This is a genomic window from Pseudomonas sp. S4_EA_1b (assembly GCF_016307435.1).
Lineage (GTDB): Bacteria > Pseudomonadota > Gammaproteobacteria > Pseudomonadales > Pseudomonadaceae > Aquipseudomonas > Aquipseudomonas rhodesiae.
In genome coordinates this window covers 57,000-112,441 of the sequence record NZ_JAEILC010000008.1, presented here as the reverse complement: position 1 = coordinate 112,441, position 55,442 = coordinate 57,000, and the positions used below count along the sequence as shown (strand labels likewise).

54 protein-coding genes (1 of these 54 only partly in view) are annotated in these 55,442 nt (G+C 60.6%); 32 read left to right on the top strand and 22 right to left on the bottom strand.

Annotated elements, in window-relative coordinates:
* Positions 1 to 93: 93 nt before the first annotated feature.
* Positions 94 to 1,089, bottom strand: a complete 996-nt coding sequence (locus tag YA0848_RS02290; RefSeq protein ID WP_167418173.1) for a D-cysteine desulfhydrase — start codon at positions 1,087 to 1,089, stop codon at positions 94 to 96.
* 166 nt (positions 1,090 to 1,255) lie between these two features.
* Here YA0848_RS02290 and epsC point away from each other — a divergent pair, with 166 nt between their 5' ends.
* The 3 genes from epsC to mgrA all read left to right on the top strand — a co-directional run bounded on the left by epsC (position 1,256) and on the right by mgrA (position 5,657).
* Positions 1,256 to 2,182, top strand: coding sequence for a serine O-acetyltransferase EpsC (gene epsC / locus YA0848_RS02285; protein WP_034095345.1), 927 nt, complete (start codon positions 1,256 to 1,258; stop codon positions 2,180 to 2,182).
* A 336-nt stretch (positions 2,183 to 2,518) separates the two neighbouring features.
* The gene (gene betT, locus YA0848_RS02280) at positions 2,519 to 4,480 is read left to right on the top strand and encodes a choline transporter BetT (RefSeq protein WP_167389851.1); all 1,962 of its coding nucleotides are present in this window, start codon (positions 2,519 to 2,521) and stop codon (positions 4,478 to 4,480) included.
* 139 nt (positions 4,481 to 4,619) lie between these two features.
* Positions 4,620 to 5,657, top strand: coding sequence for an L-glyceraldehyde 3-phosphate reductase (gene mgrA / locus YA0848_RS02275; protein ID WP_034111313.1), 1,038 nt, complete (start codon positions 4,620 to 4,622; stop codon positions 5,655 to 5,657).
* 62 nt (positions 5,658 to 5,719) lie between these two features.
* Here the strand turns inward: mgrA and YA0848_RS02270 are convergent, their stop codons facing one another.
* From YA0848_RS02270 to YA0848_RS02225, 10 genes are all read right to left on the bottom strand, one after another.
* Entirely contained in the window at positions 5,720 to 6,445 is a 726-nt protein-coding gene (locus YA0848_RS02270) for a hypothetical protein (RefSeq protein ID WP_198712248.1), read from the bottom strand.
* 75 nt (positions 6,446 to 6,520) lie between these two features.
* A complete protein-coding gene (locus tag YA0848_RS02265) occupies positions 6,521 to 7,453 on the bottom strand; it encodes a hypothetical protein (protein WP_052202153.1) in 933 nt (310 codons plus the stop codon).
* Between the two features lie 54 nt (positions 7,454 to 7,507).
* Positions 7,508 to 8,482, bottom strand: a complete 975-nt coding sequence (locus YA0848_RS02260) for a hypothetical protein (RefSeq protein WP_152331795.1) — start codon at positions 8,480 to 8,482, stop codon at positions 7,508 to 7,510.
* A gap of 386 nt (positions 8,483 to 8,868) precedes the next feature.
* Positions 8,869 to 9,705 carry a taurine dioxygenase gene (gene tauD, locus YA0848_RS02255; protein WP_169903852.1) on the bottom strand — a complete coding sequence of 279 codons (837 nt, stop codon included), beginning with the start codon at positions 9,703 to 9,705 and terminating at the stop codon, positions 8,869 to 8,871.
* A 13-nt stretch (positions 9,706 to 9,718) separates the two neighbouring features.
* The gene (tauC, locus tag YA0848_RS02250) at positions 9,719 to 10,555 is read right to left on the bottom strand and encodes a taurine ABC transporter permease TauC (RefSeq protein WP_169903851.1); all 837 of its coding nucleotides are present in this window, start codon (positions 10,553 to 10,555) and stop codon (positions 9,719 to 9,721) included.
* The gene (gene tauB, locus YA0848_RS02245) at positions 10,552 to 11,331 is read right to left on the bottom strand and encodes a taurine ABC transporter ATP-binding subunit (protein ID WP_034095350.1); all 780 of its coding nucleotides are present in this window, start codon (positions 11,329 to 11,331) and stop codon (positions 10,552 to 10,554) included. The genes tauC and tauB overlap by 4 nt, the downstream gene beginning before the upstream one ends.
* 17 nt (positions 11,332 to 11,348) lie before the next feature.
* A complete protein-coding gene (gene tauA / locus YA0848_RS02240) occupies positions 11,349 to 12,326 on the bottom strand; it encodes a taurine ABC transporter substrate-binding protein (protein WP_034095351.1) in 978 nt (325 codons plus the stop codon).
* Positions 12,327 to 12,568: 242 nt separating this feature from the next.
* A complete protein-coding gene (gene gshA, locus YA0848_RS02235; RefSeq protein ID WP_047881475.1) occupies positions 12,569 to 14,152 on the bottom strand; it encodes a glutamate--cysteine ligase in 1,584 nt (527 codons plus the stop codon).
* A 214-nt stretch (positions 14,153 to 14,366) separates the two neighbouring features.
* On the bottom strand, positions 14,367 to 14,750 hold the full coding sequence (locus YA0848_RS02230; protein WP_169903850.1) for a PaaI family thioesterase: 384 nt from the start codon (positions 14,748 to 14,750) through the stop codon (positions 14,367 to 14,369).
* A complete protein-coding gene (locus YA0848_RS02225) occupies positions 14,750 to 17,074 on the bottom strand; it encodes a Tex family protein (protein ID WP_034095354.1) in 2,325 nt (774 codons plus the stop codon). Before YA0848_RS02225 ends, YA0848_RS02230 begins: the two co-directional genes overlap by 1 nt.
* Positions 17,075 to 17,430: 356 nt before the next feature.
* Here YA0848_RS02225 and ompR point away from each other — a divergent pair, with 356 nt between their 5' ends.
* Positions 17,431 to 18,171, top strand: coding sequence for an osmolarity response regulator transcription factor OmpR (gene ompR, locus YA0848_RS02220; RefSeq protein ID WP_034095355.1), 741 nt, complete (start codon positions 17,431 to 17,433; stop codon positions 18,169 to 18,171).
* 117 nt (positions 18,172 to 18,288) lie between these two features.
* Positions 18,289 to 19,602 (top strand): ATP-binding protein, encoded by a 1,314-nt coding sequence (locus tag YA0848_RS02215; RefSeq protein ID WP_034095356.1) that lies wholly within the window; start codon positions 18,289 to 18,291, stop codon positions 19,600 to 19,602.
* Between the two features lie 97 nt (positions 19,603 to 19,699).
* Here the strand turns inward: YA0848_RS02215 and rimK are convergent, their stop codons facing one another.
* The 3 genes from rimK to rimA are packed head-to-tail and all read right to left on the bottom strand — an operon-like array spanning position 19,700 to position 21,877.
* Positions 19,700 to 20,605 carry a 30S ribosomal protein S6--L-glutamate ligase gene (gene rimK, locus YA0848_RS02210; RefSeq protein WP_034095357.1) on the bottom strand — a complete coding sequence of 302 codons (906 nt, stop codon included), beginning with the start codon at positions 20,603 to 20,605 and terminating at the stop codon, positions 19,700 to 19,702.
* Entirely contained in the window at positions 20,602 to 21,084 is a 483-nt protein-coding gene (gene rimB, locus YA0848_RS02205; protein WP_005783815.1) for a retropepsin-like aspartic endopeptidase RimB, read from the bottom strand. The genes rimK and rimB overlap by 4 nt, the downstream gene beginning before the upstream one ends.
* Before the next feature lie 13 nt (positions 21,085 to 21,097).
* The gene (gene rimA, locus YA0848_RS02200; RefSeq protein ID WP_034095358.1) at positions 21,098 to 21,877 is read right to left on the bottom strand and encodes a S6 modification regulatory phosphodiesterase RimA; all 780 of its coding nucleotides are present in this window, start codon (positions 21,875 to 21,877) and stop codon (positions 21,098 to 21,100) included.
* A gap of 115 nt (positions 21,878 to 21,992) precedes the next feature.
* On the opposite strand from rimA, the gene YA0848_RS02195 reads away from it, so the two are divergent.
* Positions 21,993 to 22,400, top strand: coding sequence for an RNA-binding S4 domain-containing protein (locus YA0848_RS02195; RefSeq protein WP_034095359.1), 408 nt, complete (start codon positions 21,993 to 21,995; stop codon positions 22,398 to 22,400).
* Positions 22,401 to 22,428: 28 nt separating this feature from the next.
* On the opposite strand, the gene YA0848_RS02190 is transcribed toward YA0848_RS02195, so the two are convergent.
* A complete protein-coding gene (locus tag YA0848_RS02190; protein ID WP_169903849.1) occupies positions 22,429 to 23,232 on the bottom strand; it encodes a phosphatase PAP2 family protein in 804 nt (267 codons plus the stop codon).
* Positions 23,233 to 23,335: 103 nt separating this feature from the next.
* Here YA0848_RS02190 and hslO point away from each other — a divergent pair, with 103 nt between their 5' ends.
* From hslO to YA0848_RS02165, 5 genes are all read left to right on the top strand, one after another.
* Positions 23,336 to 24,238: an Hsp33 family molecular chaperone HslO gene (gene hslO, locus YA0848_RS02185; RefSeq protein ID WP_169903848.1), complete on the top strand. Its 903-nt coding sequence runs from the start codon at positions 23,336 to 23,338 to the stop codon at positions 24,236 to 24,238.
* 179 nt (positions 24,239 to 24,417) lie between these two features.
* Positions 24,418 to 25,959 (top strand): phosphoenolpyruvate carboxykinase, encoded by a 1,542-nt coding sequence (locus YA0848_RS02180; RefSeq protein WP_034111322.1) that lies wholly within the window; start codon positions 24,418 to 24,420, stop codon positions 25,957 to 25,959.
* A gap of 222 nt (positions 25,960 to 26,181) precedes the next feature.
* A complete protein-coding gene (locus YA0848_RS02175; RefSeq protein WP_004350888.1) occupies positions 26,182 to 27,384 on the top strand; it encodes a tyrosine-type recombinase/integrase in 1,203 nt (400 codons plus the stop codon).
* On the top strand, positions 27,381 to 28,448 hold the full coding sequence (locus YA0848_RS02170; protein ID WP_004350887.1) for a PDDEXK nuclease domain-containing protein: 1,068 nt from the start codon (positions 27,381 to 27,383) through the stop codon (positions 28,446 to 28,448). Before YA0848_RS02175 ends, YA0848_RS02170 begins: the two co-directional genes overlap by 4 nt.
* 264 nt (positions 28,449 to 28,712) lie before the next feature.
* Positions 28,713 to 29,717 (top strand): IS110 family transposase, encoded by a 1,005-nt coding sequence (locus YA0848_RS02165; protein ID WP_023110678.1) that lies wholly within the window; start codon positions 28,713 to 28,715, stop codon positions 29,715 to 29,717.
* A gap of 4 nt (positions 29,718 to 29,721) precedes the next feature.
* Here YA0848_RS02165 and YA0848_RS02160 read toward each other — a convergent pair whose 3' ends face one another.
* From YA0848_RS02160 to YA0848_RS02150, 3 genes are read right to left on the bottom strand one after another with little or no spacing between them, the layout of a single operon-like run.
* Entirely contained in the window at positions 29,722 to 30,396 is a 675-nt protein-coding gene (locus YA0848_RS02160; protein WP_009403894.1) for a class I SAM-dependent methyltransferase, read from the bottom strand.
* A complete protein-coding gene (locus YA0848_RS02155; RefSeq protein ID WP_004350881.1) occupies positions 30,393 to 31,316 on the bottom strand; it encodes an NAD(P)/FAD-dependent oxidoreductase in 924 nt (307 codons plus the stop codon). The genes YA0848_RS02160 and YA0848_RS02155 overlap by 4 nt, the downstream gene beginning before the upstream one ends.
* Positions 31,317 to 31,318: 2 nt before the next feature.
* A complete protein-coding gene (locus YA0848_RS02150) occupies positions 31,319 to 31,762 on the bottom strand; it encodes an Rrf2 family transcriptional regulator (protein ID WP_004350878.1) in 444 nt (147 codons plus the stop codon).
* A gap of 333 nt (positions 31,763 to 32,095) precedes the next feature.
* Between YA0848_RS02150 and radC the strand changes: the two genes are divergently transcribed.
* Positions 32,096 to 32,605: a RadC family protein gene (radC, locus tag YA0848_RS02145; protein ID WP_004350876.1), complete on the top strand. Its 510-nt coding sequence runs from the start codon at positions 32,096 to 32,098 to the stop codon at positions 32,603 to 32,605.
* A 66-nt stretch (positions 32,606 to 32,671) separates the two neighbouring features.
* Here radC and YA0848_RS02140 read toward each other — a convergent pair whose 3' ends face one another.
* Complete coding sequence (locus tag YA0848_RS02140; RefSeq protein ID WP_226184114.1) at positions 32,672 to 35,215, bottom strand: ATP-binding protein; 2,544 nt, start codon at positions 35,213 to 35,215, stop codon at positions 32,672 to 32,674.
* Between the two features lie 305 nt (positions 35,216 to 35,520).
* On the opposite strand from YA0848_RS02140, the gene YA0848_RS02135 reads away from it, so the two are divergent.
* The 6 genes from YA0848_RS02135 to YA0848_RS02110 all read left to right on the top strand — a co-directional run bounded on the left by YA0848_RS02135 (position 35,521) and on the right by YA0848_RS02110 (position 41,299).
* On the top strand, positions 35,521 to 36,351 hold the full coding sequence (locus tag YA0848_RS02135; RefSeq protein ID WP_004350869.1) for a DUF932 domain-containing protein: 831 nt from the start codon (positions 35,521 to 35,523) through the stop codon (positions 36,349 to 36,351).
* Positions 36,352 to 36,431: 80 nt separating this feature from the next.
* Positions 36,432 to 38,495 (top strand): ParB/RepB/Spo0J family partition protein, encoded by a 2,064-nt coding sequence (locus YA0848_RS02130; protein ID WP_004350868.1) that lies wholly within the window; start codon positions 36,432 to 36,434, stop codon positions 38,493 to 38,495.
* A 60-nt stretch (positions 38,496 to 38,555) separates the two neighbouring features.
* Positions 38,556 to 38,762: a hypothetical protein gene (locus tag YA0848_RS02125; protein ID WP_004350866.1), complete on the top strand. Its 207-nt coding sequence runs from the start codon at positions 38,556 to 38,558 to the stop codon at positions 38,760 to 38,762.
* Between the two features lie 160 nt (positions 38,763 to 38,922).
* Complete coding sequence (locus YA0848_RS02120; protein WP_004350864.1) at positions 38,923 to 39,408, top strand: DUF2321 domain-containing protein; 486 nt, start codon at positions 38,923 to 38,925, stop codon at positions 39,406 to 39,408.
* An 11-nt stretch (positions 39,409 to 39,419) separates the two neighbouring features.
* The gene (locus YA0848_RS02115) at positions 39,420 to 40,121 is read left to right on the top strand and encodes a TIR domain-containing protein (protein WP_011002526.1); all 702 of its coding nucleotides are present in this window, start codon (positions 39,420 to 39,422) and stop codon (positions 40,119 to 40,121) included.
* A gap of 863 nt (positions 40,122 to 40,984) precedes the next feature.
* The gene (locus YA0848_RS02110; RefSeq protein ID WP_004350859.1) at positions 40,985 to 41,299 is read left to right on the top strand and encodes a DUF736 domain-containing protein; all 315 of its coding nucleotides are present in this window, start codon (positions 40,985 to 40,987) and stop codon (positions 41,297 to 41,299) included.
* Positions 41,300 to 41,647: 348 nt separating this feature from the next.
* Here the strand turns inward: YA0848_RS02110 and YA0848_RS02105 are convergent, their stop codons facing one another.
* From YA0848_RS02105 to YA0848_RS02095, 3 genes are read right to left on the bottom strand one after another with little or no spacing between them, the layout of a single operon-like run.
* A complete protein-coding gene (locus YA0848_RS02105) occupies positions 41,648 to 42,484 on the bottom strand; it encodes a macro domain-containing protein (RefSeq protein WP_226184115.1) in 837 nt (278 codons plus the stop codon).
* 33 nt (positions 42,485 to 42,517) lie between these two features.
* Positions 42,518 to 43,081 (bottom strand): TIR domain-containing protein, encoded by a 564-nt coding sequence (locus tag YA0848_RS02100; RefSeq protein WP_004350855.1) that lies wholly within the window; start codon positions 43,079 to 43,081, stop codon positions 42,518 to 42,520.
* An 8-nt stretch (positions 43,082 to 43,089) separates the two neighbouring features.
* Positions 43,090 to 43,380 (bottom strand): helix-turn-helix domain-containing protein, encoded by a 291-nt coding sequence (locus YA0848_RS02095; protein WP_004350854.1) that lies wholly within the window; start codon positions 43,378 to 43,380, stop codon positions 43,090 to 43,092.
* 315 nt (positions 43,381 to 43,695) lie between these two features.
* Between YA0848_RS02095 and YA0848_RS02090 the strand changes: the two genes are divergently transcribed.
* The 14 genes from YA0848_RS02090 to arsA form a co-directional block, all read left to right on the top strand.
* Complete coding sequence (locus YA0848_RS02090; RefSeq protein ID WP_009405759.1) at positions 43,696 to 44,046, top strand: DUF2958 domain-containing protein; 351 nt, start codon at positions 43,696 to 43,698, stop codon at positions 44,044 to 44,046.
* A 344-nt stretch (positions 44,047 to 44,390) separates the two neighbouring features.
* Positions 44,391 to 45,161 (top strand): DUF2285 domain-containing protein, encoded by a 771-nt coding sequence (locus YA0848_RS02085; RefSeq protein ID WP_004350850.1) that lies wholly within the window; start codon positions 44,391 to 44,393, stop codon positions 45,159 to 45,161.
* A gap of 126 nt (positions 45,162 to 45,287) precedes the next feature.
* Positions 45,288 to 45,557, top strand: a complete 270-nt coding sequence (locus YA0848_RS02080) for a helix-turn-helix transcriptional regulator (protein ID WP_432212813.1) — start codon at positions 45,288 to 45,290, stop codon at positions 45,555 to 45,557.
* A 26-nt stretch (positions 45,558 to 45,583) separates the two neighbouring features.
* Entirely contained in the window at positions 45,584 to 46,426 is an 843-nt protein-coding gene (locus YA0848_RS02075; protein WP_009405763.1) for a replication initiator protein A, read from the top strand.
* Between the two features lie 265 nt (positions 46,427 to 46,691).
* Entirely contained in the window at positions 46,692 to 47,330 is a 639-nt protein-coding gene (gene parA, locus YA0848_RS02070; protein ID WP_004350845.1) for a ParA family partition ATPase, read from the top strand.
* Complete coding sequence (locus YA0848_RS02065) at positions 47,327 to 47,602, top strand: hypothetical protein (protein ID WP_009405765.1); 276 nt, start codon at positions 47,327 to 47,329, stop codon at positions 47,600 to 47,602. The genes parA and YA0848_RS02065 overlap by 4 nt, the downstream gene beginning before the upstream one ends.
* Positions 47,599 to 48,144: a DUF2840 domain-containing protein gene (locus tag YA0848_RS02060; RefSeq protein WP_004350841.1), complete on the top strand. Its 546-nt coding sequence runs from the start codon at positions 47,599 to 47,601 to the stop codon at positions 48,142 to 48,144. The genes YA0848_RS02065 and YA0848_RS02060 overlap by 4 nt, the downstream gene beginning before the upstream one ends.
* A complete protein-coding gene (locus YA0848_RS02055) occupies positions 48,141 to 48,740 on the top strand; it encodes a S26 family signal peptidase (RefSeq protein ID WP_004350838.1) in 600 nt (199 codons plus the stop codon). The genes YA0848_RS02060 and YA0848_RS02055 overlap by 4 nt, the downstream gene beginning before the upstream one ends.
* Positions 48,741 to 49,176: 436 nt before the next feature.
* Positions 49,177 to 51,174: a relaxase/mobilization nuclease domain-containing protein gene (locus YA0848_RS02050; RefSeq protein WP_023094612.1), complete on the top strand. Its 1,998-nt coding sequence runs from the start codon at positions 49,177 to 49,179 to the stop codon at positions 51,172 to 51,174.
* A 76-nt stretch (positions 51,175 to 51,250) separates the two neighbouring features.
* Positions 51,251 to 51,616, top strand: a complete 366-nt coding sequence (locus YA0848_RS02045; RefSeq protein WP_023094613.1) for an ArsR/SmtB family transcription factor — start codon at positions 51,251 to 51,253, stop codon at positions 51,614 to 51,616.
* A gap of 68 nt (positions 51,617 to 51,684) precedes the next feature.
* On the top strand, positions 51,685 to 52,833 hold the full coding sequence (locus tag YA0848_RS02040; protein ID WP_023094614.1) for a flavin-containing monooxygenase: 1,149 nt from the start codon (positions 51,685 to 51,687) through the stop codon (positions 52,831 to 52,833).
* Between the two features lie 133 nt (positions 52,834 to 52,966).
* Complete coding sequence (locus tag YA0848_RS02035) at positions 52,967 to 53,347, top strand: PadR family transcriptional regulator (RefSeq protein WP_023112219.1); 381 nt, start codon at positions 52,967 to 52,969, stop codon at positions 53,345 to 53,347.
* 122 nt (positions 53,348 to 53,469) lie between these two features.
* Complete coding sequence (gene arsD, locus YA0848_RS02030; RefSeq protein WP_023094616.1) at positions 53,470 to 53,823, top strand: arsenite efflux transporter metallochaperone ArsD; 354 nt, start codon at positions 53,470 to 53,472, stop codon at positions 53,821 to 53,823.
* A 42-nt stretch (positions 53,824 to 53,865) separates the two neighbouring features.
* Positions 53,866 to 55,442 carry the 5' portion of an arsenical pump-driving ATPase gene (gene arsA / locus YA0848_RS02025; protein WP_023094617.1) on the top strand. 184 nt of this gene lie beyond the right edge of the window, so 1,577 of the gene's 1,761 nt are visible here — the first part of the coding sequence; its start codon is at positions 53,866 to 53,868; the stop codon falls past the right edge of the window.

Genomic DNA, 55,442 nt, shown 5'->3' with positions numbered 1-55,442 from the left:
GGCTTGCCCCCGATAGCTATAGTCCAGCCAGCGCATCTCTGACTGATAGGCCGCCATCGGGGGCAAGCCCCCTTCCACTTTTAACCGGTTAACTCAGTTGAACACCGCGTCATAGGCAAACAGCGCCGGCGCGCCGCCGGTGTGCAGGAAGATAATCGGCCCGTCCTCAAAGCGCTGACGCCCGATACCGTCGAGCAAACCCGCCATGGCTTTGCCGGTGTAGACCGGGTCGAGCAACAGACCTTCCTGGCTGGCCAATAGTTTGATCGCGGCCAATGTGCCGGCATTCGGCTCGCCGTAGCGCGGCGCAAAGTACTCATCCCACAGGATCACCTTGAACGCCTCGGGCAAGCCCACGCCCAGCAGCTCGGCGGTGCGCTCGGCCAGGCCCTGGACTTTCGGGAACTGTGCCTCTTCGGTGCGCGATACGGTGACGCCGATGACGGGCAATTGCGGCAGTACCTCACTCAAGGCCAGCGCCAGACCGCTGTGCGTACCGGCACTGCCGGAGGCCAGCACCACGGCGGCGAAGTCGATGCCGCTGTCTTCGATCTGCGCGGCCAGCTCCAGCCCGGCGCGCACGTAGCCCAGGGCGCCCAACGCATTGGAGCCACCGATGGGCACCAGGTACGGCGTCTTGCCGTTGCTGCGCAGCCGGTCGGCGAGGGCGTTGAGCTGCTCGTCGACGTGATCGAGGTTTTCCACCAATTCCACCTTGGCGTCGAACAACTCCAGCAGCAGGCGGTTGCCGTTGCCCAGGTAGTTCGGATCGTCGGTGCCGGTAGGATTTTCCAACAGGGCGACGCAACCCAGGCCGAGCTTGGCGGCGAGGGCGGCGGTCTGGCGCACATGGTTGGACTGGATCGCGCCGGCGGTCACCAGGGTGTCGGCGCCTTGGGCGATGGCATCGGCGGCCAGGTATTCGAGCTTGCGCAGCTTATTGCCGCCCATGGCCAGCGGGGTGGTGTCGTCGCGTTTGACGTAGATATCCCGGCCCAGCCACGCCGATAGCCGTTCGAGTTTTTCCAGCGCGGTGGCACCGCCCAGCAGTTCCAGGCGGTCAAAACGGTCGAGCTGTTGTTTGATCATGGTTAAACACGGTGGCGAAGTAATGGGCCGACTATAGGCAGGCACTTTTCATCGGGCAACCGTCAATCGCTTATGTCCGATGGTTATGAGCATCGCACCATTGGTTCTTAATGTCGGTCGGTGCGCTTGCCGTAAAGTGATGGCCATTTTGTCAGGAGTGAAAACCGTGAGTGAGCGTTCCAGCCATTGGCAATTGCAGACCATCGTCAGCCAACTGCGCGGCGCCCGCGATCAGTGGCGCTCCCGCAATGGACGCCTGAGCGGCGAGCATGGGGGGCGCGAGTTGCCCTCGCGCCAGGCCGTGGCGCAGATTCTTGAGTCGCTGTGCGGGGCGCTGTTCCCCATGCGCCTGGGCCCGGCGGACCTGCGTGAAGAAAGCGAGGATTTTTACGTCGGCCACACCCTCGATGTGGCCCTCAATGCCCTGCTCGCCCAGGCACGCCTGGAACTGCGCTACGCCGCGCGCCAGGGCGGTGAGGATGACAGTGACATCGACGCCCACGCCATCCGCCTGATCCAGGATTTCGCTCTGGCGCTTCCAGCCCTGCGCAGCTTGCTGGACACCGACGTGCTGGCTGCCTATCACGGCGACCCGGCCGCGCGCAGTGTGGATGAAGTGCTGCTGTGCTACCCGGGGATCCTGGCGGTGATTCACCATCGCCTGGCGCACCATTTGTACCGCGCCGGTTTGCCGTTGCTGGCACGCATCAGCGCGGAAATCGCCCATTCGGCTACCGGCATCGATATCCACCCAGGCGCGCAGATCGGCCCGAGTTTCTTTATCGACCACGGTACGGGCGTGGTGATCGGCGAGACCGCGATCATCGGCGAGCGCGTGCGCATCTACCAGGCGGTGACCCTGGGCGCCAAGCGCTTCCCGGCCGATGAAGATGGGCAGCTGCAGAAAGGCCACCCGCGCCATCCGATCGTCGAGGATGACGTGGTGATCTACGCCGGGGCGACGATTCTGGGGCGCATCACCATCGGCAAGGGCTCGACCATCGGCGGCAATGTGTGGCTGACCCGCAATGTGCCAGCGGGGGCGAATATCACTCAAGCGAATCTGCAGCACGATGATGGGGCGCAGAAGTAGAGAACCTGCACGGGTTACCGGTGGGAGGAGGCTCACCACAAGTGGCCTGTCAGCCACAGATACACTGACTGTATTCCACACCGGGGCGGTATTTCCGTGAGCAGTCGCTGAACGATTTCCTTTGCTCAGCCGTCATACCGCTCAGCCCTGCGATTAGTCCAAAACCACCTATTCATGTTTAACTTGAACGTTCGTTCAAGTTAAACCGGTGGTTCGCTGCCCGCTCACAACAGGAGGCTTACCTTTGCTGAGTCTGTTTTTCCCAGCCACATTTCACATCCCAGGGGTGCATCGCTCATGAGTGCATCGTCTACCCCTTCCAGCGGCCTGGTGCGCATGAATGCGCCCGTTTTCTACTTTGCCGCCACGGTTATTCTGCTGTTCGGCTTGACCGTTATCGCCATCCCACAACAGGCCGGTGCCTGGCTACTGGCGGCGCAAAACTGGGCGGCCAATACGGTCGGCTGGTACTACATGCTGGCGATGACCCTGTATCTGGTCTTCGTGGTGGTCACCGCGTTATCGGGCTACGGCAAGATAAAACTCGGTGCCGACCACGACGAGCCCGAATTCAGTTACTTGTCCTGGGCCGGCATGCTGTTCGCCGCCGGCATCAGCATCACGCTGTTTTTCTTCTGCGTCTCGGAGCCGCTGACGCACCTGGTGCAACCGCCCCAAGGCGCGCCGATGAACGCCGACGCCGCACGCCAGGCCATGCAGGTGCTGTTTCTGCACTGGGGCCTGCATGGCTGGGGTGTGTTCGCCTTTGTCGGCATGGCCCTGGCCTATTTCGCCTACCGGCATAACCTGCCGCTGGCGTTGCGTTCGGCGCTGTACCCGCTGATCGGCAAGCGCATCAACGGCCCCATCGGTTATGCGGTGGATGGCTTTGGCATCATCGCCACGGTGTTCGGCCTGGGGGCCGACATGGGCTTCGGCGTGCTGCACCTCAACTCCGGTCTGGACTACCTGTTCGGCATCGCCCACACCCAGTGGATCCAGGTCGGGTTGATCACCCTGATGATGGGCGCTGCGATCCTGGTGGCCGTGGCCGGCGTGGACAAGGGCGTGCGGGTGATGTCCGACATCAACATGCTGCTGGCCTGCGCGCTGCTGCTGTTCGTGTTGTTCGCCGGGCCTACCCAGCACTTGCTCAACACTCTGATCCAGAACATCGGCGACTACCTCGGCGCCTTGCCGACCAAGAGTTTCGACGTCTACGCCTACAACAAACCCAGCGACTGGCTGGGCGGCTGGACGGTGTTCTACTGGGCTTGGTGGATCGCATGGTCGCCGTTCGTGGGTCTGTTTATCGCGCGGATTTCCCGCGGCCGCACCATCCGTGAATTCGTATTCGGCGTGCTGCTGATCCCGCTCGGCTTCACCCTGGCGTGGATGTCGATCTTCGGCAACAGCGCCATCGACCAAGTGCTCAACCACGGCATGGCGGCGCTCGGCCAATCGGCCATCGATAATCCATCGATGAGCCTTTACCTGTTGCTGGAAACCTACCCTTGGAGCAAGGCCGTCATCGCCGTCACGGTGTTTATCAGCTTTGTGTTCTTCGTGACGTCGGCCGACTCCGGCACTGTGGTACTGTCGACGCTGTCGTCCAAGGGTGGCAACGCCGACGAAGACGGGCCGAAATGGCTGCGGGTGTTCTGGGGCGCGATGACGGCGCTGGTGACCAGCGCGTTGCTGTTCGCCGGCAGTATCGATTCGCTCAAGTCGGCGGTGGTGCTGACCTCGTTGCCGTTCTCGCTGATTCTGCTGCTGATGATGTGGGGGCTGCATAAGGCGTTCTACATGGAATCGCAAAAGCAGATCGCCCAGTTGCATTCGCTGGCGCCGATCTCCGCGTCACGCAAGGGCCGTGGCGGCTGGCGTCAACGCTTGAGCCAGGCGGTGCACTTTCCATCGCGTGACGAGGTGTACCGTTTCCTCGAATCGACCGTGCGCCCAGCCATCGAAGAAGTGACCGCGGTGTTTGTCGAGAAGGGCCTGAACGTCGTCACCCAGCCGGACCCGGCCAACGACAGCGTCAGCCTGGAAATCGGCCACGGCGAGGAGCGCCCGTTTGTCTATCAAGTGCAGATGCGCGGCTACTTCACGCCGTCGTTTGCCCTGGGCGGCATGGGCAAGAAAGCTATCAATAACCGCCGCTATTACCGGGCGGAAGTGCATCTGAGCGAGGGCAGCCAGGATTACGACTTGGTGGGCTACACCAAGGAGCAGATCATCAACGACATCCTCGACCAGTACGAGCGTCACCTGCAGTTCCTGCATCTGGTGCGCTAGAGAAGAGGCGTGCGTGTTCCTCTCGGGTAGGACTTTGCTGTAAAACAGCAATGGCGAAGTTAAGCGATTCAGCTGGTTAAAAGGCCTGGGAATAGTCTTATTCCCGGGCCTTATTTGCCGACGTCCAAGAGAGGATTCGATGACTTATATTGCTGCCGAAAACCGCTATGAATCTATCCCGTACCGTCGCGTAGGCCACAGTGGCCTGGTGCTGCCGGCACTGTCCCTGGGGCTGTGGCACAACTTTGGCGACAGCACGCCGATCGCCACCCAGCGCGCGCTGTTACGCACCGCGTTCGACCTGGGGATCAACCACTTCGACCTGGCCAATAACTACGGTCCACCCTACGGCAGCGCCGAGATCAACTTCGGCCGTTTGCTGCGCGAAGACTTCAAGCACTATCGCGACGAACTGATCATCTCCAGCAAGGCCGGCTGGGACATGTGGCCCGGCCCGTATGGCCAGGGCGGCGGCTCGCGCAAATACGTGCTGGCCAGCCTGGACCAGAGCCTGCAACGCCTGGGCGTGGATTACGTGGACATCTTCTACTCCCACCGCTTCGACCCCGACACGCCCCTGGAAGAAACTGCCAGCGCCCTGGCCACTGCCGTGCAACAGGGCAAGGCGTTGTACATCGGCATTTCGTCCTACTCCGGCGCCAAAACCCGCGAGATGGCCGCGCTGCTCAAGGAATGGAAAGTACCGTTGCTGATCCACCAGCCGGCCTACAACCTGCTCAACCGCTGGGTGGAAAAAGACCTGCTGGACACCACCGAAGCGCTTGGCACCGGCGTGATCGCCTTCACACCGCTGGCCCAGGGTTTGCTCACTGACAAGTACCTCAATGGCGTGCCGGCCGATGCACGGGTCAATCGTCCCGGCGGTGGTTCGTTGCAGGCCGGGCACTTGTCTGAAGCCAACCTCGCCCACGTCCGCGCGCTGAACGAGATCGCCCAGCGTCGCGGCCAGAGCCTGGCGCAACTGGCCCTGGCCTGGACCCTGCGCGACCCTCGGGTGACCAGCGCGCTGATCGGCGCCAGCCGGCCAGAGCAGATTGTTGAGAACGTCGGCGCGCTGAACAACTTGTCGTTCAGCGCTGAAGAACTGGCGGAAATCGATCGGTTTGCCCAGGAAGGTGGGATTAACTTGTGGGAAAAGCCGTCACTGGCGCAGTAATGCACGGCGCCCTCTCGCCTGGACGGCGAGAGGGCGTTTGATCATCCGGTCAGGCGCGGGCGCTATACCAGCTTGAGGTACATCCCGCGCCAATGCCGAAACTCGGACATTGAAAACGGTATTTTTTCCCCATAGAGGTCCACGTGCCCATCGACCACGGCCACCGAATGGTTGTTGAGGGAGGCGGTGCCGGTGTTGCCTTTGTCCAGTTCGCGAAAATGAGTCCAGCGGGTTTTGCCTAACAGGCCCAGGCGCTTAAACCCATCCCGGTCTCCTTCACCGTCGTTGAGCGTGCCCATGGCGGCTTCGAAGCTTCGCTTCGCCCGGCCCTCGTGGTTTTTCATCTGCGCGCGCTTGGCACTGGCGGCATATAAAAACACCGCATCCGCCATTACTGCGGGGTCATCGCCATGAAAAGCCGAACCGGTCTTCGCCTGTTTTATTTCGTCATGGGTCAGGCTCAGCTTGAACGTGTCGCGCATGACGATATCGAAGCCGGTGGGTGTTTCGGTCACCGACTTGAAGATGCCATGGGGGCTGTGACCGTATTTCATCATCGCCGCTTTTATAGCCGAAACAGTGACGCAATTCCCCTGCCTGCCTTGCGTGAAAGCAGACCAGATATTCTTGGGCTTGATGCCAGCGGCGGTTTTGGACATGGGCATGTACCCCGTGTCGAACCGGTTGACCTGTGCCGCCGTATTGTCATACGCGCCAGGACGCGCGGTGCCGGTGTGCTCAATCGCAGGGGGGACGAGGTTGGAATAAGGTTGGGCATAGCTGCCCACGAGTGCTGATAAGTTCATGCAATGCGCCTTGATGCTTGGAAATCCGCCTGTGTTACAGCCAACGAGCAAGGATGCTCAGACCAGGATGTAGCCGTGCCCGTCATACGGCAGCGCCTCTTTATCCAGCACCAGGCCGTGGTTATACAGGTAGGACGGTGCCTTGGTTTCCGACATCTCATGTGCGTTGGCGTGAGTCATAAACGGCACCATGCCAAGGTCTTCCAGGATCTTTTTCTCAAACCCTTGCGTAGTGATGACGCTACGCAAGGCGGCTTCGAAGTTGGAGCGAATGACCGGATCTTCATGGGTGTTCTGAACGCGCTTTACGTAAGCGGTCAGCATGAAGTTGGCGTCCTTGATCATTCCGTTGTCATGGCCGGCGAATTTGGCGGCATCTGCCGTAAGTTTTATTTCCGCGCGGGTGATGTTCACGCTTTCTCCGTCTTTCATGTCGACGGCATAGGTGTCTCCCGTTCGGGTGACTTTTTCGAAACAATCCATGGGGCTCTGTCCGAACCTCATCATCATCAGTTTGATCATTGCCGCGTAGCGATCCGTATAGCGGTTTTCACCAAACTCGCGGGGCACGGAATAAAACCCCTTTTCGATATCGCTGGGCGCTGCGCCGTTGGTTTTTGACGAAAGGTCCGGGAATTGCGGGTTTTCAGTGTCGTTCGTTGGCGTGACCTCTTTTTGCAGCAGGCTATTAAGACGGGTCGGGAGTTGCCGTGTTGTATCAACGCCGGGACGGACAGGCGTGGAAAGCTGCGTGTCTTGATGGATGACCGCTGCCTGTTGCGGGTGGGTCAAGTTCTTTAGAGCAGTTTCAAGGCTTTGCAATAACGTGAACATCGAACTTAAGACCAACTCGATGCTGTGCTGGGTGTGTGCATTGGGTTGCTGGGGAGCCTCGTAATCGTGGTTTTTTAGCAGCGCATTGCGGTTGTCCAGCGAGGGAGAAACATTGGCGGACAGGGCGTTGGAGCGGTAGTTGGAGAACGTGTTCATCGGCTCAATTCCTAAGGGTGTGATGTTTTTGTTCCAGGCGTTTCAAAGGAATAGTCAAGTAAGCAGGTAGGCTTGTTGATGTTTTCGGACACCGGAAGGTGTGCAGTTGAAGTCTGCCAACCCATCGACAATGGCGAGGGACTCCACAGGGCTTTTCACAACAATGCCTAAACCTTTATTCGCGGCGATGTCATGGGACTTGGCCGACTGGATATGGTTTTTCATGCCCAATAACTCCAACACGTTTTTGGCCGACTCCCCCTTGTTGGTTTCCCACATGGCAATGGCATAGTCGGAGGGCGCCGAAGCATTAAATGATTCGATCTGCTTTCGTTTTACCAAGACGCCGAAAAGAAAGGCTGCATCTTTGAGCATGCCTTCGTCACCGAGCATCTGGCAGCCTTCTTGAGCCAGTTTTAGTTCTTCAAACGTAATATGAAGTTTGAAGCCGTCGCGCATCGTTATATTGAAGCCCGTGTCAAGTCTGGTGACTTCACTGAAAATATCCCGTGGACTTTGACCAAACCGTTGCATGGCCAGTTTTATACCCGCGACATGGGAACTGAGCGGGGCGCCGCTCGAATACAGCGTGAGCACTGGTGAAGAAAACAGCCCGCCCCAGATGTCATCCGGTTTTTCGCCACTTTTTTTGGCTGAAAGAAACTCGTGTGATTGGGGGGCGGTCGCCTCGTCAACTACCTGGGTGGTTTCCAATGTTGTATGGGGTAGATCGGTGGCTGGCCGGAGAGGCTTGTTATCAACCAACGTTTTTACCGATGGTTGTATGTTTAGCAGGTTATTCAGTGATGTCATGATTTCATTGAGTGCATTGCCAAGCAGTGCAAGTGTTTTTTCGACACTTATATGAGAGGGGGCGGATGCTGAGGTGGTCTGAGCAAGTGTATGTTTCATTGATGTTGAATTAGAGTGCTTGTGAGGCGCAGTTGCCGTGGGTAACGTGTTGTTATAATTCTCGCTTTGTCTATTGGCGGCGATTGACGGGTGAGTAGATGTTAGTGATGTGTTCATCTATTTGTTTCTCAATTAAATAAGTTTTTTGTCGGTATAAGATTAAGTTTTATATCGCTTTTGCGGTATTGATGAGTGAGGCGTTAGCGTTTTCACGTCGCGACAGTGTCGTGAGATCTGTGGTTGGTAACTGTCTGGGGTTCCGAGTGCCAGTGCGGAATTGGTAACGTGAGATAACGATAGCTATAGAGGATTTTTCTGAAGTGATAGCAAGGCGGGGATGTTAATTAATTGTGTAACGAGGTTGCCGAGAGTAGGCCATATGGCGAGTTTTATTTTAATAAATCGGATGCGGTCGATATTGGCTGTTTAAAGTTCGCTATGAGCATAAAAAGCGCCGACGCGAGGCGGCGCGTAATGAGCTGGACTGCACGGGGCGCCGGAAATCAGAACGGCACATCTCCCAGAATCGTCGCGCGGTGCATCACCCGCCGTTGCGGTCGGTAGTCATCCACTGCGTAGTGCTGGGTCACACGGTTATCCCAGAACGCCACGTCATGGGCCTGCCAGCGCCAGCGCAGGGTAAATTCCGGCCGAGTGGCGTGGGCAAACAACAGCTTTAGAATCACCTCGCTCTCGGCGGCTTCCAACTCGTTGATCCGGGTGGTGAAACCTTCGCTGACAAACAGCGATTTGCGCCCACTCACCGGGTGCGTGCGTACCACCGGATGGGACAATGGCGGGTTCTTTTGGCGGGCAGCTTCCCAGCGCTGCAGGTCTTCGGTGCTGTTGCCGAAGCGCTCCAGAGGGAAGGACTTGATGAAGTCGTGGGTGGCGGTCAAGCCGTCCAGCAGCCGTTTCATCGGCGCGGATAGCGCCTCATACGCCGCGATCCCGCTGGCCCACAGCGTGTCGCCGCCGTACGCCGGCAGCAGCTTGGCGCTGAGCACCGCGCCGAGGGCCGGGGTGGGCAGGAACGTCACGTCGGTGTGCCACACCGCATTGTCGCGCACGTCGGTGACGGCGGTGTCGAGCACCAATACTTCGGGTTGTTCCGGCACGTTGGGGTAGATCGGATGGATGTGCAAGTCACCGAAATTCGCCGCGAATCGTGCCTGCTGTTGCGGGGTGATCGGCTGGTCGCGAAAGAACAGCACCGAGTGGGTAAGCAACGCCTGTTCAATGGCGTCGCGCTGATCGGGGGACAGCGGCCGGGTGATATCGACGCCACTGATCTGGGCGCCCAGGGCGGTGCTCAAGGGGCTCACGGTAACGTTGCTCATGGGATTCTCACAGTCAGTGTGCCTGGCCATGCCAGGGCACTAATTTACGCTGCAGGGCACGCAGGCCCATTTCCAGGGCGAAGGCGATCAGGGCTATGACCAAAATCCCCAGCACCACCACATCGGTCACCAAAAACTGCGCCGACGACTGCACCATAAACCCCAGCCCACTGGTGGCCGCGATCAGTTCAGCGGCCACCAGCGTCGACCAGCCCACCCCCAGGCCGATGCGCACACCGGTGAGAATGTCGGGCAGGGCGCTTGGCAGAATTACATGACGTATCAATTGCGCGCGGGTTGCCCCCAGGGACTGCGCCGCACGCAGCTTGGCCGGGTCGACGGTGCGTACGCCGGTGGCGGTGGCGATCGCGATGGGCGCAAAGATCGCCAGGTAGATCAGCAGCACCTTGGACAGCTCGCCAATGCCGCACCAGATCACTATCAACGGCAGATAGGCCAGCGGTGGAATAGGCCGATAAAACTCGATCAACGGGTCGAAGATGCCACGGGCGATGCGGTTGGCTCCGATAGCGATCCCCACCGGCACGGCGGTCAACACCGCAAAACCCAGGCCCAGGCCGATGCGGCTGAGGCTGGCGGCCAGGTGCTGCCATAAGGTGGAATCCATATAACCGCTGGTCGCCAGCAACCAGCCTTTTTGCAGCACAGCGGCCGGCGGCGGCAGAAACAGCGGCTCGATCACACCGGTGGCAGTCACGGCCCACCAAGCGATCAGCAAGGTAGTCAGGGTCAACAGGCTGATCCAGCGCGTGCTCAGACTGCGGCGGACCGGAATGGGCGTTTGTGTTGCCGGCTCGGTGGTGATGACAGGAAGTTCGTAGCTGCTCATGGGGATACCTGCCGTTGCGAGAACACCTTGCCCAAGACATGTTCGCGGGTTTCGATAAAGCGCGGATCGGACTTGATCGCTCGCGCCGACTCGCCGGCGGCATAGCGTTGGCCGAAATCCAGGCGCAGACGTTCGACGATCTGGCCAGGGTTGGGCGCCAGCAGAATCAGATCGGTGGCGAGAAATACCGCTTCTTCAATGTCGTGGGTGATCAGAAACACCGGCTTGGCCGTGCGCCGCCAGACTTGCAGCAGCAGCTCCTGCATCTGTTCGCGGGTGAAGGCATCCAGGGCGCCGAACGGCTCATCCATCAGCAATACGCGCGGGTCGGCGGCCAATGCGCGGGCCAGGCCGACACGTTGCTTCTGGCCACCGGACAGTTGCCAGATGCGGCGGTGGTCGAAACCGGCCAAGTCCACCAGTGCCAGCATTTCCCGCGCGCGGGCTTCACGCTGTGTTTTAGGCACGCCGGCCAATTCCAGGCCGAAGCCGACATTGGCCAGCACGTCCTGCCAGGGCAGCAGCGCATCGTCTTGAAACACCACGCCACGCTCGGCGCTCGGGCCTTTGACCGGCACGCCGTCGAGGCTGATACGCCCGGCGCTGGGTTCGACGAAGCCGGCGATCAGGTTCAACAGTGAAGTCTTGCCACTGCCGGACGGGCCGAGAGCCACCAGCAATTGCTGGGGCCCCAGGTCCAGTGAGATATCCGCCAGCACCGGTGCCGGGGCGCCTGGGTACTGTGCGCTGATGCGCTCCAGTTGTAGCAAGGCCATCGCGATGAACTCCCGAATCAGTGGCTAATGAACTGTGCGCTGACGTATGGGGCGTAATCCGGCAGTACCGCTTCGACTTTGCCCTGTTCCTTGAGGAATGCGGCGGTGTCGGTTATGGCCTGGATGGTCGGCGCGCCGAGCAGGGTGATTTGGTCTGCGGCCAGCGGGTAGACGTTGCCTTGCAGCAGTTGTGGGATATCACTGGCCTTGGCGCCGGAGAGCTTGACCAGTTTGTCGACGTTGCCTGTGTTGGCCAGCCAGGCTTGCGGGTCTTTTCGATAGTCCGCGTAGGCATCCAGCGTGACCTTGGCGAAAGCCTTGACGATTTCCGGATGCTTCTCGGCAAAATCCTTACGCACGATCCAGGCATCGAAAGTCGGTGCGCCGAATTTGGCCAGTTCGCCGGAAGTGATCAGCACCTTGCCGTTTTCCTTGGCTACGCCCAGTGCCGGGTCCCACACGTAGGTGGCGTCGATATCGCCGCGCTTCCAGGCTGCAATGATCGCCGGCGGTGCGAGGTTGAGGATGGTCACCTTGGACGGGTCAATGTTCCAGTGCTTCAGCGCGGCCAAGAGGCTGTAGTGGCCGGTGGACACGAATGGCACGGCGACTTTCTTGCCAATCAGGTCTTGCGGGCTGTTGATCCCCGAACCGTCACGCGCCACCAGCGCCTCGGCGCCGCCGATCTGCGTCGCGACCAGAAAGGTTTGCACCGGCACTTTGCGCGTAATCGCGGCGGTCAGTGGGCTGGAACCGAGGTAACCGATCTGCACGTCGCCGGAGGCAATGGCGGCGATGATGTCCGCACCGTTATCGAATTTGCGCCAGTCGATCTTGGCGTTGGTGGCTTTTTCGTAAGCGCCGTCGGCCTGCGCGACTTTGGCCGGGTCGACGGTGGTCTGGTAGGCAATGGTTACATCCGCCGCCTGGGCAAACAGGCTGGCACCGGCCAGGGACAATGCGGCCAACAGGCGCAGAGGGGTAAGCAGTTTCAAGGGGAATCTCCTCAATCAGGTGGCCGAGGCTCGGCGTGAGAGGAGACTAAATGATCTAAGAATCGAAAAATAAATAACTTTTTCGAATTAGCTTATGTGGGTAAGGGTGAAGCGAACCTTGAGCTTGATTGGGGTAAATGTGGGAGGAGGCTTGCCCCCGATGGCGGTAGTTCAGCCACTGGTGGGTTGACTGGCCCAGTACAATCGGGGGCAAGCCCCCTCCCAATTGACCGAGTTCGGTCTTAGTTACTGATCGCTAGAATACTCGCCTGGTACGAGCCGACAAACACATCGAAATCGCCCACTTCGTTCTGCTCCAGTTCCGCCTGCTGCGCCAGCGATGTGCGTGCCAGCTCCTCAAAACGTGCCTGCTCTTCAGCCGGCAACGGCTCGCGGCGGAAGTATTCGGCGTGCACTTCGCTCTGATGCAGCGAGAACTGCGCGAAACTCTCTTTGCGCTCGGCCATCGCCGCCAGCACCTGGGCCGACGGTGTCAGGGACGGGTCATTGACCTTGGCCAGTTGGGCGTCCAACGCGTGACTGTGTTCGGTGATGCCGTGGCTTTCATCGAGCAGGGCGGCCAGCGGCGCGATTTGTTCCAACAATTCGGTAGCCCATTCCTTCATGTCCACGGCCTGGCCCTGACGCTGCAATTGCAGGCCCGGACGGCGGCCCTCCTTGACCACGCTGAGGAAGTTGGAGGTGGCGTTGCTGCACTCGTTGTTGGCGAACAGCGGGCTCTCGTTGAGGGCGCAGTACAGCAGGAACGCGTCAAGGAAGCGCGACTCCGGCAGGTCGATGCCCATCGGCAGGAACGGGTTGATATCCAGGCAACGCACTTCGATGTACTGGATACCCCGCGCCATCAGCGCCTGGATCGGCCGTTCGCCGGTGTAAGTCACGCGCTTGGGGCGGATGTTGGAGTAGTACTCGTTTTCGATCTGCAGGATGTTGGTGTTGAGCTGCACCCACTCACCGTCTTTATGCGTGCCGATTTCGACGTACGGCGCGTAGGGCGTTGCCACCGCTTTGCGCAAGCTGTCGGTGTAGCTCGCCAGGTCGTTGTAGCAGGGCGTCAGGCCGGCCTGGGCGTTACTCTGGTAACCCAGGTCACTCATGCGCAGGCTGGTGGCGTAAGGCAGATACAGGGTGTCGGCGTCGAGTACTTCCAACTGGTGCGAACGTCCGCGCAGGAACCCGGCATCCAGGGCCGGCGAAGCACCGAACAGGTACATCAGCAGCCAGCTGTAGCGGCGGAAATTGCGGATCAGCGCGATATACGCGTCGGACTGGAAGTCACGATCAGTGCCGACATAGCCCTCGTCTTGCTTGAGCAGCGGCCACAATTTTTCCGGCAGCGAGAAGTTGTAGTGGATGCCGGCGATGCACTGCATGGTCTTGCCGTAACGCAGGGCCAGACCTTTGCGATACACATACTTGAGTTGTCCGATATTGGAGGTGCCGTAGTAGGCAATCGGAATATCTTCTTCGGCCGGCAATGGGCACGGCATCGAAGGACTCCACAGGTATTCGCTGCCCAGCTTGGTGTAGGCGAACCGATGGATTCTTTCCAGGCTGCTCAGGGTATCGGCCGGGTTGGGCAGGGCTGGGGTGATGAACTCCAGCAGCGATTCCGAGTAGTCAGTGGTGATCTGTTCGTGGGTCAACGCAGCGCCCAGGGCTTCGGGGTGCGGCGTCTGCGCCAGGCGACCTTCACCCGTGACACGTAGGCATTCGCGCTCGATGCCGTGCAGGCACTGCTCTAGCAGGGAGAGGTGTTCGCGCTTGCCGAGCAGGGCCAGGCGGCGGTTGAGAAGTTCGCTCAAGTTGGATTCCTTCACGCGTCAGTCGCCCCAATATGGGGGTGGGCAGGACGGTCTACAAGGGTGAAGTTAAAACTGGCGTGATCGCCTGGTTTTGAGTCAAGTTGACCCGCTTTGAAAAAGCCTACTTCATTCCATGAATTGGGCTATAGCACAGCGAGAAAATTCCGACGCTGTTTAAGCAGCGCCGAAATTAACTCAAATCGAGGGTGGGGAGCTATAGGACAGCGAACGTGCCCTGTGCTTTTGCGACAAGTCTTTCGCCTTGGTACACATCCGCCTCGACCACCAACGTGCGCCGGCCGGCGTGAACGATGCGGCTGGTGCACAGCACCTCACCGTCTTCCACGGCGCGGATGTAATTGATCTTGCATTCGATGGTCGCGCTCTGCTGGTCGAAACCATGGGAGCTGGAGCAAGCCAATCCCATGGTGATATCTACCAGACTGAAAATCGCCCCGCCATGCAGCTTGCCCGCGCGGTTGCGCAGATGCGGCTCCAGGCTCAGGGCCACCTCGGCAACGCCCTGCTCCAGGCGTTGCAGGCGGCAGCCGATCAGTTCGCTGAACTCGCTCTGGGTCAAGCCGGCCGGGATCTCCATCAACGCTTCTTCAACTGTTTGGCATTGGCGAACAGCGAGGCCATGGCGTTGTTGCTAGGCGCCGCGGTGGTGGTTTCCTTGCGCGGTGCGCTGTTCTGCGACTGACGCGGCGCCGAGCCAGGACGAGCGCCCCGCGCGCCATCGATTTTTTCACCGGGGGTGTCGCTCATACGCATCGACAGGCCAACGCGTTTGCGCGGGATATCCACTTCCATGACCTTGACCTTGACCACGTCACCGGCCTTGACCGCTTCGCGCGGGTCCTTGATGAATTTCTCCGAAAGCGCGGAGATATGCACCAAACCGTCCTGATGCACGCCGATATCTACAAAGGCGCCGAAGTTGGTCACGTTGGTCACCACACCTTCGAGGATCATGCCCAGTTGCAGGTCCTTGAGGTCTTCGACACCGTCCTGGAACTCGGCGGTCTTGAACTCGGGACGTGGGTCGCGGCCCGGTTTTTCCAGTTCTTGCAGGATGTCGGTGATAGTCGGCACGCCGAAGGTTTCGTCGGTGTACTTCTTCGGGTCCAGGCGCTTGAGGAACGCGGCGTCGCCAATCAGCGAGCGGATGTCGCGGTCGGTCTCGGCGGCAATGCGCTGCACCAGCGGGTAGGCTTCCGGGTGGACCGCCGAGGCGTCCAGTGGGTTGTCGCCGTTCATGACGCGCAGGAAACCGGCAGCCTGCTCGAAGGTTTTTTCGCCCAGGCGCGCGACTTTTTTCAGCGCGGCGCGGGTTTTAAAGGCGCCATTTTCATCGCGGTGGTTGACGATGTTCTGCGCCAGGGTAGCATTGAGGCCGGAAATCCGCGCCAGCAGCGCCACCGAGGCGGTGTTGACGTCCACGCCCACGGCGTTCACGCAGTCTTCGACGACCGCGTCCAGTCCGCGTGCCAGCTTCAACTGCGACACGTCGTGCTGGTACTGGCCGACGCCGATGGATTTAGGGTCGATCTTCACCAGTTCGGCCAGCGGGTCCTGCAGGCGACGGGCAATGGACACCGCGCCACGGATCGACACGTCCAGGTCCGGGAATTCCTTGGAGGCCAGCTCCGATGCCGAGTACACCGACGCACCCGCTTCGGACACCATGACCTTGGTCATCTTCATGGCTGGGTATTTTTTGATCAGTTCGGCGGCCAGTTTGTCGGTTTCACGGCTCGCGGTGCCGTTGCCGATGGCAATCAGGTCTACCGAGTGCTTGGCGCACAGGGCGGCGAGGATCGCGAGAGTCTGGTCCCACTTGTTATGCGGCACATGCGGATACACGGTCGCGTGGTCCAGCAGTTTGCCGGTGGCGTCCACCACCGCGACCTTGCAACCGGTGCGCAGGCCCGGATCGAGACCCAGGGTAGCGCGCGGGCCGGCCGGGGCGGCCAGCAGCAGGTCGTGCAGGTTGTGGGCGAACACATTGATCGCTTCGGTCTCGGCGCCGTCGCGCAGCTCGCCGAGCAGGTCGGTTTCCAGGTGGGTGTAGAGCTTGACCTTCCAGGTCCAGCGCACGACTTCACTGAGCCACTTATCCGCAGGACGGTTCTGATTCTGGATGCCGAATTGTTGACCGATCATCCCTTCGCACGGGTGCATGGTGCCCGGCAGTTCGTCGCCGACTTTCAGCGCGGAGCTGAGAATACCTTCGTTGCGGCCACGGAAAATGGCGAGGGCACGGTGGGAAGGCATGCTCTTGAGCGGTTCGTCGTGTTCGAAATAGTCACGGAACTTGGCGCCTTCTTCCTCCTTGCCGGCGATTACGCGAGCGCTGAGGATGGCTTCTTGCTTCAAGTAGTTACGCAGTTTTTCCAGCAGGCTGGCGTCTTCGGCGAAGCGCTCCATCAAGATGTACTTGGCGCCTTCCAGCGCGGCCTTGGTGTCGGCGACGCCTTTTGCGGCATCGACAAAGCGCGCGGCTTCGGTTTCCGGCGTCAGGGACGGGTCGTTGAACAACCCATCGGCCAATTCGCCGAGGCCGGCTTCCAGGGCGATCTGGCCCTTGGTGCGGCGTTTCTGTTTGTAGGGCAGGTAAAGGTCTTCGAGGCGGGTCTTGGTGTCCGCGAGCTTGATGTCGCGCTCCAGTTGCGGGGTCAGCTTGCCCTGTTCCTCGATGCTGGCGAGGATGCTGATGCGCCGTTCGTCGAGTTCTCGCAGGTAGCGCAGGCGCTCTTCCAGATGCCGCAGTTGGGTATCGTCGAGGCTGCCGGTCACTTCTTTACGGTAACGGGCGATGAAGGGCACCGTGGAGCCTTCATCCAGTAGAGCGACGGCCGCTTCGACCTGTTGTGGGCGTACACCGAGTTCCTCGGCAATGCGGCTGTTGATGCTGTCCATAAAACCACCTGAAATTCTGAAAAGCAGCTCGGGAGCCCGGTAAACAAGGCGTTGCGAGGCTGGTTGAGCGGCCCGACCGGCGCCGCTGCCTGGGTCAAGAGGCAGCCTATTGACCCTCGAAATCGAAAAAATCGCGACAAACCTGTGAAAAAACCCGGCAGTAAACGGTAACGATCTGACGTTGCCCTGCACGACGGCGCGGCATTATAACCAGCGTTCTGCTCTTGGGGGGTACTGTGCCGGAGGGGTGTAGGGCGCGGGTTCGCTGGCAGTAGAGGAAAAATCTGCTAACAATGCACACGGTGCGTATAACGGCAGCTACGCCATAATGCGCGCCGAGATAAGAGGAGCATCCAATGAGCAGCACTGCACAAACTGCTGAAGGCGAAAAAATTCTCATCGTTGATGACGATCCGGGGCTGAGCAGCCTGCTGGAGCGTTTCTTCAACTCCAAGGGCTATCGTGCCCGCGCGGTACCGAACACCGAGCAAATGGACCGCCTTCTGGGGCGCGAAGTCTTCAATCTTGTCGTGCTCGATCTGATGCTTCCCGGCGAAGATGGCTTGACTGCGTGCAAGCGTCTGCGCGGCGCCAACAACCAGATTCCAATCATCATGCTCACCGCCAAGGGCGATGAGCTGAGCCGCATCAAGGGCCTCGAACTGGGCGCCGATGACTACCTGGCCAAGCCTTTCAACCCTGACGAGTTGATGGCGCGTGTCAAAGCTGTACTGCGTCGCCAGGCGCCAGCGGTGCCGGGTGCTCCGGGTAGCGAAGATGAAAGCGTGACCTTTGGCGATTACGAGCTGTCGCTGGCGACCCGCGAACTCAAGCGCGGTGATGAAGTGCACATGCTGACCACCGGCGAATTTGCCGTGCTGAAAGCGCTGGTGATGAACGCCCGCCAGCCGCTTACCCGTGACAAGTTGATGAACCTGGCCCGTGGTCGCGAGTGGGATGCCTTGGAACGTTCCATCGACGTGCAGATCTCCCGTCTGCGCCGGATGATCGAACCGGACCCGTCCAAGCCGCGCTATATCCAGACAGTGTGGGGCGTGGGTTACGTGTTCGTGCCGGATGGCACCGCTACCAAGTGACCGATGATTTGCAGAGGTGGGCATCCCGGCATTTGACCCCGTAAAGGTCGACGGGATGCTCGGCGTCTGCAATTCTGCGAGCGCCGCTCATTCTTGCAAGGTGTCCAGCTGTCCTCTATGAAAACCCCGTTGTGGTTCCCGCAAAGTTTCTTCTCCCGCACCCTCTGGCTGGTGCTGATCGTCGTTCTGTTTTCCAAGGCACTCACGCTGGTTTATCTGCTGATGAACGAGGATGTGCTGGTGGATCGGCAATACAGCCACGGCGTTGCTCTTACACTGCGTGCCTATTGGGCCGCTGACCCCGAGAATCGCGAGAAAATCGCCAAGGCTGCCACCCTGGTGCGTGTGGCCGGCGCCGGTGTGCCGGAAGGTGAGCAGCATTGGCCCTACAGCGAGATTTACCAGCGTCAGATGCAGGCCGAATTGGGCAAGGACACCGAAGTGCGGCTGCGCATGCATGTGTCACCGGCGTTGTGGGTGCGTGCGCCAAGCCTGGGTGAGGATTGGCTGAAAGTGCCGCTGTATCCGCATCCATTGCGCGGGCAGAAAATCTGGAACGTGTTGGGCTGGTTTCTGGCCATCGGCTTGCTTTCAACGGCCTCCGCGTGGATTTTCGTGCGTCAGCTTAACCAACCGCTGAAGCGCCTGGTGTTCGCTGCCCGGCAGTTGGGCCAGGGCCGCAGTGTGCGACTGCCGGTGAGTGACACACCCAGTGAAATGACGGAGGTATACGGCGCCTTCAACCAGATGGCGGAAGACGTCGAACAGGCCGGTCGCGAACGCGAGTTGATGTTGGCGGGGGTGTCCCACGATCTGCGCACACCTTTGACACGCCTGCGCCTCTCCCTGGAGTTGATGGGCAACCATACGGACCTGACGGATGACATGATCCGGGACATTGAGGACATGGACGCCATCCTCGATCAGTTCCTGGCATTTATCCGTGACGGCCGCGATGAGGTGGTCGAACAAGTCGATCTCACCGATCTGGTGCGTGAGGTCGTCGCCCCCTATAACCAAAATGGCGAACAGGTACGCATGCGCCTGGAACCGATCCAGCCGTTCGCGCTGCGGCGGGTGTCGATGAAGCGCCTGTTGAACAACCTGATTGGCAACGCCCTTCATCACGCCGGTACGGATGTGGAAGTGGCGGCGTACGTGTCCGGCGATAGCGCTGCGCCTTATGTGGTGCTGAGTGTGATGGACCGCGGCACCGGCATTGATCCTGCTGAGCTGGAAGGCATCTTCAACCCCTTTACCCGAGGTGATCGTGCGCGCGGAGGCAAAGGGACAGGCTTGGGCTTGGCGATTGTGCGGCGGATTGCGTCGATGCATGGCGGCAATGTCGAGCTGCGCAATCGCGAGGGAGGCGGGCTGGAGGCGCGGGTGCGGTTGCCGCTTGGGCTGATGTTGCCTAGAGACGCGGTATAAAAACAGCGGCAAGTTTCGAAGCTTAAAGCCGCAAGCAAAAGGCAGACAGCTTTTGCCCTTTCTTGCAGCTTATAGCTTGAAGCAAACAGCTGCGTCTCTAACCCTTGCCCTTGGTCCTGGTCATATTCGGCCCGCCATTCTTTTCCAGATGCTGAATGATGATCCCCGCCACATCCTTGCCCGTGGTGGTCTCGATCCCTTCCAGGCCGGGTGAGGAGTTCACTTCCATCACCAGCGGGCCATGGTTGGAACGCAAAATATCCACGCCTGCCACCGCCAGGCCCATCACCTTGGCTGCTCGTAGCGCGGTCATGCGTTCTTCCGGAGTGATTTTGATCAAGCTGGCGCTGCCGCCACGGTGCAGGTTGGAGCGGAATTCCCCCGGCTTGGCCTGGCGTTTCATCGCCGCGATGACTTTGTCACCCACCACGAAGCAGCGAATATCCGCACCGCCGGCTTCCTTGATGTACTCCTGCACCATGATGTTCTGCTTGAGGCCCATGAAGGCTTCGATCACCGACTCGGCTGCGGTGGCGGTTTCACACAGCACCACGCCGATGCCTTGGGTGCCTTCCAATACCTTGATCACCAGCGGTGCGCCGTTGACCATTTCGATCAGGTCCGGGATGTCGTCGGGGGAGTGGGCAAAGCCGGTGACCGGCAAGCCGATGCCTCGGCGCGACAACAATTGTAGAGAACGCAGTTTGTCCCGTGATCGAGCAATGGCGACCGATTCATTCAGTGGAAATACGCCCATCATTTCAAACTGGCGCAAGACCGCGCAGCCATAGAAGGTCACCGACGCGCCAATGCGTGGGATGACCGCGTCGAAACCCTCCAGAGGCTTGCCCCGGTAGTGAATCTGCGGCTTGTGGCTGGCAATGTTCATATAGGCACGCAACGTGTCGATCACCACCATTTCATGGCCACGTTCGGTGCCGGCTTCGACCATGCGGCGGGTGGAATACAGACGCGGGTTTCGCGACAGCACAGCAATCTTCATGCAGCACCTGGGGCAGAAATAGTAGAGACCGGGAACACCGGCTTGTCTTGAACATACTTGACGCCGGGATTGACCACCAATTGGCCGTCAATCAGCGCCTTGGAACCCAGCAACAGGCGGTAACGCATGGCTTTGCGGCAGGCCAGGGTGAACTCCACCCGCCATACCCGATCACCCAACGCCAGCGTGGTGCTGATCACATAGCGCACCTGTGCATGGCCGTTGGAGCTTTTGATGGTTTTCATCGTCACCAAGGGCGCTTCGCAGCGACGATGGCGCAATTGCACCACGCTGCCCAGGTGCGCGGTGAAGCGCACCCATTTTTCACCGTCGCGTTCGAACGGCTCTATGTCGGTGGCGTGCAGACTGGAGGTGCTGGCGCCGGTGTCGATCTTCGCGCGCAAGCCTGCCACGCCCAGGTCGGGAAGGGCCACCCACTCACGCAGACCCACAACGGTCAAATGATCAAATGTCTTCAATATGGCTAACCGCTCAATTCGCCCAGGCCTGGGAGGGAATCTTGGCCAAAGCATTGAATGCGGGCCTGGCGAACCAATAGCCCTGCATCAGAAATATTCCACAGTCGGACAGGAAGTCTCGCTCACCAGCACTTTCGATGCCTTCGGCGATGACAGTAACCCCCAACTGCTCACAGATTGTGACAATCCCCCGGACGATTACCTGGCGAACACGATCCTTGTCGACATCGCGAATCAGCGCCATATCGAGTTTGATCAAGTCAGGTTGGAAATCGGCCAGCAGGTTCAGCCCCGAATAGCCCGCGCCGAAATCATCGATGGCGGTCTTGAAGCCGAATTCTCGATATTCACGCAGAATATTCGTCAAATGGCGATAGTTATCTACATGCTCGCTTTCCAGTGTCTCGAAAATCAGCTGGTTCAGCGGAAAATTGTGCGCGCGAGCCGCTTCGAGTGTGCTGCGGATACACAACTCCGGACGGTACACGGCATTAGGCATGAAGTTGATTGAAAGATGAGTTTGCATCCCCAGCGCAGCGGCCCCGGCAATTGCCTGGGTCCGGCAGCGCTGGTCGAAGCGGTAACGGTTGCTTTCGTTAACCTGTTGCAGCACCGAGAGCGCCCCTTCTCCGTTGACGCCACGCACCAGCGCCTCATTGGCAAAAATCGAATGGTCCCTAAGGTCTACGATAGGCTGGTAGGCGAACGCAAAATCGAACCCCAAAGGTTCGCTCTGCTGGCAGCCCACGCACCGTTGACCCGGCGAGGTGAGTGAAAGGGGAAAGTCGGTCACGGCGTATCCTCGCGAAAACGGGTGCTACCTGGCGTATCTTAGGCGAGCCTTGGGATTTATGCGTCGAAGGGTTTCAACGGTAAAGTTGCGACATTTTTCAGAGAGAGGAATTCAAGTGGCTCAAAAGCAGGAAGAGGAAGACAAGGTCCGCTTGGACAAGTGGCTGTGGGCGGCGCGCTTCTATAAAACCCGCGCCTTGGCCAAGGCTGCTATTGAAAGCGGCAAAGTGCATCACCGAGGGGAACGCTGCAAGCCGGGTAAAGAGCCGCGTGTTGGCGATGAGTTTGAGATTCGTACGGGGTTTGATGAAAAGACCATCGTGGTCCAGGCATTGTCGATCGTGCGTCGCGGTGCACCTGAAGCCCAGACGCTGTACGTCGAAACCCAAGCCAGCATCGCCAAGCGCGAACAAGCGGCGGCGATGCGCAAGGCCGGGGCGTCAGGCCTGACTACTGACGGTAAACCGAGCAAGAAGCAACGCCGCGACCTGTTTAAGTTTCGCGGCAGTGGCAATGACGATTGATTGCGGCAATCACACTGTCAGCGCGGCGTTAAGTGAAGGTCCGCATGACGCTCAGTCGACCGAGCACGGGCAGTTTGCCAAATAATCCGAAGATCGGTGCTGTTACCCGCAGCAGTACCCCGGACACCTTCGCGGCAAAAGGCGTGTAATAACCCCAACCCAAGGCCAGCAGCGCCAGTAATACCCCACCGATGTAATCGTCCTGACCCCAATGCGCGCCGGCGACCAGGCGCGGCATCATGAACAGCAGCGCCAAGCCCCAGATCACCAGCACTTGGCCAATGCGTTTGGCGAACACGCTCATGAACATCCCCCAGATCAAGAGCACCGACGCGTGATCGCCTGGGAAGCTCTGGCTGGAGCGGTCCTTCAACTCCCAGGTTTTTTCCAGCCCTGGGAAATAGTCGCTCATCTGGATAGCGCCGCTGATCATCATCGACGGGCTGCTGTGTTGCCAGCCCATCTGCGCTGCGAGTTTGGAAAACAGCATGCGAATAAACAGTAGCAATAGCAGGATGCTGAAGAACCCGAAAAACGCCTGGCGAACCTGCACGGCTTTAAACACCCAATCGCCACGAATCAACAGCGCCAGCAGAATCACCCCGACCACTGCATCGAACGGTCGCAAACTCGCTACGGCCCACACATGCAGCCAGGTTGAACTTGTGGCCAGCGGGTCATTGAGTAGATGAAATAGCCATTCGTCGAAAACCACGCACAGCATCTGCCCCGTGGGCCATAGCCAAAAGCACAGCAGCCCGATAGCGAGTAGATTGCAGAGCGCCCAGCCCCCGAGGTTCCACCTGGCTTGGAACAAACCCGGATTGTTCATAAACTGTTCCTCTTCGCTCTGTAAAATCGCACCAGTTTGGTGCCAAAGCGTTTAATTTTATAAACTTTGTAACCATTTTGTCATCACTTCAGATATCCGACCTATGACTGATTTGCCGCATACAGACTTCACCCAACGCTTCATCTTCGACGACAGCGACGCTCGCGGCGAACTGGTGTCGCTGGAACTCAGCTATGCCGAAGTCCTTGCCAAACACGCCTATCCAGAGCCGGTCGCGCAATTGCTCGGCGAGCTGATGGCCGCGGCGGCGCTGCTGGTGGGGACCATGAAATTCGACGGTTTGCTGATCCTGCAGGCGCGCTCCGAGGGCCCGATTCCGCTGCTGATGATCGAGTGTTCCAGCGAGCGCGATATTCGTGGTCTGGCCCGCTACGAGGCCGAGTTGATCGCCCCGGACGCGAGCTTGTCCGACCTGATGCCCAACGGCGTATTGGCGCTCACCGTCGACCCGACCGAAGGCCAGCGTTACCAGGGGATTGTCGACCTTGACGGTAAAACCCTGTCGGAATGCTTCACTAACTATTTCGTGATGTCGCAGCAAGTTGGCACCAAGTTCTGGCTCAACGCGGACGGCAAGCGCGCCCGCGGCATGCTGTTGCAGCAACTGCCGGCAGATCGCATCAAGGACGAAGACGATCGCGCGGAAAGCTGGCGCCACACCATCGCCCTGGCCGACACGTTGAAAGCCGAAGAGTTACTTGGCCTGGACAACGAAACCATCCTGCATCGCCTCTACCATGAGGAAGAGGTGCGGTTGTTCGATGCACAAAGCCTGCGCTTCCATTGCAGTTGCTCCCGCGAGCGTTCGGGCAATGCCTTGGTCAGCCTGGGCCTGCACGATGCGCAAAATCTTGCGGTGGAGCATGGCGGTAAGGTGGAGATCGACTGCCAATTCTGCAATCAGCGCTACCTGTTCGATACCGCCGATATAGCCCAATTGTTCGCTGGCGCAGGCGTCGATACCCCTTCCGGTACCCGTCACTAAAACGTTTAAGTACAGGTAAATCACCTGTGAATCGCCGGATAAGCGCTGTTCTGACGGGAGGGCCCTACTCTTTTTGGGCTTTTCTGGCATAATCCGGCCCACTTTTTTCGCGGTAGTAGTGCGCAACTTTCTACTACAAAACGTTTGGAGCACTCGGCCATAGGCCGACGGGGAACCTCATGACGCAAGCCAATAACGCCGTATACACCGATCTGAGTGTTGACGATCTGGTCAAAGAAGCCCTGCAGCGCGGTGAAGGCGTGCTTGCCGATACTGGCGCGCTGGTCGTAGAAACCGGGCACCGCACCGGCCGTTCGCCAGTCGACCGTTTCATCGTTGAAGAGCCTTCCACTCAGGACGCCATCGCCTGGGGCCCGATCAACCGCAAGTTCCCAGCTGACAAATTCGACGCTCTGTGGGCTCGCGTCGAGGCGTTCAACAACGCGCAAGAGCATTTCGTTTCCCACGTTCATGTAGGTGCTTCCGAAGCTCACTACCTGCCGGTGAAGATGACCACCCAGACTGCTTGGCAGAACCTGTTCGGTCGTTGCCTGTTCATCAACCCGGCGAAATACAACCCGGCGGGTCGCGACGAATGGCAAGTGCTCAACGTGGCCAACTTCGAGTGCGTGCCGGAGCGCGACGGCACTAACTCCGACGGTTGCGTGATCCTCAACTTCGCCCAGAAAAAAGTGCTCATCGCGGGTATGCGTTACGCCGGCGAAATGAAGAAAGCCATGTTCTCGGTGCAGAACTTCCTGCTGCCGGCCGCCGACGTACTACCGATGCACTGCGCCGCCAACATCGGCGAAGCAGGCGACGTGACCCTGTTCTTCGGCCTGTCGGGCACTGGTAAAACCACCCTGTCCGCCGACGAAAGCCGTTACCTGATCGGTGACGACGAACACGGCTGGGGCGAGGGCGTAGTGTTCAACATCGAAGGCGGTTGCTATGCCAAGTGCATCGACCTGTCCGAGAAGAATGAACCGGTCATCTGGAAAGCTATCAAGCACGGTGCCGTGTTGGAAAACGTGGTGATCGACGATGCCAAGCACGCCGACTACACCAACGTGAGCCTGACCCAGAACAGCCGCGCCGCTTACCCGTTGGAGCACGTTGCCAAGCGTTCCGAGAAGAACCTGGGCGGCGAGCCTAATGCGGTGATCTTCCTGACCTGCGACCTGACTGGCGTACTGCCGCCAGTGTCGATCCTCAGCGAAGAACAAGCGGCCTATCACTTCCTGTCCGGCTACACCGCGCTGGTGGGCTCCACCGAAATGGGTTCGGGCAGCGGCATCAAGTCCACCTTTTCCACCTGCTTCGGTGCGCCGTTTTTCCCACGTCCGGCCGGCGAATACGCAGAGCTGTTGATCAAGCGTATCCGCGGTTTCGGCTCCAAGGTTTACCTGGTCAACACCGGCTGGACCGGCGGGGGCTACGGCGTTGGCAAGCGCTTCAACATCCCGACCACCCGCGGCGTGATCGCAGCGATCCAGAGCGGCGCGTTGGTCGGTGCTGAAACCGAACATCTCGACACCATCAACCTCGACGTGCCATTGGCCGTACCGGGCGTTGAAACCGGCCTGTTGAACCCACGTAACACCTGGGCTGACAAAGCCGCTTACGATGAAGCAGCGAAGGCCCTGGCTGGTCTGTTCATCGAGAACTTCAAGAAGTTTGAAGTGAGCGATGCGATCAAGGCTGCGGGTCCGAAGTTGTAAGATTCGGGAACTGTGAAAAGGCCGCCCCTTGTGGGCGGCTTTTTTATTTCACCATGACTCCAGCACCGAACTTCGCCGGACTACGCCAAAGCCCGATACAGCAGGTTTATCAATAACTTAGGCGAGTCCAACATATGCCGGTGCTTTCCGAAACCTGACCCAACTTCCCTGCTGGTGGCCCCTATGAGGCTCTTGGGAATCGGGTCTTTCCGAGGAGTCATCATGGCAAAGATCAAGCTCACCAAGTCCGCAGTCGATGCGGCACAACCCCAAGCGCAGGCTGTCGAACTCAGGGATACCCTGGTGCCCGGCTTCTTGTGCAAGGTTACCCCATCGGGCCGCAAGGTGTTCATGCTCCAGTACCGGACGAACGCCGGCGAGCGCCGCAAGCCAGCCTTGGGTCAGTACGGGGAACTGACCGTCGAACAGGCCCGCTCGCTGGCTCAGGAATGGCTGGCCCAGGTCCGCCGGGGCGGCGACCCAGCCGCAGACAAAGCGCAGGCGCGCAAAGCGCCCACGGTCAAGGAACTTTGCACGAAGTTCATGGAGGACTACTCCAAGCTGCGCAACAAGCCCAGCACCCAGGAAGGCTATCAGAGCGTCATCGACCGCAACATCGTCCCGATGATCGGGCGGATGAAGGTTCAGGACGTGAAGCGCCCGGACGTGGCCGGGATGATGAAGAAGATGACGCACAAGCCGGCCGACGCGAACCGCACGTTCAGCGTCATGCGCCGCATGTTCAATCTGGCCGAGGTGTGGGGCTACCGGCCCGACGGCACCAATCCGTGCCGGCATGTCCCGATGTTCCCCAACGGCAAGGCCACCCACCTCATCAGCGACGAGGACATGGGCAAACTGTTCCGCCATCTTGAGCATCTGGAGGCCGAGGGGATGGAAAGCTACGTCATCCCGCTGGCGATCCGGCTGCAATTCGAGTTCGCCGGTCGTCGTGGTGAAATCGTCACGCTCCAATGGGATTGGGTGGACTTCGAGAACCGGCGCGTCGTCTGGCCCGACAGCAAGACCGGCGGCATGTCCAAGCCCATGAGCGAAGAAGCCTATCGGCTGCTTTCGACAGCACCGCGCCGGGACGATTGCCCGTATGTGCTGCCATCCCCGAACCGTCCCGGCCAGCACTTGACCACGGGCGAGTATTACAACGGCTGGAGCCGTGCGCTCAAGGCAGCGGGCGCGGCGCATGTAGGTACGCACGGCATCCGCCACCGCTCTGCCACTGACATTGCCAACTCGGGCATCCCGGTCAAGGTCGGCATGGCGCTGACCGCGCACAAGACCGTGGCGATGTTCATGCGCTACGTCCACACCGAGGATGATCCGGTGCGCAAGGCGGCCGAACTGGTGGCGAACCGGCGCAAGACGATCACCGGCGCCAAGCGGCTCCCTGCGGAGGCAACTGCATGACCAGGCGCAAGGCATCCATCGCGTCACCCGCAGCGCCAAAGGCGCTGCTGGGCGATATTCGGGCACTGATCGAGGCGTCGCGCCAGCGCGCCGCCTCGGCGGTCAATGCTGAACTGACCTTGCTGTTCTGGCGCATCGGCCAGCGCATCCATACGGCGGTGCTGGCCGGGCAGCGGGCCGGGTACGGCGAGGAAATCCTGTCGACCCTGGCCGAGCAGCTTGTCCGCGACTATGGGCGCAGCTTCGCGGACAAGAACCTGCGCCGGATGGTGCAATTCGCCGCCACCTACCCGGACGAACCAATTGTCGTGACGCTGTCACGACAATTGAGCTGGTCGCATTTCCTGGCGCTGCTGCCGCTGAAAGACCCGCTCCAGCGGGACTACTACGCGCAGATGGCGAGTGCCGAACGCTGGAGCGTGCGGACGCTGCGCGGGCGCATCGACTCGATGCTGTACGAGCGCACGGCGCTGTCCCAAAAGCCGGAGGAAACCATCGCGCAGGAGCTGGCGATCCTACGCGATGCGCAGCGCATGACGCCGGCGCTGGTCATGCGCGACCCGTACATCCTCGATTTCCTGGGCCTGCGGGATAGCTGGCAGGAAAGCGACCTTGAGGCGGCCGTCATCCGCGAAATGGAATCCTTCCTGCTGGAGCTGGGTGCGGGTTTTTCCTTCGTCGCCCGGCAGAAGCGCATCCCGATTGACGACGAGGATTTCCACCTAGACCTGCTCTTCTACAACCGCAAACTGCGTCGGCTGGTGGCCGTCGAATTGAAGATCGGCGAGTTCAAGGCGGCGTACAAAGGGCAGATGGAGCTTTACTTACGCTGGCTGGACAAGCACGAGAGGGAGCCAGAGGAAGCCCCGCCGCTGGGGATCATTCTTTGCACCGGCAAGAAGCGCGAGCAGATCGAATTGCTGGAGCTGGACAAGTCGGGCATCCACGTTGCCGAGTACCTGACCAGCTTGCCGCCGCGTGCGGTGCTTGGGGAAAAGTTGCAGCAGGCGACCGAGCGGGCGCGGTTGCAGATCGAGCAGCGGCAGCCTGGCGAAAAATCCTGATAGCAGCATTCGTGCGTTCCGCGCTTCGTGCCGAATCGCGGCCATCCGGCTTTGACCCCTTGTATCTTCCATTCCACGTGATCGGAATGCCGTTCACGCCCGGTGCCATTTGGCACCGGTGATTGGCCGCAGCATGTAGCTCGTTATCCCTCGGTGCTTCCAAGCCCGTGCGTCAGTCCTGAGCGCATGTCTGCGACTGGTCTCCGCAAGCCCGAACAGTTGCAGGAACCACATTCGCATTTGCAAGGATGGGACATAGAGATCATGGCCAATGGAACAGTCGTCGGTATCGACGTCTCGAAGAACACACTCGATGTGGTCATCGGGAGGGATGGCGTAGCCGCAGCTTTCAGCAACGACGAACGGGGCCACCAAGCCCTGGTGGCAGCACTGAGGAGACAACCTATTTCGCTCATTGTCATGGAGGCCACTGGCCGCTACCAATTTGCCTGCGCCTGTGTTCTGCAAGCCGCAGGATTCCGGGTGGCGGTAGTCAATCCCAGGCAGGCGCGAGATTTCGCGAAGGCGATGGGCAGACTGGCAAAGACGGATCGCGTCGACGCGCTGATGCTGGCAGAGTTGGCCGAAGTGATCTACAAACGCCCAGACCGGGATCGTTTCACCAAACCGATGGCAGATGAGACGCAGCAGTGCCTGCATGCGCTGGTGACTCGCCGGAGGCAGCTTGTGCGCTTGCAAGTCAGTGAACGTCAGCGCAAGTACGCCTCTCACGCGGATGTGCAGCCTGGGATCATCGAGCTGATGAACATCCTGAAGCGCCAGGTTCAGGACATCGACGTGAGGATCGCAGCACACCTTTCCAAGCATCAAGCCAGTCTGACGAAGCTCTTGCAGAGCGTCAAGGGCGTTGGGCCGGCGACTACGGCTGCGCTGATTTCCGAGCTTCCAGAATTGGGGCAGCTCAAGGCCAAGCAGATATCCTCCCTGGTGGGCGTAGCGCCAATGAACCGGGACTCGGGCCAGTCGCGCGGCAAGCGCATGATTTGCGGTGATCGGGCAACAGTGCGCAGCGCTCTCTACATGGCGGCAATCGTGGCTATGCGGCACAACCCTGTGATCCGAACCTGCTATGAGCGGCTGGTAGCAGCAGGCAAGCCCAAAAAGGTCGCCATCGTGGCTTGCATGCGCAAGCTACTGATCATTCTGAATGCCATGGTAAGAACCGGCAGGCCATGGAAAGAAAAGGCGGCAACTGCCCAGAACGATGCGGAGGCTGACATCGTGCCACCATGCGGCCTGTTGGCCTGATCCCTCATGGTCTGCGGGCGACCCAGCCCTTGAAGGTGAATGCGCAATAGAACAGTTCGATATCAGTGAATCCGGCCTCGCGAAGCAGATCGGCATCCTGCTGGGGTGAAAGTACGGGTAGCCGCTCCTTGATCGCTGCGATGCTGCCTTCGGCCTGTGCCATAGGCACGCCGGAAGCAGCCGCGAACGCTGCATTGCGCGCGAGCCATCTGTCCCTGACGGGATCCTCGCTGGGAAAGCTGTGATGCGCAACGACAAGGGGGCACCCGGGCTTGAGCCGCAAGTGGATTTCCTTCAAGGTTCCGAGGCGTTCGGCCGGCGGCAGAAAGTGAAGCGTCAGAAGACAGGTCGCGCCATCGAAAGGCCCGATCGGCGCACTGTCGATATAGCCTTCGTGCAGGCGCACGAGAGGCGTCATAGGCCCGAGGGTCGTGCGGGCCAGGTCGAGCATCTCGGCAGAAGGGTCCACGCCGTCGAAGTGCCAGGCGGACTGCATCTCGGCGAAGGCCTTCAGCTCGAGCCCGCCGCCGGCGCCGAGCACCAGGATGCGTGCGTCGGCAGGCGCACGTTCGGCCAGCAGCACACCCGCCATCCTGTGCAAATCCCGAAGGCCGGGCACTATCCTCGCGGTCCTCTCTGCATAGCTCGATACGGCCGCCGGGTCGGAAAACGGGGTCATCGGCTGCCGCCTTCCGTTTGCACGGGGGCGATGGTCTCGGGCCAAAGCAACGAACGGTGGACCTGGGCGCCTGCCATGGCGCCGCTGCCCACGGCCAGCGACACCGAATGAGGCGCCCGCGCCACATCGCCGCAGGCAAATATCCCAGTGACTGAAGTCTTGTTCTCGGAATCGGTGCGCACCTGAACTCCCATGGGCGTCTCTTCCAGTACGCAGCCTATCGCTTCGGCCAGAGAACTGGAGGGAGAGGTGCGCGTCGCGGTGAACAGACCCGCAAAGCGCAGCAACCGCCCGTCGGCCGTCACCACGTCTGCCGTTCCTTCGATCCTGCCAATGGGCGCTTCCTCGATCGTCACGGCCCGTCGCTCCAGGGTGGACCTGGCTTCCTGACTCAGTTCCACAGCGCCGTTGACCAGCAAGGTCACATCGCCCCAATCAGTCAGCAGTTCAGCCTGGTGGACGGACATCGGGCCGGTGGCGACGACGCCAATGCGGCCCTGGCCAAGCTCGTAGCCATGGCAGTACGGGCAATGGAAGACCGCCTTGCCCCAGCGCTCGGCGAGGCCCTCGACGGCAGGTAGCTGGTCGGCCACGCCGGTGGCCACCAGGATGCGGCGGCCTTGGTGCGATAGGCCATCGGACGTCGTGACAGTGAATTCGTCCACCTGCCCTGTAACGGCTTCGGCCCGGCCCTCAAGCCAGGAGAGCGTCGGATAGGCTTCGAGCTGGCGGCGCGCGTTCGCCGCGATCTCGCCGGGAGGAACGCCATCCTGGCCGAGAAACCCGTGCGAATGGCTGGCGAAGCGGTTGCGCCGCTCGCCCGCATCGATCACCAGCACAGACCGGCGCGCACGCACCAATTGCAGGGTGGCGGCCATTCCCGCATAGCTCCCGCCGATGACGATGACGTCGTGGTGCATGGTCAACTCCTCTTGCGTCGTGCTGCCGCATGCCGGCGCGCGAAGTCGGCGGCCAGATCGGCAAGGGTGATTTCCGAGAACCGCTTCAGCAGCAGCGCCTCCGCCTCGGCAAACGTGCCTTCGAGCGCGGCATTCACCGATTGCTCGACCAGGCACTCCGGTGTTTGGTTGCGATTGCCTATGGCAAACATGGCCGGCTCGCCTAGCGCCTCGTGCAACTGGCGTAGGGTGACGGCGCCAAGATCGGCATGGATGCGCCATCCACCCGCGTGGCCTCGATCTGAAGTGACGATGCCCGCTTCTCGCAAATACCCCATGGTGCGCCGGACGACGACGGGGTTGGTACCCAAGCATTGAGCCAGGGTTTCAGAAGTGACGGGGCCATCCTGCTCGGCCATGTGCAGCAGTGCATGCAGGACGGAAGACAGGCGGCTGTCGCGTTTCATGTAACTAATGATGTTCTGTTTGAGATCGAATGTCAAGACAGAACGTGGACATCGGCTCCTGTCGAGCCTTCATGCTTGACATTCAAGACAGTTGCTGACGCCTTCGGCCCTGACAGGCCTGCGCGCTCCGCTTGCACAAAGGCGAGTGTGTGCATTGGGAGGGTGTGGGCGGTCTTGCTGTTCCCTTCACCGTATCACGGCGTTCTCGCCATTAAGGGCTGCGCGTGCTTGCACGCTTGCGGCCTGGCGGCCGTCCTTGACCCCTGACTGCTTGCGCTGCGCCGTGCTCGCCACGGTTCCGGGCAATTCCGCCCGAGCAACCGGAGCACGATCATGTCGCAACTGTCCTTTTCCTCGTTCGATTCCTCGCTGATGGTGCGTGACGCACAGGGCCGCTACCTGCTGGCGACTGCCGAGCAGATTCTGGAGGCCGCGCGCCAAGCCATCGAGCGCAAGATGCAGCGTGGTACGTCGTTCACGTCGCCGGCGGCGGTCAAGGAGTACCTGCGCGCCAAGCTGGCCGGCTTCGAGCATGAGGTGTTCGCGGTGCTGTTCATGGACACGCAGCATCGGCTGATCGAGTACGCCGAAATGTTCCGAGGCACCATCGACGGCGCATCGGTGTATCCGCGCGAGCGGGTCAAAGAGGCGCTGCGGCTCAATGCGGCGGCGGTCATCGTGTCGCACAACCACCCGAGCGGCAATCCCGAGCCGAGCGGGGCCGACCGAGCACTGACCCAGCGGCTCAAGGAGGCGCTGGGGCTGGTGGACGTGCGCGTGCTGGATCACGTCATCGTCGCGGGCACCGACACCACATCGTTTGCCGAACGTGGCCTGATCTGACGAAGGGGCTTCGGCCCCTTTTTGCTGCGCCTGGTAGCACAACTCTCGCCCTCGCCGGCTTGATGCTCAGGCAGTCGCAACCTGAATCATCTCGTCGTAGTGCTTCTTGTCCACTTCCTCCAACCACTGAAAAATGTGCCCGATGACGCTATGACTTTCGCCTGCCAAGTTTTCTGCGGACTCCTCGGTTATCTCGATTACGTCGCTATGCGAATACTTGTTGATAAAACGATAGATCTTCTCCTTCAGCTCCGGTGTTGTGATGATGCAGTCTTTCAGACCAACATCCATCAACTGACTGATGTCGCTTCTCCGCTTTGGATATTTGAAGGTAAAGAACGACTCAACGAGCTTGCGAGCAAGGTTCGCAGTCAAGAATGCTTCATCTCTGTTAAGAGTCGTATGGGCTCTGTACTCATAAAGTTTTTTGAATATGTAGTGATACTCAGAACCGTAATTTTTCAGAGAGTCATCAGCGTCAACAAGCAATGAATGGCGGGGTGAGCCAGGTGGAGCATCCAGCCGATAGAAGAAGCAGTTCTCCGTTTTTCCCTTGTTGATCCTGTTTCTGTTCGCTCCAGTGAACCAATCTCTCACTAGCTTGAAGTAGGTGAAATTGTGGGTCAGCACAAAAAGTTGTTTGGCTTCAGTACATTGAGTTCTCAGGAATGAATAGGCATGGAACAAGTGGTTTGAATCAAAGCTTGAGACTGGATCATCAACGACGACAATCGTGTCTTTGATGTTGTTTCCGTTCTCTTTGAGCTTCGTGATGAAGTACACAAATGCAATCGCAGTCTTCTCACCTTCGCTCAAGTTCCCATCATGCTCACCCACCCCGTTTCTGATGATCTCATAACCCTTCTTCTTCTGATTGAAGCTGAGACAAAGTTCAGAGCGGCCAATGAAGCGATGCAAGATGTCATTGAACTCCTTCGCTCCGACCGTTTCATTCGAGAGCAGCGCCTCTATAGCACCGACCTCTTGACTAATTTTCTCAATTTCCTTGTGGTCGTTTTTTGCTTCTGATTCAAGGTCATTGCATTTCTTCTCACTTCCAGCATAGTCAAATTCTTGCACCTCAGCCGCAGCAAAGTGCAGCTCCAGTGCCACTTTGCTTTTTGAGGTCTCAGATTTGAAGTTAGAAGTCTTATTGTTGTGCTTTCCGACGAGCGCGACGATCGACTTCAGAATCTCATTGAAGTTTTTGACGTCATCTTCGACCACGTCCGAGATTTGAATGTCCGTCTTTCCAGGGTCTGTGATCTTGGCCTTCAGGGCTTCGCGCCATCCGTCCATTTGCTTATCAATCTTCTCAGCAGCGGTTGCGTAGTCCTTTTGGAGCTTATCCGCCTCGGCCGATAATTCTTTATAAAACTCGGTCGCTGCGGGCAACTGATTGGCTGGAGCGCCTTGAGACTCAATCCAAGTCGCCGCGTTCTGAAGTCGGCGCTGAAAATCCGTGAACTCTTTGCTGAAGTGGGCAGCAAGTGCCTCGGCACGAAGCTGGGTAAAAGTAGAGCCGCAGAACTCGCACGATTGCGACTCGTGGTTTTTATGGATTTCCAAGCCTGTTTGAACCCATTCACGGATGTCCGGGTTATCAGTCAACCGCTGGATAGCTTGATTGACCGCCGTAGTCCCAATCAAATCCCTGATTCGACCTGATGCCTTCTTGAAGTAATCCGGCTCAATGGATGTTGAGACGAAATTGATGCTTGGAAGCTGATCTGGTTTCGCGGCATTCGTAAGGTCGATAACTTTATCATCTGAAAGAACTGAATCGGCTTTGATGATGGCTTCACCGTTGCTCTGAATGAAATTGGACAGCTTTCGGCGATCGTAATTGAGGTAATAGCTATCGCTTGTATCAATCGCCTGAAGCCCTAGCTTCATCTTTTTGGCAGCATTGGTCAGAAACTTGTCCAACGCTTCGCGCTGCTTCTTTACCTCGCCTTGCTTCTCGTCGTGAGCCTTCCTTTTCGACTGAAGCTCTCCCTTTAACTTCTCCAGCTTCTGTAAGTCATCAATCTTCTCTTTCGCAATCAGAAGGATGCTTTTTACAGATTTGTCCCAATCAATGTTCTCATGCACAAAGCGTTGATTGAAGACATGAATATTCAGTTGGCATGAATGGAGTGTAGCTTCCGTGATAGTTGAGCCATCCTCCAAAGCTACTGAAAACTGGCCCGCACTGAAGCGAGGAACCATCGAGCGCAGCTCAAAGCAAGAGAAAAGGTTCGACAGGGTTGACTTGCCTGTTCCGTTCCAGCCATAGACCAAGTTGTACCGGCCGAACTTCTGGATCTTCGTTCCATTAAAGTCGTTGAAGATGCCGAACTGCTTGAGGCGGTTAATGCAGACGATCATTTTTGGACCTCCGTGTTCTTGCTTTGGCAACATTTGCTTGCAAAACAAATAATAAGCGAAGAGTTCTCCTGCGTCTCCGCTTCGCGGACCGCGCTGTTCCAGGTTCGCTTTTCGCTCATCCCTGACGGGACTGGCATTCGCCAGCCTTTCACATCCCTGACGCCTTCGGCCCGGCTTCCAGCTTCGGACCTGCGCGCTTCGCTTGCGTGCGGTTCGGCACACAGGGACGGCCGTTGCCATGTCCAGCCGTCTCCCCTGACTTCATCACCTTCTCCGCGACCGTAGCCCGCTTCCGGGTGCCGTCAAGGCGCGCAGGGCCGTGTCCTCGCTGCGCTGCGGGCCGCACCAACCCTGCGCTTGTCTCCTTGACGGTCCTCGTCCGCGCGCTCCTTTGGCCGCGGGCGATGAACTCAGGAAAGACGGTGGCAACAGGGCCAACCGGGTTCCTCGTGCCAACCGCACCAAACAGCCGAAAGGCTGGGCTCCGAATCTAGGAATCCGGTGTGCGGTTTGAACAGCAAACCCTTTTCGTCAGGAGAAAGACCATGCAACTCGCATCCCGTTTCGCTTCCCGTTCCCCCTCGCTGCGTAGCGATTACCCGCTGACCGATGACCAGATTCACCGCGTGGCCCCGTCCATCTTCGCGGACGCGCCGCATGAAAGCCGTTCGCAGCGGTACGCCTACATCCCCACCGCCGCCGTGCTGGCCGAACTGCGCAAGGAGGGGTTTCAACCCTTCATGGTGACGCAAACCCGCGTGCGCGACGAAGGCAAGCGCGAGCACACCAAACACATGCTGCGCCTGCGCCACGCAAGCCAGATCAACGGCGCGGAAGCCAATGAAATCGTGTTGCTCAATTCCCATGACGGGACGAGCAGTTATCAGATGCTGGCCGGAATGTTCCGGTTCGTGTGCAGCAATGGCCTTGTATGCGGCGACACCGTGGCCGATGTGCGCGTGCCCCACAAGGGCGACGTTTCCGGGCATGTCATCGAAGGCGCTTACGAAGTCTTGCGCGGCTTCGACCGGGTGAAGGATTCCCGCGATGCCATGCGCGCTATCACGCTGGACGAAGGCGAAGCCGAAGTGTTCGCCCGTTCCGCGCTGGCCTTGAAGTACGACCCCACCGACAACAGACCCGCGCCCATCACGGAAAGCCAAATCCTGATGCCGCGCCGGTTCGACGACCGTCGCCCGGACTTGTGGAGCGTGTTCAACCGCACCCAAGAGAACCTGACCAAAGGCGGATTGCATGGCCGCAGCGTCAACGGACGCCGCCAGCAAACCCGCCCGGTGCAGGGCATTGATTCCGATGTGCGCCTCAATCGCGCCCTCTGGATGCTGGCCGATGGCCTGCGCCAGTTGAAAGCCTGATTCCCCACGCGGCAGGGGCAGGCAGCAGCCCTTGCCGCTTTCTTCGCTGCTTCATCCCTGAACCCATAGGAGTTATCACCATGAACGCCGTTACCCAGACCGAAGCCCGCGCCCTCAACGCCGCCGCCGCTACCCCGCTGGAAGCCGCCGACCCGACCAAGAACCTGATTCTGGTTCCGCTGTCGCGGCTGGTGTCGCGCCCGACCGGGCGCAATGTGCGCAAGACCCCGCGCATGTCCATTCCCGAACTCGCCGCGAGCATTCAGCGTGTCGGCCTGCTGCAAAACCTCATCGTCATTGCCGCCGCCGATGGCGAGAATTACGAAGTGGTGGCCGGTGGCCGTCGCCTCGCAGCCCTCAAGCTGCTGGCGAGAAAGCGCCGCATCAGCAAGGAATGGGAAGTGCCTTGCCTGCTGGTGGCCGATGGCACCGCCCGCACGGCCAGCCTCACCGAGAATGTGCAGCGCGAAGCCATGCACCCCGCCGACCAGTTCGAGGCATTCGCCGCGCTGGTGGCCGAAGGCCGACCCATCGAGGACATAGCCGCCGATTTCAGCGTGTCCCCGCTGGTGGTGCAGCGCCGCTTGAAGCTGGCGAACGTCTCGCCGCGCCTGCTGGCCGACTACCGTGCCGAAGCCGTGACGCTCGATCAGTTGATGGCCCTTGCCATCACCGACGACCACGCCGCGCAGGAAACCGCGTTCTACGACGCGCCGAAGTGGCAGCGCAACCCTTCGCAATTGCGCGACCGCCTCACCGAGCGCGAGATTGACGCATACCGGCATCCGCTGGTGCGTTTCGTGGGGCTGGATACCTACGGAGCCGCAGGCGGTGGTGTGCGCCGTGACCTGTTCGCGGAAGGTGACGCGGGCGTGTATCTGACCGATGCCGCGCTGCTGGAACGGCTGGCGCAAGACAAGCTGGCAGGTATCGCCGCCGAGGTGAAGGCCGAAGGCTGGGCGTGGGTGGATGCCACCCACGCCGTGACCCATGCCGACCTGCACGCCTTCCAGCGTGCGCCGAGGGAACGCCGCGAACCGAACAAGCGCGAAGCGCAGCGCATCAAGAAGCTGCAAACCAAGATGCACGAACTGGCCGCCGCCGTGGATGACGCGCTTGATGCCGAGGACGAGGAAAAGGCCGATGCCTTGCAGGAAGAAGGCGAAGCCGTGGGCGAGCAGTTGCAGGCGCTGGAAGATGGCTTGCAGGACTACGGCGCGACCGTCAAGGCCGCAGCCGGTGCCATCGTCACCACCGACCGCAACGGTCAGGCCGTGATTTATCGCGGGCTGCTGCGCGAGGCCGAAGCCAAGGCGCTGCGCACGCTGGAACGCCTGCGCCAAGGGTTCAGCGGCGAGGATGCTGGGAACGACGACGAAGGCGAGGACGGAGACAGCGAAGGGCAGCCCAAGACCGCCGCCATGTCCGACCGGCTGGCGCAACGGTTGAGCGCCCACCGCACCGCCGCGCTGCAAATCGAAGTGGCACGGCATCCGCAAGTGGCGCTGGCTGCGCTGGTGCATGGCATGGTGCAAACGGTGCTGCAAGGCGGCTACCACGGCCACGACTTGCCGCTGGGCGTGAGCCTGAAAGTGCAAGACCGGCTGGAAGGCATGGCCCCCGACTGGCCGGAATCCCCCGCCGCCGTCGCTCTGCGCGAGTTGCAACAGGTGGCGGGCGAAGCCTTGCCGCAGGACAGCGCCGAACTGTTCGCCGCGCTGCTGGCGAAGTCCCAAGACGAACTGGTGCGGCTGCTGGCGGTATGCGTGGCCGTCACGGTGGACGTGGTGACACCCCGCACCACACGGCAGCAGCCGGGCGAAGAACTCGCGCAGGCCGTGAGGCTGGACATGGCCGCATGGTGGAAGCCCACCAATGAGGGCTATTTCCGGCATGTGCCGAAGGCCGCAATTCTGGAAGCCGTGGAGCGGTTCGCCCCGTCGCACGTCACCCGGCTGGCGAAGTTAAAGAAGGCCGACATTGCCAGCGAAGCCGAGCGGCTGGCAGACGGCACGGGCTGGATGCCTGCCATCTTCAAGGCCGAAGGGCCGGACGCCACGCAGGCAGAACCACAGGAGCAGGACGACGCCCCGGAGGATGCCGAGGCAACAGCAGATGAGCCCGCCGTGGCGCTAGCCGCTTGACCCGTGCAAAAGCAAGCGCCCCGGCCTCGACCGGGGCGCTTTGCTGGAAGGAGAACACCCATGACCTACACCACCAGCCGCCCCCGCATGGCGGCGATCTATGCCCCCGGCACGATACGCGCCCGCCGCTGGCACGGCGAAGGCGACGTGCGCGGCTACCGCCCGCCCTCGGGCTGGTCAGCCCGCGCCGACCTGACCGACATTCACCCCATCACGGGCCGCGCCTTGCCGCGTGCCGTGTGGTGGCTCATCGAGACGAAGGAATAACCCGATCAGCACCGCGCCCTGGGCGCAGTGAGTGCAAAAATCCGGGCGCGGCAGTGGCCGCGCCCGGTGTCATCCACGCCTCCAATTTCCACGCTGTTGCTTTAGAATCCCTTGATTTGACCAACGCCGTATCTATCGGCATAAATAACAAGGGAGCGTAATGGGGACATATCGGGTCGCACAGGTTTGTCCTAACGGACATGTCGCAACAACAGCCGCTGATCAGAATCCCGAGCTTCGAGAGGCGTTCTGCTCTAAGTGCGGTGAAGAGACCATCATGCAGTGTCCTTCGTGCAGCGCATCCATTCGCGGCGATTTCTACGTTGAAGGCGTTTTCGGCTTGGGTGGTGATTACGAGCCTCCCTCGTTCTGCCACAACTGCGGTAGCCGATTCCCTTGGACTGAACGCAAGATTGCTGGCGCTGTTGAGCTAGTGGAAGCAGGCGCAGAGCTGTCGCCAGAAGAAGTCCAGCAGTTCCGTACCGATTTGACGGAATTGACCAAAGACAGTCCAAAAACTCAAGTTGCATCCCTTCGATTCAAGAAGGTGATGACGAAGGTCGGCGCTTCGGTTGCATCTGGCGTGCGCGACATTGTTGTCGATGTACTTAGCGAAGCTGCGAAAAAAGCGATTTGGGGAGCTTAGAAGGAATGGCAATGACTCTCGACGAAATTAAGGCCTGCCTACAGGCCGGCAATCTTCAGATTGCGAATGAGACGGCACTTGCAAACGGCACTGGCACACAACTTCGTTTGCAAAATGGAGCAATCGTCAATAGCTACCACACCGGCAATTTCAATGTTCAGGGCAAGAACCAAGAGGCGGTAAAGGCTTGCCTTGGCGTACAACCTGCACAGGCTGCGGCACCAGCTCCACAGAATGGCGCTGCTGCTAAGCCAATGCTCAGCAAGGTATTCGTGGTTTATGGGCACGATAATGCCGCCCGAACCGAGCTTGAAGCGATGCTGCGCCGCTGGAGGCTTGAGCCGTTGATCTTGGATCAACTTCCTTCGGAAGGGCAGACCATCATCGAGAAATTGGAAAAATACACGGCAGAAGTAAAGTTTGCTGTGGTGCTGGCCACGCCCGACGACGAGGGCTACCGCGCTGGTCACGAAGACGAAAAGGCGTTCCGTGCGCGCCAAAATGTTGTGATGGAATTGGGCATGATGCTTACGCTGCTCGGTCGTAAGAACGTTGCCATTCTCATGAAGCAACAAGACAATATGGAGCGCCCATCCGACATCCAAGGGTTGCTCTATATCCCATTCAAGGACAATCTGCAAAAGGATGCAGGGCCGCTTCTGGCAAAGGAAATGGCGGCTCAGGGTTATCCCATTTCGTTGGCGAATCTGTAGGCATCGGCAAATTAAATCTATTTGGAAATAGTGCCTGCTATTTCCCAGAATGAGCCCCTTGTTGTGCTCTTAGGCTTTTGAGCGTGTCGGCGCAAAGCGCCGCCGGGCTTTCGGGCTGCGCCCCGTGCCGTCTTTGTCGTCACGGCCATTCGGCTTCAATCCCTCACGCCTTCGCGCCTGCGGCGCTGCGCGCTGCGTTTGCCTCCAGGGGAAAGCCCTGCGGACTATCCGCGCCGCGCACGGCTTGGCGCCCCTCGATGCCGCCGAACCGGCTGTGCCTGATCGGCCCGGCCAGCGCCCCGCCGCGATGAACGAGGCGCCGGCGAACACGCTGACGCTTGCTGCGGCAGGTTGTCCGAATGCGCGCCGTCCTCAACGCTGGCGGTTCTTGCCCATCACGTCACGAAGGAAGTTCACGGACAACCCGCCCGGCATCGCTATGGAGCTTCCACGCCACACCTCAAGACCGGCGCTGCAAGGTGTGGCGGGGCATTCTCGCTTGTCGTTGGGTGGTTGACCTGGCCCGCGTCAGCGGGCGAGCCGGAGCAGCCTTCATGCGGGGATGCCGAGCCGGCCCTATCTCCTTGCGGTGCGGTTCGGCCCAAGGCGTCCTTGTGTTGTTGTGAATCCTGGCGGTGGCGCGGCTGCGCCTCGGGCTTCATGGCTGCAACCGTCCAGCGAAAACAATTTCCCCTGCTTTGTCACTGCGTTCGGCGCATTCCTCGCGGGACAAATTCTTTTCGCCTCACGGCTCTCCACTGCGTTTCGACCGCAAGCGGTGCCGCCCACCCGTCCCCCGTCGGCCGGATCACAACAAGGACGCGATGGGCGCGAACCTTGTTCCACCGTAAGGAGAAATCATCATGGCCAACATCGGCACCTTCACCGCAGACAAAGACGGCTTCACCGGCACGCTTCGCAGCCTGACGCTCAACGTCAAGGTCAAGCTGGTGCCCAACGACAAGGGGGACAACGAGAAGGCCCCCGACTTCCGCCTGCAGGCGACCAGCCACGACATCGGCGCGGCGTGGAAGAAGACCAGTGAGGCCGGGCGGGAGTACATCTCCGTGACCCTCGACGATCCTTCGTTTCCGGCCACGGTCTACGCCCGCCTGATCGAGGGCGAAGACGGCACGCACGACCTGATCTGGTCGCGCAGCAAGCCCCAGGCGGCGTGACCGCCGCCCGCAGCGCCCCGCCATGCGGCGGGCGCTGCGCTGTTCGTTCGTCCCGAACGCGGCAACGGCAGACGGTGCCCCATAGCGAGCCGCGCCCCCCTGTCTGTGAGCTGCGTCTATGGCTGTTGTCAGGGCATGGCGTGTCGGCGCGATGCGCCGCCGGGCTTTACGGGCTACGCCCCGTGCCGTCTTTGCCGTCACGGCCATCCGGCTCCAATCCCTCACGCCTTCGCGCCTGCGGCGCTGCGCGCATGGCTTGGCGCCCCTTGAGCACCGCCGAACCGGCCTGTGCCGGATCGGCCGGGTCAGCATCTGCAAAGTGGGCTCGCTCCGAACCGCCATTGAAAACTACACGCCGTTCCTGGCGGATTTGATATCGAGAAGATTGATCTGGTCGATCTTGTCTTTGTGGATCACGATGGTCAGCTTCGCGGGATATTTGAATCGCATCTCACTGATTCTGAATGTCCACAGCATGATTTTCAGTAGATCCTCGTCGGAAATATTCTTGTGTCCTTTGATTCGCGTGATTCCTGATCCAAAGATTGTTGTCGATACGCTTTGCTGGGCGTACACGTTGTTTACCTTGTCCCAGAAATTAATGAGGAACTCAAGGTACTCCGGCATCGTTAGTAGCGCCTTGTTGTTCTCATCGAACTTGGAGAACGCGGTCAGGAGATAGTCTTTGTAAAGGCAAATCGTGCCTATCTGATACCTTTTCTTCTTACCGTATTTCCTTGCCTCGTTCTCCTCCAGGACTTCACTTTCATCAAAAGCGTATTCCTCGATGTAGCGGTCTAATTCGGAAATCGGAACGCCGAGATGCTTCTGGATGAAAACTCCGTTGAGAGAAGTCTCGCCAATTATCTTGTTGTCCACCTGAGTGTCGAAATACTCATTGAAGGCAATTGCCTTCAATCCCGGCTGTTGGAAAATGTCGCCGGTCTTGATCGCGACATCGCTGCCCTCAACATTGATGTCGATACTGTTCAGGTTGTTCGACCAGAGCCATATCACCACGTAGGTGAGTGCCAGTATTGCCAAGAAAGCCAAGCCAGCCTTCAGCTTCCACTCGGCAGGAACGTCAACAAAAATAACTATGAATGACAGCGTACCGCTGACGACAGCGGTGATCTCAAGGAATTTCTTGATGACCCGCTTGTCAAAAAAGTTGACCTTCGCCATGACGTGAATCATTCGCTCCGATATGTCGATTGATTATGGGTTGTATCTGTAGATGCCTGGGGCCTTCATGCTCCCAACCATAAACTCGCCGTCCTGCAAGGATTTTTTGATGAGCTCTTTATTCATCGGGACATGAAGCGTCGGGACTTTGCTCATCGAATCCCGGAACACGGGAAGATTTCCCCACAGGTTCTTAACCGCCTGCTTCAATGATCCGTCGACAAGCAGACTTTCCTTGGTGGCATATTCGGGATAGATGACAATGACAGGAAGCCCTTGATCGTTGATCCCGTAGTCGATTTCTTCTCGAAGGGCGCGGGAATTCGTCGTGATCGAACTCAAGATGAGGATAATGTTCTTCGAGCTCCGAAGGCGCTCCCTGAGCCTGGGTTTCAGTGTGTATTCCCAATCGCTGCCATCGCGGACACTGTAAGTTTTGTCGTGCGAATCAACGAAGGGGAACGTCGCATCAGCACCTTTCCACATCCGTAGGGTGTTGTAATACTGAAAATCCTTCGTCGCATTGGCACCTAGCGAGCTGGGATGGAATGGCTCTGCAACGTAAAAGGCGGTGTAGTTTCCATTTCGATATGCCATGTCGCTTCTCAATCTCCATCAGAGTTCAGTACCGCCTCAAGTTCCTGGCGCACCTGCGCCATCAACTCGTCAGCCTTGCGCGTGCTGTCGCCCGCAAAGGCCAGCGTCAACAACGTGAGCGGATGCACGTCCATGACCTCGCACAGCTCGGTCAGCTTGTGCAGAGTCGGACTTTTCAGGTCGCGCTCCAGCGTACTCATATAGGTGCGGCTCGACACGTCGGAGAACGCTTCCTGGCTCAAGCCGCGCGCCTTCCTGACCGTCTTCAACGCCTTCGCCAATGAGTACTTTGCCGCCACCTATGGTTTCCTCTCAAAACCAAGATGACAACCCATTGAGTCCTATAGGGCTACAATCTATAGTGTTCATTCATGGCTGAGAGGCCGCTTTCGTGCTTTTACGGAAATCCGCATCTGCGGATTCCGACAGAACCGGGGAATCGCATCCGTGTCTTTCCGGCTTCCGACAATTCCGCTTCGGTGCTTCCGTTCTTCTGCGGATGCGATGGCTTGCACATCCGTGCTTCCACACGAATGCACAGATACGGTTCGACGGTTCTGTGCTTTGGCACAAGAGCGCATCCGCGCATCGTCGGTTTCGTGCGGAGGCTTCCCATGACCCTGCCGCTTGTCACCGCCGATGAACGCGCCCGACTGCTGGCCCACGGCGCGGCACTCGCCGCTGGTCAGCGGCTCGACCCGCTGCCCGTGGTGCGCCTGTTCACGCCGGACGCGCATGTAACCTGGCTGCTGGTGTCGCTCGATCCTGCGGATGGCGACACGGCCTACGGCCTGATCGACCTTGGTATCGGCCTGCCTTCGCTGGGGACGGTCAAGCTGTCCGACTTAGCCGGCATCGTCGGCCCGCGCAAGCTGCCGGTGCGACGGGATCGGTATTTCCAGGCGGCGCATCTGTTATCGGAATACGTCCGGCTGGCGCAGGAGAACGGCGCGATCACGGACTGATGAAAACCAGCGTGGCCCGGCCAGCCGGGACGCATCGTGACTATTTCAATCTTGGTCAAGACCGTGAAGGTCTGAATCCGCATGCTTGCACCGAAGTGGTGCGATCCTGTTGAAAACAGTCCTGATCTTGGGCGCGGGCTGCGGCACGGTGTTCGGTGCTGCGCGTCATTTTCCTAAAGGCGTAGCCGTCGCATTCAGACGATTTCCGCAACACGCAGGAGCCAAATGGTCTTGACACCGACAGTTACAGCCTAACCAATTTTGATGACGACCTGATGGCATTTCGATAGCTCCCGCATCGCGGAAATCGTGGCGACGCATCCCAAACAGAGGGAGGTTTCGCCATGACTGATCGCAGCGCCGAACACTGGTATCCGACAGCGGCCTATCTCTACGTTCTGCACCTTGACGGCCCTGCGCTGGCGTGGGAATACCTGCGCCGAAATCCCGACTACCGCCGCGACTGGCTGCGCCGTCGCCGCTGGCCGGACGCGGCGCAGGCGTGGGGCCTGCGCCTGCTGGAAGACCCGGCCCTGGATGCCCGTGACGCGCATCCGGCCTGGTTCCCCGATCACGATGCCGTGGTGCAGCTCTACCCCGATGCCGACCCGCCGCCCGAAGCTCATGCCTTCGAGTTCTGGCGCGTCCCTGGCCGCAAGCAACTGATCCACGACGGCAAGCGCCTGGTGCTGGTGTCGCATTGGCCCGGCTGCTGCCTGCGGCTCGCGCTCGCGCCGGGCCTGGAGGACGGCATGGCCTACCTCTACGCCACCCGCGCCTGCGCCACACCGTGCGCGCGCTATCGCACGCTCGCGGCCGGGCTGGATGCCCTGGCCGTGGCCACGGTCGCCGCGCCTGCGGCGGCGGCCCGTTCCCGGCCCACGCCGGCGGCGCTGCTGGAACTGCATACGCTCCAGGCGCTCGACGCGACCCTGGCGGGCGCGTCCTTGCGCGAAATGGCCGAAGGTCTGTTCGGTGCCGATGCCGTCGCCGCCGACTGGCACACTGACAGCGCCTTGCGCGCCCGCGTGCGCAGGCTGGTGCGCCGTGGCGAGGCGCTGATGCGCGGCGGCTATCGCCGCCTGGCACAGCTTCCGCCGCTGCGGTTGCAGTAGGGGGGACGTTTCGCGTCCCCCGCAGATCGTCCCTTCGCGGGGTGCCGCGCTTTCTTGAAAGTGCCTCTATCCGGCCGCGTGGTGCGGCCGGGCTTGATGGAGGTTCATCCCATGCGACCCGCTCCCTTGCGGCCTGCCGCCGCTGCTGTCGCTGCGCCTGCGCAGCCCCAACGCTACCTGACCAACGACGAAGCCGCCGAGTACCTGCGCCTCAGTCCCCGCACGCTGGAGAAACAGCGCGTGGTCGGCGGCGGCCCGAAGTTCCGTAAGTTCGGCCGCCGCGTCATGTACGCGGTGTCCGACCTCGATGCCTGGGCCGACCAGCGCAGCTACGAGGCGACGTCCGACCCGGAATATGCCGAACGCCACGCGGGCGACTACCGTGATGGCCGCTGATCGCTGGCGCGTGGGTGGCCGTCGCCATGTCCAGCCCGCCAGGGCAAGCCTTGCAGCGCGAACAGCTCGACCTGTTCCGCGCGCTGCCGGGCGACATGGCACCACGCGACAGCCAGGACTTGATGGCCTTTCCGTTCTTCTCGCTGGCGAAGTCGCGGCGCACCGTGCCGATCGACTTCCGCGCCGGCAGCATCACCATCCGCGTGGAAGGAACGGCCGAGCATGGCATCGCAACGATATGGGATGCCGACGTGCTGATATGGGCCGCCTCGCAGATCGTGGAGGCGCGCGACGCAGGCTTGCGCCCGTCGCGCTGGATACGCGCCACACCCTACGAGATCCTGCGGTTCATCGGGCGCGGCACATCGCTCAACGACTACCTGCGGCTGAAAGCCGCGCTCGACCGGCTGCAATCGACCACGGTGGCCACGTCCATCCGCGAAACCACCGGGCGACGCCTGCACCGCTTTTCGTGGGTAAACGAATGGCGCGAGCTGGCCGACCCCAGCGGCACGCCGCTGGGCATCGAACTGATCCTGCCGGACTGGTTCTATGCGGGCGTGCTGGACGCCGCCCTGGTGCTGACCATCGACCCGGCCTATTTCCGCTTGAAGGGTGGCATCGAACGCTGGCTGTACCGCCTGGTGCGCAAGCACGGCGGGCGGCAGGAACACGGCTGGCAATTCGACTTCAAGCACCTGCACCGCAAGTCGGGCAGCGCGGCGCGCTTCTCCGACTTCGCCTACGACCTGCGCGCCCTGGTGGCGCGACAGTCGCTGCCCGGCTATGTCCTGGGCATCGAGCGAATGCCGGACGACGGACAAGAACTGCTGACCTTCCGGCCCGTGCTGCATACGGCACGGGGATAAGTGCGGGAAAAGGTGTGGACGGCCTCGTGCTATCAGGAGTACCGGGTATCGTGCTATCGGGAGTACGCCTATCGTGCTATCAGGAGTACGAAAACACCGGAAAGCCAATAACGGCGCGCGTTTGCGGCCCCTCTAACTTCCCTAACAAGAAATACATAACTTTTAGTAGAAGCGCGCCGTTTCGGTGGACAACCGAGAAACGGCACGGCGAACAGCGTTTTGCACCGCAGGCAAAGCCTGGCTTTCCAGTGTGGAGGGCCACGCCATGATCGTCGCGCTGCTCAACCAGAAAGGCGGCGTCGGCAAGACCACGCTCGCCACCCACATCGCCGGCGAACTGGCGCTGCGCGGCCAGCATGTCGTGCTGCTCGATGCCGACCCGCAAGGCTCATCGCTAGACTGGACGCAGCGCAGAAGCCAGCAAGGCTTGCCACGGCTGTTCAGCGCCGTGGGCCTTGCCCGCGAGACGCTGCATCAGGAAGCGCCAGAACTCGCCAGGCGGGCCGATCACGTCATCATCGACGGGCCACCGCGCATTGCCGCTTTGGCGCGCTCCGCGCTGCTGGCGGCCGAGCGCGTGCTGATCCCCGTGCAGCCCAGCCCCTACGACCTCTGGGCCAGCGCCGAGATGGTGGCGCTGATCCGCGAGGCGCAGGTGTTCCGGCCTGCTCTGCGCGCGGCCTTCGTCATCAACCGGCGCGTCAGCACCACCATCATCGGGCGCGAGGCACGGCAATCGCTGGCAGAACAGCCGCTGCCCGCGCTGCGCTCGGAAGTGCGTCAGCGCATCGTGTTCGCTGACAGCGTTGCCGCTGGCCGGCTCGCACGCGAGACAGCGACCGACAGCGCCGCCGCCCGCGAAATCACCGCCCTGGTGGACGAACTGCTGCGGTGGCCGACATGACAGCGCAGCAACCACCCCACAGCAAAGGCACGGGCAAGCGCGTCGGCATCGGCGCACGTCCGCCCGCGAATCCGCACGCCGAGGCGTGGATTCGTCAGGGCGATGCCGACGCGCTGGGCAAAGGCGACCTCTACACGGCCCGCCTCACGCTCGACATCACGCCCGCCATGCGGGCGCGCATCAAGGTGTCGGCCTTCACGCAAGGCGTGACCGTGGCCGACCTCCTGCGCGGCCTGCTGGAGCGGGAGTTTCCGTCGGAGAACACACCATGAACGCATTCGCTTTGCCTGCCGCGAACGCGGCACCGGCTACGCTGCTGCCTGCGCTTTCGGCACTCGCCGGGCAGGCCGGCAACGTGCCGCTGACGCGCGTTTCGCTAGCCTACCTCGAACACCGCTTCAAGCTCTACCTGCGCTTCGGCGAACCCGCACGCACGCTGCGCCTGGACGACTGGCGGCGCTGCGCGGTGTTCCTGCCGGGCGCGATGCTCTGCCGCATCCGCTGGCAGGCCAACGATTACGGCACCGTGCGCTGGCAGCTCATGGTGATGCAGACTTGCACGCCACTGGACGCGGCGCAGCGCATCCCCGGCGTGCAGCCTGGCGCGCGCCTGCTGCTGCACACCGAAGGCGACGCCAACGTGCGCGCCGTGCTGGAGCGCATCGACGGCATCGAGGCGCAGGGCATCGCCGCCATCGACGTGTCGCCCGCGTACTGGCGCACGCTGGGCAACCGTCTTGCGGCTCGCCTTGCGCTACCCGAATACACCGGCGAGCGGCACGCCGCCTGGCTGGCCGGCAAGGTGCTGCCATGACCGCCCCGACCACTACGGTAAACGCACCTGCCGTTGCGCCGCGTCTTCGCTCGCGCCTGCGCGCTTGCATCGTCGTGGCGACACTGACCGCCATCGGCTTCGCTGCGCTGGCCTGGGCGGCTTTCGTGTCGCCGCTGCCGCGTCTGACCTACAACCCGTCCGACAGCGTAGCGGTCGGCTGGTATCGCATCGACCCGTTCGACTCGCGCACCGCCTCGCTGCCACGTCCCTTGTCGGTGGACAGCATCGTGCTGGTGCCGCTGCCGGCCACGGCTGCCACGCTGGCTGCGCAGCGTGGCTATCTGCCGACGCACATTCCGCTACTCAAACGTGTGGGTGCGGTGGCGCCGCAACACGTCTGCATCGTCGCCGGTCAGGTACGCATCGACGGCGTGCCCTCGGCCGCCGTGCTGCCTGCTGATCGGCTGGGCCGGCCGCTGCCATCCTTACAGCTTTGCCGCCGCCTTGAACCGGGCGAACTGTTCCTGTTGAGCGTGACCAATCCGGCATCGTTCGACAGCCGCTACTTCGGCCCGGTCAGCGCATCCGCCGTGATCGGCATTGCGCGCCCGATCTGGCTGGAGACACGCCCATGATGGCCGCCGACTCGCTGCGCGTTGCAGTGCATCTCATCGTGCCATCGGGCGTGTCGATCCAGTGGCTTTCCGCATGTCGTCGCGTGTGCAGTGCGAGCGCATCCGCGCCGCACTTCGCGCTGCCTTCCAATGTGCAGGCGTCTTGCCTCGAACGCGCCCGGCCTGCGGCCATTGCCGCGTTCGCCGGCGCGCTGGCTGCAAGCAGCGCAGCGCTGCCGGGCCGCCGACGCCCGGAGCGACAGCGAAGGGCAAAGGCGGAAGGCAAGACAAAAGGACGCGGCACCGGGCCGCGTCGAAAGCCAGTCTGCACGTGGGGGTGGCGCGGCACGGAGCGCCTTTGCCGCCGTGCCGCTTGTGGCGCGAAGCCCGCGCCGATGCGGGCATGTCTGCGTGCTTCGCACGACCGGACACGCCAGAGCTTGCAAGGAACGCGGCCATGACCGACCGCCGCGATGACGATTTCCGCGTGCGCCCCAGCGCCCCGAAGAACCGGGGCAAGGGCCGGGGCCAGAGCTTCGTTTCCAAGGTGCTCAAGCAGGCTGGCAAGGCCAGCGGCGGCAAGTCCTCGATGCGCCATTCCGCCGCGTCCGGCGGCCAGGGCCAGCACGCAGGCCAGCGGCCCGGCTCGCGCCTGGGACGCGGCCATACGGCGGCGCGTTTCGCTGGGGCGAAGCTGACGCCCATGTCTCGGCGCGTGACGATCAAGACCCTGCTGGTCAATCAACGCAATGCCAGCCCGCAATCGCTCGCCAAGCATCTGCGCTACATCGAGCGCGACGGCGCCGGCCGCGATGGCGAACCGGGCCGGGCCTACGGGCCGCAGACCGACGAGGCCGACCTCGACGCTTTCAAGGAGCGGGCCGCCGCCGACCGGCACCATTTCCGCTTCATCCTCTCCCCGGAGGACGGGGCCGAGCTGGACGACCTGCGCACCTACACCCGGCACCTAATGAACCGCATGGAAGCCGACCTGGGGACGCGGCTGGATTGGGTGGCGGTGGATCACTGGAACACCGACAACCCGCACATGCACCTGATCGTGCGCGGATGCGACGACACCGGCAAAGACCTCATCATCTCGGGCGACTACATCGCCCACGGCTTCCGCCATCGCGCCGCCGAGTTGGCGACGGAATGGCTGGGGCCGCGCACCGAACTGGAGATCCAGCAGACCTTGCAGCGCGAGGTGGAGCAAGAGCGGTGGACGAGCCTCGACCGCACGTTGCAGCGTGAGGCTGGCGAGGATGGCCGGGTGCAGATCGAACGCTTCAACGAACCCCGGCTGCAACGCCAGCGCCTGCTGCTGATCGGTCGCCTGCAACGCTTGCAACGCCTGGGTCTGGCCGACGAGATGCAGCCCGGCACCTGGGCCGTTCATGCGGACGCCGAGAAGACCTTGCGTGCCCTGGGCGAGCGCGGCGACATCATCCGCACCATGCAGCGTGCCATGAGCGGGCGACCGCGCGAGCTGGCAGTGTTCGAGCCGGGCGAGGATGGCCGTACTGTCATCGGTCGCGTCGCCGCCAAGGGGCTGGCCGACGAGCTACACGACCGCGGCTATCTGGTCATCGACGGTGTGGACGGCAAGGCCCACTACGTCGCCTTGAACGCCCGCGACGAGCTGGCGAACTATCCCGCCGGTGCGGTGGTGGAAGTGCGTGGTTCCGCCGAGGTGCGGGCGGCCGACAAGAACGTCGCTGGGCTGGCGAGCGGTGGCCTGTACCGCACAGATCATCACTTGGCGATCGAACAAGGCCGGGCCAAGGCTGGGCGCGACCCGCAGGAAGTCGTCGCGGCCCACGTCCGCCGACTGGAAGCCCTGCGCCGGGTCGGCATCGTGGAGCGCGTGGCCGAAGGGCTATGGAAGGTGCCAGACGACCTGCCCGAGCAGGGCCGCCGCTACGACGCGCAACGCCTGGGCGGCGTGGCCGTGGAGCTGAAATCGCACCTGCCCATTGAGCGGCAGGCCCGCGTGATCGGGGCCACCTGGCTCGACCAGCAATTGATCGGCGGCGGCTCGGGCCTGGGCGAGCTGGGCTTTGGCAGCGAGGTCAAGCAGGCAATGCAGCAGCGTGCCGACTTCCTTGCCGAACAGGGGCTGGCAGAGCGGCGCGGACAGCGCGTCATCCTCGCCCGCAACCTGCTGGGCACGCTGCGCAACCGCGAACTGGCGCAGGCCGCCAAAAGCATTGCCGCAGAAACCGGCCTGGAACATCGGCCCGTCACGGACGGCCAGCGCGTGGTCGGCATCTATCGGCGCAGCGTGATGCTCGCCAGTGGGCGTTACGCAATGCTCGATGACGGCATGGGGTTCAGCCTGGTGCCGTGGAAGCCCGTCATCGAGCAGCGGCTGGGTCGATCCTTGGCCGCTACAGTCAGCGGCGGACACGCCTCTTGGGAACTAGGCCGCCAGCGCGGCCCGTCCGTCGGCTAAAAGGCGGCATTCATCATATATGCACACACATGCACATATAATGGTCGCTATCTGATCTCGACGACCCCGGCAGAGCATGAACATCCCGACCCAAGAATCACTGCGTGCCCAAGCCATCAATTCGGCCGTGGCTGTGCTGGATGATCCGCTGTTCAAGGCGTTGCAGGAAACCTCGCGGGTCGCTGTTCTACGGCAACTAATGCTGCTTGGCCGCGCGGACGTGGGGCAGATCGCGGAGAGGCTGCCCCAAGAGCGTTCGGTGATTTCTCGGCATCTGCAACTGCTGTTGGAAGCTGGAATCGTGCGCATGGAGCGTGCCGGGCGCCATCGCATCTACGAGGTGGACGGGCCGGCGATCATGCGCAAGTTCGAGGTGATTCTTCGTGAAGTTGGCCGGCTCGCACCCTATTGCTGTCCTGCGAACGGGGCCGAAAGCAAATGATCTCCAGTTCCGTTTTTGTACCCATTATGTGCATATATGCGCATATATAATTATGAGAGATTGAGGCCATGAAGACTTTGCAGACCCTTGTCATCGGTGGCGGCCAAGCTGGCTTGGCCATGGGTTGGCACCTCGCGCAACGGCAGATCGACTTCCTGATTCTGGAAGCCTCCGACCGCTCCGGTGGCGCATGGCGCAGCTACTACGATAGCCTGGAACTGTTCTCGCCCGCCGGCTACTCCGCGTTGCCCGGTCTGCCGTTTCCGGGGCCGCAAGGGCGTTACCCACATCGCGATGAAGTTGTGGCCTATCTGGACGACTATGCGCGGAGATTCCGGCTGCCGGTTCGCACCGGAGAGAAGGTGGTGAACGTCGTCCGCAATGGCGATGGATTTGAGGCGGTGACGGCAAGCGGCCAACGCTACCACGCCAGAACGCTGATCGCGGCATCCGGTGCGTTCGGCATGCCCTATGTTCCCGCTATCGAAGGGCAAGAGCGGTTTCGCGGGCGAATACTGCACAGTGCCGAGTATCTGAACTCCAAGGACTTCTTGGGAAGCAGCATCGTCGTGGTTGGCGGTGCGAACTCCGCCGTACAAATCGCTACGGAACTTGCCGGGGTCGCCCGCGTGAAGCTGGCTACCTTGCAGCCGATACGTTTCTTTCCCCAACGCATCCTCGGCCTGGACTTCCATTTCTGGATGAAGTGGACTGGCCTGGAGCAAACACGCTGGTTGAACGACCAAAGCACCCCGGTACTCGACAGCGGGAGATACAGCCACGCGATAAAGACCGGACGGGTACAGCGCCAGGAAATGTTCACCCGCATCACCGCGCACGGCGTGGTCTGGCCGGATGGCACCGAAGAACAGGTGGACGTGCTGCTGTTCGCCACGGGCTTTCGCCCGAATGCCACCTACCTCCAGGAGTTGGGTGCCGTTAGTGCCGACAACCGCCTGGCACAGCAGAACGGCATCGCGCAGGCCACCCCCGGCCTCTACTTCGTGGGCTTTCCAAGGCAACGCAACTTCGCTTCCGCCACCCTGCGCGGCGTTGGTGCCGACGCCGCGCACATCATGCCGCACCTGCTCGCGTACTTACACAAGAACGATCAAGAAACCGGCCACATGAGCACGGCCTCGGCTTCTACGGATCATGTCGGCTCTATCGCATTGATCCAAGATCAACCACCGCGTAGCGGAAGTGAAATTTCATAGGGAAAATACACATATAAATCAACATCTTGAAAGATATTGCAGGGAGCAATGAAGGCAGGTGAGCTAGGCATAGAACCCAGTTTTGTAGAAAAGTCGCTTGATACATTGATGGGCGATGTATAGAATCGTCCACATGGCTAAATCGACGACTTCCCTAAAAAACGTAGAGCGTGTGCCGGTGGACTACACCGACCGCTTGTACTGGAACGGCATCATCAAGATGAGCCTGTCCAAGTTTTTCATTCTCAGTGTTTTGAAGGCGCGGCCCATGCACGGCTACGAAATCGCCCGTGAAGTGGAATGCTCAACCCAAGGCTGCTGTGCCCCCACGGAGGGCACGCTCTATCCGGTTCTGCGTGAGTTCGAGCAAGGCGGTTATGTAACCGCGCATACTGAAACGGTCGCTGGTCGCGGACGCAAGGTTTATACCCTGACGGACAAGGGCCGTGAAGCCTTCACGGTGGCAGTAGATGCCTGGATGGAGGTGGCCGCACACATCACTCGGCAACAGTGATGGTTTTTTTTGAGCTATAACATTGCCCATCTATGTATAGATGAACGATCCATTGAGTATCAATGTATATGTTTGTAGCGACGCATTTTTCGCTCTCACCCACCTCACGAAAGGAGCATTTCATGACCACCATTGAAATCTTTGAACCCGCAGGATGCTGTGCCACCAGCAGCGTCGTAATCGACCAAAACGCACTGCATTTCAACGCCGACATGGATTGGTGTAAGCAGCAGGGATTCGAGGTCAAGCGCCACAACCTGTTGAAGAACCCGCAGAGCTTTATCAGCAATCCGCGTGTCAAGGCGTTCCTTGACGTATCGGGAACGCAGTCGCTGCCGGTCACGCTGGTCAATGACGTGGTGGCGTTAACGGGCCGGCTTCCCAACCGCGAGGAACTGGCCCGTTGGTTCGGTGCAGAGGTCACACCGATCAGCACTGCTCCAACGTCCTGCTGCACACCTACGGCACGTGCTTGAGCGCCAAGCAAGAACCCCTCTTCTCAGATTACGGAACATCACATGTCGTTCAAATTTCTACACAACGCACCGCCCTTCTTGTTCTTCACCGGCAAGGGCGGTGTAGGGAAAACCTCGTTGGCCTGCGCCACCGCCGTGCGTCTCGCGGATGCAGGAAAAAAAGTGCTGCTGGTCAGTACCGATCCGGCCTCCAATGTCGGCCAGGTATTCAACCAGCCGATAGGCCATCAAATCGTCGCCATCGTTCAGGTGCCGCGTCTATCGGCGCTGGAGGTTGATCCGATGGCCGCCGCGCAAGCCTATCGGGATCGTGTCCTTGATCCAGTACGCGATTCGATGCCAGCCGAGATCGTTCAAAGCATTGAGGAGCAATTGTCCGGTTCCTGCACCACCGAAATTGCGGCATTCGACGAGTTCACCGGTTTGTTGACGAATCGGGCCTTGCGCAGTGACTTCGACCATATCGTCTTCGACACCGCACCCACCGGACACACCATCCGCATGCTGGAATTGCCTGGCGCGTGGTCAGGCTATCTCAAAAACAATCCCGATGCCGCCGCCAATCTGGGGCCGTTGGTTGGATTGGAAAAAAAGCAAAGTCAGTATGCCGATGCGGTCAAGGCGTTGGCCGACCCTGCGCAAACCCGCCTGGTACTGGTCGCGCGAGCACAATCCTCCACGCTCAAGGAGGTCTCCCATACCCATGATGAACTGCATGCCATAGGACTGACGCGCCAGCACTTGGTCATCAACGGTGTTCTTCCCCAACAGGCCGCTGAGGGCGATCCGCTGGCGACCACGATCTTTGAACGGGAACAGCACGCGCTGACCCAGCTTCCAGCCAACCTCTCCACATTGCCGCAGGATCGTTTGCCACTTAAGCCTTTCAACATGATGGGGGTGCAAGCCCTGCGCATGTTACTGGGCGAACAATCGGACGGGCCGCTGGAGACATTGCACGATCAGACAGAGACCACCTTCCCGGCGTTGTCAGGGCTGGTCGAGGCATTGAGCACGCAGGGGCATGGCTTGGTCATGATGATGGGCAAAGGTGGTGTGGGCAAAACCACTGTCGCGGCAGCGGTTGCTGTTGCTTTGGCCCAGCGCGGTCATCAGGTGCATCTAACCACTTCCGACCCTGCCGCTCATCTGTCGTACACGCTTGATGGCAGCCTGAAAAACCTGTCCGTCAGCCGTATCGACCCAAAGGTAGAAACCGAGAACTACCGCCAATTTGTGCTGGAAAACCAGGGCAAAGGCTTGGATGCGGAAGGGTTGGCGGTGCTCGAAGAAGATCTGCGCTCACCTTGCACCGAAGAGATCGCTGTATTCCAAGCGTTCTCACGCATCGTCAAGGAGGCCGATGAGCATTTCGTCATCATGGACACGGCGCCCACCGGACACACGCTGTTGCTGCTTGATGCCACGGGTGCCTACCACCGCGACATGGTACGGCAGATGGGCAAGCCCGGTGAGCAGGTCATCACGCCGATGACGCAATTGCAGAACCCCGAAAAGACCAAGGTGATCGTCGTGACACTGGCCGAAACCACGCCTGTGTTGGAAGCGGCCAATCTGCAAGACGACCTGCGCCGCGCGGGCATCGAGCCGTGGGCCTG

Excerpts from the sequence above, each read along its gene's own strand:
- YA0848_RS02290 (WP_167418173.1), bottom strand. The coding sequence starts at position 1,089 with ATGATCAAACAACAGCTCGACCGTTTTGACCGCCTGGAACTGCTGGGC.
- betT (WP_167389851.1), top strand. The coding sequence starts at position 2,519 with ATGAATGCGCCCGTTTTCTACTTTGCCGCCACGGTTATTCTGCTGTTC.
- mgrA (WP_034111313.1), top strand. The coding sequence starts at position 4,620 with ATGACTTATATTGCTGCCGAAAACCGCTATGAATCTATCCCGTACCGT.
- YA0848_RS02265 (WP_052202153.1), bottom strand. The coding sequence starts at position 7,453 with ATGAACACGTTCTCCAACTACCGCTCCAACGCCCTGTCCGCCAATGTT.
- YA0848_RS02260 (WP_152331795.1), bottom strand. The coding sequence starts at position 8,482 with ATGAACACATCACTAACATCTACTCACCCGTCAATCGCCGCCAATAGA.
- tauD (WP_169903852.1), bottom strand. The coding sequence starts at position 9,705 with ATGAGCAACGTTACCGTGAGCCCCTTGAGCACCGCCCTGGGCGCCCAG.
- tauC (WP_169903851.1), bottom strand. The coding sequence starts at position 10,555 with ATGAGCAGCTACGAACTTCCTGTCATCACCACCGAGCCGGCAACACAA.
- tauB (WP_034095350.1), bottom strand. The coding sequence starts at position 11,331 with ATGGCCTTGCTACAACTGGAGCGCATCAGCGCACAGTACCCAGGCGCC.
- YA0848_RS02230 (WP_169903850.1), bottom strand. The coding sequence starts at position 14,750 with ATGGAGATCCCGGCCGGCTTGACCCAGAGCGAGTTCAGCGAACTGATC.
- YA0848_RS02225 (WP_034095354.1), bottom strand. The coding sequence starts at position 17,074 with ATGGACAGCATCAACAGCCGCATTGCCGAGGAACTCGGTGTACGCCCA.
- ompR (WP_034095355.1), top strand. The coding sequence starts at position 17,431 with ATGAGCAGCACTGCACAAACTGCTGAAGGCGAAAAAATTCTCATCGTT.
- YA0848_RS02215 (WP_034095356.1), top strand. The coding sequence starts at position 18,289 with ATGAAAACCCCGTTGTGGTTCCCGCAAAGTTTCTTCTCCCGCACCCTC.
- rimK (WP_034095357.1), bottom strand. The coding sequence starts at position 20,605 with ATGAAGATTGCTGTGCTGTCGCGAAACCCGCGTCTGTATTCCACCCGC.
- YA0848_RS02190 (WP_169903849.1), bottom strand. The coding sequence starts at position 23,232 with ATGAACAATCCGGGTTTGTTCCAAGCCAGGTGGAACCTCGGGGGCTGG.
- hslO (WP_169903848.1), top strand. The coding sequence starts at position 23,336 with ATGACTGATTTGCCGCATACAGACTTCACCCAACGCTTCATCTTCGAC.
- YA0848_RS02180 (WP_034111322.1), top strand. The coding sequence starts at position 24,418 with ATGACGCAAGCCAATAACGCCGTATACACCGATCTGAGTGTTGACGAT.
- YA0848_RS02175 (WP_004350888.1), top strand. The coding sequence starts at position 26,182 with ATGGCAAAGATCAAGCTCACCAAGTCCGCAGTCGATGCGGCACAACCC.
- YA0848_RS02170 (WP_004350887.1), top strand. The coding sequence starts at position 27,381 with ATGACCAGGCGCAAGGCATCCATCGCGTCACCCGCAGCGCCAAAGGCG.
- YA0848_RS02165 (WP_023110678.1), top strand. The coding sequence starts at position 28,713 with ATGGCCAATGGAACAGTCGTCGGTATCGACGTCTCGAAGAACACACTC.
- YA0848_RS02160 (WP_009403894.1), bottom strand. The coding sequence starts at position 30,396 with ATGACCCCGTTTTCCGACCCGGCGGCCGTATCGAGCTATGCAGAGAGG.
- YA0848_RS02155 (WP_004350881.1), bottom strand. The coding sequence starts at position 31,316 with ATGCACCACGACGTCATCGTCATCGGCGGGAGCTATGCGGGAATGGCC.
- YA0848_RS02150 (WP_004350878.1), bottom strand. The coding sequence starts at position 31,762 with ATGAAACGCGACAGCCGCCTGTCTTCCGTCCTGCATGCACTGCTGCAC.
- radC (WP_004350876.1), top strand. The coding sequence starts at position 32,096 with ATGTCGCAACTGTCCTTTTCCTCGTTCGATTCCTCGCTGATGGTGCGT.
- YA0848_RS02140 (WP_226184114.1), bottom strand. The coding sequence starts at position 35,215 with ATGGCAACGGCCGTCCCTGTGTGCCGAACCGCACGCAAGCGAAGCGCG.
- YA0848_RS02135 (WP_004350869.1), top strand. The coding sequence starts at position 35,521 with ATGCAACTCGCATCCCGTTTCGCTTCCCGTTCCCCCTCGCTGCGTAGC.
- YA0848_RS02130 (WP_004350868.1), top strand. The coding sequence starts at position 36,432 with ATGAACGCCGTTACCCAGACCGAAGCCCGCGCCCTCAACGCCGCCGCC.
- YA0848_RS02125 (WP_004350866.1), top strand. The coding sequence starts at position 38,556 with ATGACCTACACCACCAGCCGCCCCCGCATGGCGGCGATCTATGCCCCC.
- YA0848_RS02120 (WP_004350864.1), top strand. The coding sequence starts at position 38,923 with ATGGGGACATATCGGGTCGCACAGGTTTGTCCTAACGGACATGTCGCA.
- YA0848_RS02115 (WP_011002526.1), top strand. The coding sequence starts at position 39,420 with ATGACTCTCGACGAAATTAAGGCCTGCCTACAGGCCGGCAATCTTCAG.
- YA0848_RS02110 (WP_004350859.1), top strand. The coding sequence starts at position 40,985 with ATGGCCAACATCGGCACCTTCACCGCAGACAAAGACGGCTTCACCGGC.
- YA0848_RS02105 (WP_226184115.1), bottom strand. The coding sequence starts at position 42,484 with ATGGCGAAGGTCAACTTTTTTGACAAGCGGGTCATCAAGAAATTCCTT.
- YA0848_RS02100 (WP_004350855.1), bottom strand. The coding sequence starts at position 43,081 with ATGGCATATCGAAATGGAAACTACACCGCCTTTTACGTTGCAGAGCCA.
- YA0848_RS02090 (WP_009405759.1), top strand. The coding sequence starts at position 43,696 with ATGACCCTGCCGCTTGTCACCGCCGATGAACGCGCCCGACTGCTGGCC.
- YA0848_RS02085 (WP_004350850.1), top strand. The coding sequence starts at position 44,391 with ATGACTGATCGCAGCGCCGAACACTGGTATCCGACAGCGGCCTATCTC.
- YA0848_RS02075 (WP_009405763.1), top strand. The coding sequence starts at position 45,584 with ATGTCCAGCCCGCCAGGGCAAGCCTTGCAGCGCGAACAGCTCGACCTG.
- parA (WP_004350845.1), top strand. The coding sequence starts at position 46,692 with ATGATCGTCGCGCTGCTCAACCAGAAAGGCGGCGTCGGCAAGACCACG.
- YA0848_RS02065 (WP_009405765.1), top strand. The coding sequence starts at position 47,327 with ATGACAGCGCAGCAACCACCCCACAGCAAAGGCACGGGCAAGCGCGTC.
- YA0848_RS02060 (WP_004350841.1), top strand. The coding sequence starts at position 47,599 with ATGAACGCATTCGCTTTGCCTGCCGCGAACGCGGCACCGGCTACGCTG.
- YA0848_RS02055 (WP_004350838.1), top strand. The coding sequence starts at position 48,141 with ATGACCGCCCCGACCACTACGGTAAACGCACCTGCCGTTGCGCCGCGT.
- YA0848_RS02050 (WP_023094612.1), top strand. The coding sequence starts at position 49,177 with ATGACCGACCGCCGCGATGACGATTTCCGCGTGCGCCCCAGCGCCCCG.
- YA0848_RS02045 (WP_023094613.1), top strand. The coding sequence starts at position 51,251 with ATGAACATCCCGACCCAAGAATCACTGCGTGCCCAAGCCATCAATTCG.
- YA0848_RS02040 (WP_023094614.1), top strand. The coding sequence starts at position 51,685 with ATGAAGACTTTGCAGACCCTTGTCATCGGTGGCGGCCAAGCTGGCTTG.
- YA0848_RS02035 (WP_023112219.1), top strand. The coding sequence starts at position 52,967 with ATGGCTAAATCGACGACTTCCCTAAAAAACGTAGAGCGTGTGCCGGTG.
- arsD (WP_023094616.1), top strand. The coding sequence starts at position 53,470 with ATGACCACCATTGAAATCTTTGAACCCGCAGGATGCTGTGCCACCAGC.